51 protein-coding genes, 2 rRNA genes, 1 pseudogene and 1 riboswitch (1 of these 55 running past the window's edge) are annotated in these 57,671 nt (G+C 35.8%); of the genes and pseudogenes, 26 read left to right on the top strand and 28 right to left on the bottom strand.

Annotated features, from left to right (window positions below; genetic code table 11):
* The 10 genes from C237_RS14880 to C237_RS0101615 form a co-directional block, all read right to left on the bottom strand.
* Positions 1–60: the 5' portion of a hypothetical protein gene (locus C237_RS14880; RefSeq protein WP_245539688.1), read on the bottom strand. It extends 105 nt beyond the left edge of the window; only the first 60 of its 165 coding nucleotides appear in the window; it begins with the start codon at positions 58–60; its stop codon lies beyond the left edge, outside the window.
* Positions 33–482 carry an acyltransferase gene (locus C237_RS13565; protein WP_018674746.1) on the bottom strand — a complete coding sequence of 150 codons (450 nt, stop codon included), beginning with the start codon at positions 480–482 and terminating at the stop codon, positions 33–35. The genes C237_RS14880 and C237_RS13565 overlap by 28 nt, the downstream gene beginning before the upstream one ends.
* Before the next feature lie 142 nt (positions 483–624).
* On the bottom strand, positions 625–1,647 hold the full coding sequence (locus C237_RS0101650) for a glycosyltransferase family 2 protein (protein WP_156809692.1): 1,023 nt from the start codon (positions 1,645–1,647) through the stop codon (positions 625–627).
* 1 nt (position 1,648) lies between these two features.
* Positions 1,649–2,812: a glycosyltransferase family 4 protein gene (locus C237_RS0101645; RefSeq protein WP_018674744.1), complete on the bottom strand. Its 1,164-nt coding sequence runs from the start codon at positions 2,810–2,812 to the stop codon at positions 1,649–1,651.
* Position 2,813: 1 nt separating this feature from the next.
* On the bottom strand, positions 2,814–3,686 hold the full coding sequence (locus tag C237_RS0101640) for a capsular polysaccharide synthesis protein (RefSeq protein WP_018674743.1): 873 nt from the start codon (positions 3,684–3,686) through the stop codon (positions 2,814–2,816).
* 28 nt (positions 3,687–3,714) lie between these two features.
* Positions 3,715–4,701: a glycosyltransferase family 2 protein gene (locus C237_RS0101635; RefSeq protein WP_018674742.1), complete on the bottom strand. Its 987-nt coding sequence runs from the start codon at positions 4,699–4,701 to the stop codon at positions 3,715–3,717.
* A 21-nt stretch (positions 4,702–4,722) separates the two neighbouring features.
* Complete coding sequence (locus C237_RS0101630) at positions 4,723–5,730, bottom strand: WaaS/CpsH family glycosyltransferase (protein ID WP_018674741.1); 1,008 nt, start codon at positions 5,728–5,730, stop codon at positions 4,723–4,725.
* A gap of 25 nt (positions 5,731–5,755) precedes the next feature.
* Positions 5,756–6,862: a UDP-galactopyranose mutase gene (glf, locus tag C237_RS0101625; RefSeq protein WP_018674740.1), complete on the bottom strand. Its 1,107-nt coding sequence runs from the start codon at positions 6,860–6,862 to the stop codon at positions 5,756–5,758.
* 12 nt (positions 6,863–6,874) lie between these two features.
* Entirely contained in the window at positions 6,875–8,662 is a 1,788-nt protein-coding gene (locus tag C237_RS0101620) for an ABC transporter ATP-binding protein (RefSeq protein ID WP_018674739.1), read from the bottom strand.
* A gap of 3 nt (positions 8,663–8,665) precedes the next feature.
* Entirely contained in the window at positions 8,666–9,412 is a 747-nt protein-coding gene (locus C237_RS0101615; RefSeq protein WP_018674738.1) for a hypothetical protein, read from the bottom strand.
* Positions 9,413–9,489: 77 nt separating this feature from the next.
* Here C237_RS0101615 and C237_RS0101610 point away from each other — a divergent pair, with 77 nt between their 5' ends.
* Together C237_RS0101610 and C237_RS0101605 are read left to right on the top strand one after the other, a co-directional pair.
* Positions 9,490–10,440: an aminodeoxychorismate synthase component I gene (locus C237_RS0101610; RefSeq protein WP_156809691.1), complete on the top strand. Its 951-nt coding sequence runs from the start codon at positions 9,490–9,492 to the stop codon at positions 10,438–10,440.
* Positions 10,424–11,035, top strand: a complete 612-nt coding sequence (locus tag C237_RS0101605) for an aminotransferase class IV (RefSeq protein ID WP_018674736.1) — start codon at positions 10,424–10,426, stop codon at positions 11,033–11,035. Before C237_RS0101610 ends, C237_RS0101605 begins: the two co-directional genes overlap by 17 nt.
* On the opposite strand, the gene menD is transcribed toward C237_RS0101605, so the two are convergent.
* Positions 11,021–12,697, bottom strand: coding sequence for a 2-succinyl-5-enolpyruvyl-6-hydroxy-3-cyclohexene-1-carboxylic-acid synthase (gene menD / locus C237_RS0101600; protein WP_018674735.1), 1,677 nt, complete (start codon positions 12,695–12,697; stop codon positions 11,021–11,023). The two genes, C237_RS0101605 and menD, sit on opposite strands and share 15 nt — an antisense overlap.
* A 120-nt stretch (positions 12,698–12,817) precedes the next feature.
* On the opposite strand from menD, the gene C237_RS0101595 reads away from it, so the two are divergent.
* The 6 genes from C237_RS0101595 (at position 12,818) to C237_RS0101570 (ending at position 19,744) form a co-directional block, all read left to right on the top strand.
* Complete coding sequence (locus C237_RS0101595) at positions 12,818–13,597, top strand: GLPGLI family protein (protein WP_018674734.1); 780 nt, start codon at positions 12,818–12,820, stop codon at positions 13,595–13,597.
* A gap of 27 nt (positions 13,598–13,624) precedes the next feature.
* Entirely contained in the window at positions 13,625–13,987 is a 363-nt protein-coding gene (locus C237_RS0101590; RefSeq protein ID WP_018674733.1) for a hypothetical protein, read from the top strand.
* Positions 13,988–14,057: 70 nt separating this feature from the next.
* Positions 14,058–16,427, top strand: a complete 2,370-nt coding sequence (locus C237_RS0101585) for a TonB-dependent receptor domain-containing protein (protein WP_018674732.1) — start codon at positions 14,058–14,060, stop codon at positions 16,425–16,427.
* Between the two features lie 95 nt (positions 16,428–16,522).
* Positions 16,523–17,668, top strand: coding sequence for a hypothetical protein (locus C237_RS0101580; protein WP_018674731.1), 1,146 nt, complete (start codon positions 16,523–16,525; stop codon positions 17,666–17,668).
* Positions 17,669–17,680: 12 nt separating this feature from the next.
* Entirely contained in the window at positions 17,681–18,193 is a 513-nt protein-coding gene (locus C237_RS0101575) for a hypothetical protein (RefSeq protein ID WP_156809690.1), read from the top strand.
* 83 nt (positions 18,194–18,276) lie between these two features.
* Positions 18,277–18,371: riboswitch (SAM-I-IV-variant riboswitch) on the top strand.
* Positions 18,372–18,439: 68 nt separating this feature from the next.
* Positions 18,440–19,744, top strand: coding sequence for a Na+/H+ antiporter NhaC family protein (locus tag C237_RS0101570; RefSeq protein ID WP_018674729.1), 1,305 nt, complete (start codon positions 18,440–18,442; stop codon positions 19,742–19,744).
* Here C237_RS0101570 and C237_RS0101565 read toward each other — a convergent pair.
* From C237_RS0101565 to C237_RS0101540, 6 genes are all read right to left on the bottom strand, one after another.
* Positions 19,722–20,462 carry a LytR/AlgR family response regulator transcription factor gene (locus C237_RS0101565; RefSeq protein ID WP_018674728.1) on the bottom strand — a complete coding sequence of 247 codons (741 nt, stop codon included), beginning with the start codon at positions 20,460–20,462 and terminating at the stop codon, positions 19,722–19,724. The genes C237_RS0101570 and C237_RS0101565 overlap by 23 nt on opposite strands.
* A gap of 5 nt (positions 20,463–20,467) precedes the next feature.
* Positions 20,468–21,499 (bottom strand): sensor histidine kinase, encoded by a 1,032-nt coding sequence (locus C237_RS0101560; protein WP_018674727.1) that lies wholly within the window; start codon positions 21,497–21,499, stop codon positions 20,468–20,470.
* Between the two features lie 23 nt (positions 21,500–21,522).
* On the bottom strand, positions 21,523–22,182 hold the full coding sequence (locus tag C237_RS0101555) for a hypothetical protein (RefSeq protein ID WP_018674726.1): 660 nt from the start codon (positions 22,180–22,182) through the stop codon (positions 21,523–21,525).
* A 104-nt stretch (positions 22,183–22,286) separates the two neighbouring features.
* Complete coding sequence (locus tag C237_RS0101550; protein ID WP_026315426.1) at positions 22,287–22,520, bottom strand: hypothetical protein; 234 nt, start codon at positions 22,518–22,520, stop codon at positions 22,287–22,289.
* Between the two features lie 53 nt (positions 22,521–22,573).
* A complete protein-coding gene (locus C237_RS0101545; protein WP_026315425.1) occupies positions 22,574–24,025 on the bottom strand; it encodes a carboxypeptidase-like regulatory domain-containing protein in 1,452 nt (483 codons plus the stop codon).
* A 142-nt stretch (positions 24,026–24,167) separates the two neighbouring features.
* Positions 24,168–25,790 carry an ABC-F family ATP-binding cassette domain-containing protein gene (locus C237_RS0101540; RefSeq protein ID WP_018674725.1) on the bottom strand — a complete coding sequence of 541 codons (1,623 nt, stop codon included), beginning with the start codon at positions 25,788–25,790 and terminating at the stop codon, positions 24,168–24,170.
* Positions 25,791–25,903: 113 nt separating this feature from the next.
* Here C237_RS0101540 and smpB point away from each other — a divergent pair, with 113 nt between their 5' ends.
* The 5 genes from smpB (at position 25,904) to thiL (ending at position 30,387) form a co-directional block, all read left to right on the top strand.
* Complete coding sequence (gene smpB, locus C237_RS0101535) at positions 25,904–26,362, top strand: SsrA-binding protein SmpB (protein ID WP_018674724.1); 459 nt, start codon at positions 25,904–25,906, stop codon at positions 26,360–26,362.
* Between the two features lie 77 nt (positions 26,363–26,439).
* Positions 26,440–27,876, top strand: a complete 1,437-nt coding sequence (locus C237_RS0101530; protein WP_018674723.1) for an OmpA family protein — start codon at positions 26,440–26,442, stop codon at positions 27,874–27,876.
* A gap of 94 nt (positions 27,877–27,970) precedes the next feature.
* On the top strand, positions 27,971–28,711 hold the full coding sequence (locus C237_RS0101525) for a YebC/PmpR family DNA-binding transcriptional regulator (protein WP_018674722.1): 741 nt from the start codon (positions 27,971–27,973) through the stop codon (positions 28,709–28,711).
* Positions 28,712–28,822: 111 nt separating this feature from the next.
* The gene (locus tag C237_RS0101520) at positions 28,823–29,317 is read left to right on the top strand and encodes an acyl-CoA thioesterase (RefSeq protein WP_018674721.1); all 495 of its coding nucleotides are present in this window, start codon (positions 28,823–28,825) and stop codon (positions 29,315–29,317) included.
* 5 nt (positions 29,318–29,322) lie between these two features.
* Positions 29,323–30,387 (top strand): thiamine-phosphate kinase, encoded by a 1,065-nt coding sequence (thiL, locus tag C237_RS0101515; protein ID WP_018674720.1) that lies wholly within the window; start codon positions 29,323–29,325, stop codon positions 30,385–30,387.
* A 21-nt stretch (positions 30,388–30,408) separates the two neighbouring features.
* On the opposite strand, the pseudogene C237_RS13560 reads toward thiL, so the two are convergent.
* The 6 genes and pseudogenes from C237_RS13560 to C237_RS0101485 form a co-directional block, all read right to left on the bottom strand.
* Positions 30,409–31,339 (bottom strand): annotated as a pseudogene (locus C237_RS13560) (Dyp-type peroxidase).
* A gap of 23 nt (positions 31,340–31,362) precedes the next feature.
* Positions 31,363–31,548 carry a MarC family protein gene (locus C237_RS0101505; RefSeq protein WP_018674717.1) on the bottom strand — a complete coding sequence of 62 codons (186 nt, stop codon included), beginning with the start codon at positions 31,546–31,548 and terminating at the stop codon, positions 31,363–31,365.
* Positions 31,549–31,564: 16 nt separating this feature from the next.
* Positions 31,565–31,747, bottom strand: a complete 183-nt coding sequence (locus C237_RS14130; protein ID WP_083917615.1) for a MarC family protein — start codon at positions 31,745–31,747, stop codon at positions 31,565–31,567.
* 13 nt (positions 31,748–31,760) lie between these two features.
* On the bottom strand, positions 31,761–33,410 hold the full coding sequence (recN, locus tag C237_RS0101495) for a DNA repair protein RecN (RefSeq protein WP_018674715.1): 1,650 nt from the start codon (positions 33,408–33,410) through the stop codon (positions 31,761–31,763).
* Positions 33,411–33,454: 44 nt separating this feature from the next.
* Positions 33,455–34,558: a glycosyltransferase gene (locus C237_RS0101490; RefSeq protein ID WP_018674714.1), complete on the bottom strand. Its 1,104-nt coding sequence runs from the start codon at positions 34,556–34,558 to the stop codon at positions 33,455–33,457.
* Complete coding sequence (locus C237_RS0101485) at positions 34,555–34,767, bottom strand: YgjV family protein (protein WP_018674713.1); 213 nt, start codon at positions 34,765–34,767, stop codon at positions 34,555–34,557. The genes C237_RS0101490 and C237_RS0101485 overlap by 4 nt, the downstream gene beginning before the upstream one ends.
* 137 nt (positions 34,768–34,904) lie before the next feature.
* Here C237_RS0101485 and C237_RS0101480 point away from each other — a divergent pair, with 137 nt between their 5' ends.
* The 4 genes from C237_RS0101480 to tsaB are packed head-to-tail and all read left to right on the top strand — an operon-like array spanning position 34,905 to position 40,418.
* Entirely contained in the window at positions 34,905–37,409 is a 2,505-nt protein-coding gene (locus tag C237_RS0101480; protein ID WP_018674712.1) for an ATP-dependent Clp protease ATP-binding subunit, read from the top strand.
* A 58-nt stretch (positions 37,410–37,467) separates the two neighbouring features.
* Positions 37,468–38,427 (top strand): Gfo/Idh/MocA family protein, encoded by a 960-nt coding sequence (locus C237_RS0101475; protein ID WP_018674711.1) that lies wholly within the window; start codon positions 37,468–37,470, stop codon positions 38,425–38,427.
* Positions 38,428–38,478: 51 nt separating this feature from the next.
* Positions 38,479–39,735 (top strand): DUF6080 domain-containing protein, encoded by a 1,257-nt coding sequence (locus C237_RS0101470; RefSeq protein ID WP_018674710.1) that lies wholly within the window; start codon positions 38,479–38,481, stop codon positions 39,733–39,735.
* Positions 39,736–39,746: 11 nt separating this feature from the next.
* On the top strand, positions 39,747–40,418 hold the full coding sequence (tsaB, locus tag C237_RS0101465) for a tRNA (adenosine(37)-N6)-threonylcarbamoyltransferase complex dimerization subunit type 1 TsaB (protein ID WP_018674709.1): 672 nt from the start codon (positions 39,747–39,749) through the stop codon (positions 40,416–40,418).
* Between the two features lie 4 nt (positions 40,419–40,422).
* Here tsaB and C237_RS0101460 read toward each other — a convergent pair whose 3' ends face one another.
* Positions 40,423–42,888 carry an AsmA family protein gene (locus tag C237_RS0101460; RefSeq protein WP_018674708.1) on the bottom strand — a complete coding sequence of 822 codons (2,466 nt, stop codon included), beginning with the start codon at positions 42,886–42,888 and terminating at the stop codon, positions 40,423–40,425.
* A gap of 39 nt (positions 42,889–42,927) precedes the next feature.
* Positions 42,928–43,719, bottom strand: a complete 792-nt coding sequence (locus C237_RS0101455; protein ID WP_018674707.1) for a DUF2797 domain-containing protein — start codon at positions 43,717–43,719, stop codon at positions 42,928–42,930.
* Positions 43,720–43,797: 78 nt separating this feature from the next.
* Between C237_RS0101455 and C237_RS0101450 the strand changes: the two genes are divergently transcribed.
* From C237_RS0101450 to C237_RS0101410, 9 genes are all read left to right on the top strand, one after another.
* On the top strand, positions 43,798–44,847 hold the full coding sequence (locus C237_RS0101450) for a GDP-mannose 4,6-dehydratase (protein WP_018674706.1): 1,050 nt from the start codon (positions 43,798–43,800) through the stop codon (positions 44,845–44,847).
* 44 nt (positions 44,848–44,891) lie between these two features.
* Positions 44,892–45,113: a DUF2795 domain-containing protein gene (locus C237_RS0101445; RefSeq protein ID WP_002662059.1), complete on the top strand. Its 222-nt coding sequence runs from the start codon at positions 44,892–44,894 to the stop codon at positions 45,111–45,113.
* An 86-nt stretch (positions 45,114–45,199) separates the two neighbouring features.
* The gene (gene secA, locus C237_RS0101440) at positions 45,200–48,271 is read left to right on the top strand and encodes a preprotein translocase subunit SecA (RefSeq protein ID WP_018674705.1); all 3,072 of its coding nucleotides are present in this window, start codon (positions 45,200–45,202) and stop codon (positions 48,269–48,271) included.
* Between the two features lie 110 nt (positions 48,272–48,381).
* Entirely contained in the window at positions 48,382–49,359 is a 978-nt protein-coding gene (locus C237_RS0101435) for an ROK family protein (RefSeq protein ID WP_018674704.1), read from the top strand.
* An 83-nt stretch (positions 49,360–49,442) separates the two neighbouring features.
* Positions 49,443–50,012 carry a peptide-methionine (S)-S-oxide reductase MsrA gene (gene msrA, locus C237_RS0101430; protein WP_156809697.1) on the top strand — a complete coding sequence of 190 codons (570 nt, stop codon included), beginning with the start codon at positions 49,443–49,445 and terminating at the stop codon, positions 50,010–50,012.
* 53 nt (positions 50,013–50,065) lie between these two features.
* Complete coding sequence (locus tag C237_RS0101425) at positions 50,066–51,307, top strand: DUF445 domain-containing protein (protein WP_018674702.1); 1,242 nt, start codon at positions 50,066–50,068, stop codon at positions 51,305–51,307.
* Positions 51,308–51,365: 58 nt separating this feature from the next.
* The gene (locus tag C237_RS0101420) at positions 51,366–52,010 is read left to right on the top strand and encodes a DUF4271 domain-containing protein (RefSeq protein ID WP_018674701.1); all 645 of its coding nucleotides are present in this window, start codon (positions 51,366–51,368) and stop codon (positions 52,008–52,010) included.
* Positions 52,011–52,083: 73 nt separating this feature from the next.
* Entirely contained in the window at positions 52,084–52,821 is a 738-nt protein-coding gene (locus C237_RS0101415) for a uroporphyrinogen-III synthase (RefSeq protein WP_018674700.1), read from the top strand.
* A 75-nt stretch (positions 52,822–52,896) separates the two neighbouring features.
* A complete protein-coding gene (locus C237_RS0101410; protein WP_018674699.1) occupies positions 52,897–54,942 on the top strand; it encodes a S9 family peptidase in 2,046 nt (681 codons plus the stop codon).
* Positions 54,943–55,204: 262 nt separating this feature from the next.
* On the opposite strand, the gene C237_RS14875 is transcribed toward C237_RS0101410, so the two are convergent.
* From C237_RS14875 to C237_RS0101395, 3 genes are all read right to left on the bottom strand, one after another.
* Positions 55,205–55,366 (bottom strand): ubiquitin-activating E1 family protein, encoded by a 162-nt coding sequence (locus tag C237_RS14875; RefSeq protein ID WP_245539685.1) that lies wholly within the window; start codon positions 55,364–55,366, stop codon positions 55,205–55,207.
* Between the two features lie 402 nt (positions 55,367–55,768).
* Positions 55,769–55,876, bottom strand: a 5S ribosomal RNA gene (gene rrf, locus C237_RS0101400).
* 201 nt (positions 55,877–56,077) lie between these two features.
* A 23S ribosomal RNA gene (locus C237_RS0101395) occupies positions 56,078–57,671 on the bottom strand; the annotation flags it as partial.

The raw sequence follows: 57,671 nt of genomic DNA, 5'->3' as shown, positions 1-57,671 counted from the left end.
AATGATAGAATTATCCCCTATAGTTACACCCTTCAAAATAATACAATTAGTCCAGTCCACACATTATTTCCTATTTTTACAGGGGCTGTATTAAATTCGGTTTTAGAGATATTAAAAGGCTGTTTTATATACTTATGATTATGGTCAAAAATCTTTAGTCCCTCTCCTAAAATGCAATTTTTTCCAATAGATATTTTTTCCAAACAAGAAATAGTAGCCCGAGTTATGTATGTGTCTTCACCTACAATAAATTCAGCATTTTTTTTTATTGTTATAAAATTATTTTGATTTATACAGACTCCTTTTGCTATACTGATTCTTGAGTGGGGATAAATATCTAAAATATTTCCATTTCCTAACCTAAATGAGGAATGGATTTGAGTATCTTTGTGCTGAAAAATTTTTTTTTTATTTTCCTCTTTTTCAGCATATTTTAAAATTTTATAAAAATAATTTAAAAGTTTAAGCATAATATTTTTCATTAGAATTGACTATAATCTGGAGCAAAGATATTAAATTATAATGGACTAGCAGTACTGCCTTAAATAAAAGAGGTTTTAGAACCTATAAAATTATTATTTATAAAAAAATATTGAATTAATACACATCTAATATTAAAAATACCTAGGAATCTTTATGCATTTCAATAAAGCTTTGTGTCCATTTCTTCCACTGATCTGCAAATTTCTGGTTTTCATTCTCAATTAAAACTTTATAGATGTAGTCAATAGAGAAATCGTTTGGATAGTTTTCAAAGCTATCAAATAGATCTTTATACCATAATTCATTAAGAATATGATTAAATTTTACCATATCAAAATTTTCATCAATATTAAAGGCATTAAACGATGCTGAACTTCTATATGAAGTTACCATTGCACGAGTATTAAGTAAAGTATACTTATATTTTGCCTCATTTCTTTTTTTAGAATAATTTAAATCCCAATCTACAGCATTGGACAACTGTAAGTCTTCAACTACTCTTTTATATTGATCTTTCCATAAAAACTTTAAATAATCTTTTTTATACATTCCCATTGGGATATCATACATCGTCCACAATTGCTTTCTCCAACCTTCTGGTAATAAGTGTAACTTTTCCAAGATATCTTTTAACCCAAAACTATTTCTTAGCAAAAGTTTGTAAAATTTAGATGATTTAATAATATATTTAGGGCTATGATATGATATTTTATCCGTCAGTTTTTGATTTTTGATATACTTTGTATCTTTATTAAGAATCCGTCCAAGCTTTAACAAATGAATATTGTATTTATTCATTTCTTGAGTATAAAATCCCATATCAAAATCATCAATAAGCCAAACATCATCCTCTGTAAGAATCAAAATGTCGGATGCCTTTGCAACCGCATTATACCATAAATCGGTTGGTATCCTTATATCATAGTAATTTTCTTCTCCTTTTAAATGCCTAGTAATTTTATCAATCTTTTCCGTTCTATATCGTGAGTATTCAAAAGAAACTTTAGGGTATTTTGCTTTAATCTTATCTAAATATTTATCGGGCGTACCATCATCTAATATTATAATTTCTATATTATCTATATCAGTCACTCTAGTATAAATACTTTTTAAGCATCTATCCAGCAAGTAAGGGCGATAAAAACTCTTTATTAGAATAGTCATATTATTTTCTTTTACCAATTAAATCATCAAATAATCCTTCCCATTTTTTCATAATATTAGACATTTCGTATCGTTTTGAAACTCTAAGCGCTTCTTCTGACATTTCTTTTCTCAATGTTTCATTTTCCATTAATATCATTAACTTTTCTGCAAACATTTCTATATTATATGGTTCTACTAAACCATCCTTCAGCAGATTGTTTCCCAACAACTGCTTAGGTCCATTTTTGCAAGCAAAGGCTACAGGAACTAAGCCAGAGGCTATAGATTCTATAAGAACCAAAGGAAATCCTTCAAACCTTGAACTCAATGCAAAGATAGAATATTGTGCATAAACTTCATTAATAGCCTTACTTGGTGGATGGATCGTAATACTTTTTTCTAAGTCCAACTTTCTAGTTTGGTTGCGTAATTCATCTTCTAACTCGCCATGACCATAAATATCCAATTGCCAATCTGGAAATTTTTCACTTACAATCGCCCATGCATCAATCAAATAATTTAATCCTTTTTGATATGTGAATCGCCCTACTGATAGTACTTTTTTAACTCTATAATCAGCTGCTATAGGCTTAATAGTTATAGGATTAGGAATATTGGTCACATTTTTAAAATACTTACTCCACTCTTTTTCATCTTCCTCGGTAAGTACTACTATTTTATCAAATTTATTCAATGTTCTTTGGAATAATTTTGTTAAAATTTTTGCTTTAAGATTTTTTAGAGACCATGGAGCTTTTAATATTTTACTAAACGGTGTTATATCAAAGTGAAAGTGATATTCCATTATTTTTTTACTTCCATCTTTTATAAGAGGTAAAAATTTATGCTCTGCTCCAAAATACATTGAAATTGCAATATCCGTAGGGTTATGATGGAGATAGTCTTCTACTTTTTGACGATATGTGGTCATAAAGCTTTTATACAGCCTTTTTTTCTCTGCGGGAGGTAAGCCTTTTAGTTCTCGTGTAGGGTCTGGAATATTGAGATGTATAATATTTATCTTATCACTGAATTTAAAAAATACAGGATCATCGTATTGCCTATATGTAATAATGGTTACCTGGTAGCCTAAAACCTCTGCTAAATAGTTTGCTTTGACATTTAGCATACGCTCCGTACCTGCAGCATCTTTTAGACTTGGAAAAAAGTAAACAATATTCATTTTATCTATAATTTTTTAAAATAGGTAATAATCTCTTATCTCTCAAAACATGTTTATGATATTTTAGGATAATCGGATGAAAAATTTGTCCCAATAGATAAAAATATGGGATCGGATAGTGTTTATCTTCATATCCTAAAGATTCATTTTCACTATTGGAAGATAGCAGAATATCGTAACATTCGTCCATTCTTGAGTGTAACTCTCTATACCACTCTGTAGTAATAGGTGAATATGGTTTACAAATATAAGAACAATTGCCTATCAATAATGGTGTGTATTTTACCAAATCCTTATATAATTGCTGTTGTCCTTTCTTAGTTTCTAAATCTGCGGGCTGTAAAAAATTTGCCTCAAGTGGAGCAATACCTCCATAAAGAAGTTCTGGATAACCTAATATATATTTATTTTTATTAGAGTTAATTTTTTTAAACGCTGACTTCCAAGACTTTTCAAAAGGCTTAATATCGGCATAGCCTCCTCCATAATGATGCATAAAATAACAACGCAAATAATCCGCACGATGAACTAAACTTAATAATTCATACCCTTTATGCAGAGGGGTATCGCTTTTAATATAATCAGGTAAGTTTTTAGGTGTAATGAGTTTTACGGGAATACCTGCATTTTTTTCTAATGCTTCTAATCCTTTTTTCCTGTTTTCTGTTAAGGGATTATTCCCTGTCCAAAAACAATAAATAACCTCTGGTGCTGGCTTTTCCTTATACTCAGAAACTGGTGTATTTACCAAAAAACTATGGGGATATTTTTCTTTTTTAAAAGTATAGTTATATCTCCCTTGTTTTATATTTAGTAGGTTTTGGTATGTATTGGGAAATAGTTTTTTTAATTTTAAAGCTATGGTGTTAAGCATTTTTAAATTTTTTAATTAAAATATAAAATTATTTATCTCTCCAAACAAAAGAAGTATACCTAAAAATAAAATATGGTAGAGCGTCATAGTACCTTACCAGCTTGGTTTTAGAAAACACTTTATAATCGGGAGTATTCTTTATAAAAGAATGCCACTCTTTTAATTCTCTTTTAGCATCCGAAAAGTTTAAATGTACAAGAATTCTATAATACATTTGAAAAAATACATCTATAGAAGAAAGAATATATTTCTTTTTACTTTCAGACATTTGCTCTTTATGTAAAAGATATTTTTCATATAAATATTTAATTACAGTTTCAACCCCTTTTCGGTTTTTTCTTATAGTAGCGGGAGCTACTGTCTGACCATCTCTACCTATTAAATACCTATACAAAGGAACATTGATATAGTACAAATCTTTAGCAAAAAGAAGTGGTAATAACGCAAATAATGTGTCTGTATAGAAAATCTTTTCAGGAAAATCTATTTTTGCTTTTCTTATAACTTCCGTTTTGTAAGCCAGCCTATGCATCACAAAAGTACTGCTATCTAAATTAGCAATTTCTTGGTCTAAATCATATTTTTTATTAGGCTGCACCTCCGATAAACTTAATAACTCGGAGCGATTCTCAAAAATATATTCTTTCACATAATCCGTTACCACTACATCCGTATCTAATTGGGTTAATTGACTAACAAAAGCTTCAAAGGCTGCATTATCATACCAATCATCTGAGTCTAATACCTTACAATATTTTCCTGTAGCTTCTTTAATACCTCTACTTAACACCGAACCATAACCGCCATTTTCTTTGCTAATGACCCTATATGTTTGTGGGTATTTTTGCTCATATTCTTTTGCGATAGAGATAGCATTATCAGGACTTCCATCTATAATCAATAGAACATCTAAACGAGTCATCAGTTCTTCTTTAATGATAAGTGAGTCCAAACATTTTGGCAAATATTCTTCTGTATTATATATCGGAACTATAAGGGTTAATATTTTTTTCATCAATAAATTGTATTTATTTTTTTAGTTTATTAATTTAGGATTTGTTATTTCTATAAAAGGAGCTATACCAAATATATATTTATACCAATTAACGAAACTATATTTTTCTACTATATCTTGATCAATATCAATATATGGTTTTTCCATAAACTCTTCAATACCCTCTAAATTTTCAAAATCTGTAATAAATATATTATTGGGGTGGTAAAAATCATAACCTTTGACTGATTGATTATTTGTAATTAGTTTCTTTTTATAATATAATGCCTCAAAGAATCGAAAAGAAAGCCCATTATGATATTCAAATTTAATATCTAATATACACATTGACTTTTTTAATAAATTAATATTTTCATGATATGACAAGCTACGATGAGTAAACTTAATATACCCTAAGTCTTTTTCTGCTCTATACTTTGGTATTTTAAATATTATTTTTATATTATAATACTTTAATTTTTCGGATAAATTCTCTGCGTATTTGATCCGTGTACTTGTTCCCGTTCCAATATAAAACAAATCATATTCATTTATAAGATTATCTATATTTTTATCATTAAAATAGCAATTGGTTAAAAAAAGTGAATCTTCTCCAAACTCTTTCAAATCAGTGATGTCAAAAAAGAAAATTTTATCAAAAATATTTTTATAGCGTAGAATACCACTAGAAACTTTCCATCCATCATATTGATATGCAACTAATTTTGTAGAAAGTTTTCTTAATAATTTGATGTTTTTTTTCGAATAGTAGTCTGCTCTAAATATTAGAGCATAATCAATCTTTGTATTAATATTTTTTAATCTACGATAGATTACTTGGTTTAACTTTTTAAAATAATCTTTTGTATAAAAGTCTTTATCATTCAAAAAAATACGATGAAAAATATTTAAGAATTTAGTTTTTAAATTTTTTTTGTATACAAATGGATCTTTAAGAAGTGAGTAAACTTCAAATCCTTCTTTTTCAAAAGACTCGGTATAAATATTATTAAGTCCAGATTCATTCAATATAATTAGCTTTTTTTTCATTAAATAAAAAATATTAAATTAATCTTCATTTAATTGCTTCTACCACTTCCAATGCTTTTGCTACCACTTGGTGCATATCATAATATTTATACTCTGCTAACCTACCTCCAAAAATAATATTTTCATACTGGTCTGCTAACGATTTATACTGATGATATAATGCTTGGTTTTTTTCATCATTAATAGGATAATAGGCTTCTTGTCCCTCTGTCATATCCTGTGGATATTCCCTAGTAATAATTGTTTTAGGCTGCGTACCAAATTCAAAATGTTTATGCTCTATAATCCTTGTAAAAGGAATATCACGCTCTGTATAATTTACTACAGCATTACCTTGATAATTGGGTTCGTCTAAAACTTCGGTTTCAAACCTTAAACTTCGATAATCCAATGCTCCAAACTGGAAACCAAAAAACTCATCTATCTTACCAGTATATACAATAGTTTTTGCGATAGCATCCCAGTTTTCTTTATCATCAAAATAATCTGTATTAAGCCTTACTTCAATGCCTTCTAGCACTTTTTCTATTAGTAAAGTATATCCACCTTTGGGAATTCCTTGATAGGTATCATTAAAATAATTATTATCAAAAGTAAATCTAAATGGTAGTCTTCTAATAATAAATGCTGGAATTTCAGTTGCCGGTCTCCCCCATTGTTTTTCTGTATATCCTTTTATCAATTTTTCATAAATATCTTTACCACCTAAAACTAAAGCTTGTTCTTCCAAATTTTTAGGCTCTACAATATGTTTATATTCAGCCCTTTGTTCTTCAATTTTAGTTTTAGCTTCTTCTGGTGTTTTTACTCCCCAAAGTTGATAGAAAGTATTCATATTGAAGGGTAGATTATATAAATCCCCTTTATAATTTGCAATAGGAGAATTGGTATAACGGTTAAACTCCACAAAAGAATTAACATAATCCCACACTTCTTTGTTACTCGTATGGAAAATGTGTGCTCCATATTTATGAACATTTATGCCCTCTACATTCTCTGTGTAAACATTCCCAGCAATATGGTCACGACGCTCTATAACAAGACATTTTTTGCCTTTTTTTGTCATCTCATAGGCAAATACTGCCCCGAATAAACCGCTTCCAACTATTAAGTAGTCGTATTTTTTTTCCATTATTTTAGTGTATTATACTTCCTGTAATTCAACCATTTTTCTAAATCTGTCCGATTTATTTACTAAATCTTCAAAATTACCTGAGGATATAATTTCTCCTTCCTCTAACAAGTATACCGTATCCACATTTTTAATCGTTGATAATCTATGTGCTATAATAATCATTGAAAACTTGCCATGTAACATATCTATATTATCTTTTATATAGCGTTCAGTTTCGGAATCAAGAGCTGAAGTTGCCTCATCCATAACTAATAATTCCACATCTTTATACAACTCTCTCGCAATAGAAATCCTTTGCTTTTGCCCTCCTGAAATCAATATTCCATTGTTCCCTAAACGCGTATCTTCTAAATTTTCTAAATCTAAAACAAATTTTTTCATTGATACTTGCTCTATCGTTTTCCAAAATTTAGCTATATTTTCTTCTGTTTTCTCCGCCCAAAGGGTAACATTATTAAAAATGGTATCATCAAAAATAACAGGTTCTTGCGTTATATAGCCTACATTAGCTCTAAAAGATGATAGATCACTATGGTAAATCGACTTATCTCCTACTAAAACCTGACCGTTATTTGGAGTTAATAACCCACACAGTACATTTGCCAATGTAGTTTTACCCGCTCCACTTTCTCCAACGAAAGCAACAGAAGTTTTTGCCGGTATGCTAATATTAATACCTTTCAATACTTTTTGGTTTCCAAAACTTACCGTAATATTTTTTCCTTCTATTTTTTCTATACTATTTATAAAATCATTATACTTTGGCTCTTCAAATTTTTTAAAATCAGATAACATATGCTCTATACTTTCTAAGCTAGCAGAGAATCCAACGAAACTATTCCAAGAGTTTTGCATAGAAACCAAATGAGCCAAAGCTCTATAAAATAAAAGTAAACTCACTAAAATAGATCCAAAATTACCTCCTAAGACATTAACTTGAAGTAAAATCACAGCTGCAATTACTATAATAATCATAGGCTCTCTCAAACTTTCACCAATGGCTCCAATTTTACCCATATTAAAATCAATATCTTCTGAAACCCAAATATTATTTCTTAATTTTCGTTCATAAGTTTTAAATGCATTGGTCGCCTTTAAATATTTAAAATGATTAATCGCCTGAATTAAATTTCCATTAAAATCATGTCCTACTAAACTTCGGCTTCTAGAATATTCTTTTGTTTTCTTGTTGATATATTTATAGAAAACATTTGTTAAAAAACCTCCTATACCCACCATTATAGCAAACTGCCAGTTCGATATAAAAGCCAAGATTATATAAGTAAGCAACATTACAATATGCTGAATAGACATAAAATATGACACCATAGCACCTACTAGCCTAGATGTTTCGTTAATCATATTATTCTGAATTCTACCCGCATCTAAATGTGTGAAGCCTTCATAAGAAATATCAGAGAGTCCATGTAATAAATTAACCCTTATCTTACGCATTGCCACTAATCTTATTTTTGTAAAATAGATAGTTCTTATGTAAAAAAAGATCCCTTTTAGTACAAACAAAGAAATCATAATGATCAATGCGGTAGATAAATTGAGCACAATTCCATTCTTTTCAAAAAAATCTACAAGTATTTTTAGTTTTCCTAGAGAATCATTATTGGTTTCACTGCCTGTGGCAATACTCAATAAAGGAACGAACATTGCAAGGCCCAATCCATCCATTAGCCCTACCAAAAAATTGAGGATGATATATCCGTAGATATGCCACCCTACAATGTTTTTAAAATAGTTAAAGAACCCTAAGGTCGATATTTGTTTACTCTTTTCAGACATTGTTTATTGTATTACTTCAATTGTTTTATGTTCTACTAAAGCCTTATACATGGCGTAAATCATCGCATTCCAAAATGGAAAAGTCAGTAAATAACCTATTCCAAACAATAGAACCCCAGCATAGCTGAATAAACCCGCCACAATAACGCATACAAAAAAGGTTAAAAAATGAGATTTTAATACTGAAAAATTAAGTTTTAAACTTTCTATAATATTGGTGTTTTGAAAATACATTATCGGAGTAATCAGCAAGGTAACCAATATCCAAATCAAAGGCAATACCATCGGTATATTATTAGTAAATGAATAAATCATTCCCCAAAATAATGCATAGCCAAAGAACTTAAAAAAATAACTACCCTGAAACCCTGCAAATAAATCCGAAACATTGTAACCTAACCCTTGATCAATTTTTTGATAAATTTTATAAAATCCTATATTCAGCGGAAATAATAGTGCCTTAACGATCACTATACACAATGCGAAATATTGCATTTCTTTTTTCTGTGCCAGTTCTTCGGATAGTTTAGCTATTGCTTTCAAATCCCCCAAATCCATATTTCGGAACTTTTCCATATCATCCATCAGACCAAAATATTGAAATAGTGCCATGGCAAACACCATAAATAGCCCAAAGTATATCACCGAAAACAGCACTTGAACGCCTAAAGTCTTTTTCCAATAGCCAAATGCCGACTCCATTATTGCACTGATACTTTGAGAATTATCAATCTCTGGTATATCATTCATAAAATTTATTTTGCACAAAAATACACATTATTTATTTTTGTTCTATGTTTTTATACAAAAAATCTCAATTTTATTTAATGGATTGCTTATCTCAACAGGGTAAGCCTTTCTTTTTTATCATTGATTTTTTAATGACAACCATCGAAGTTTATACTAAAGAAGACCTTTCTAAAAGTCCGCTAAAAATTGAGTTTAGAAACTTTAGTCATCATCATAGCAGAAACACTACTCTTCCTCAAAACATCATATGGAAACCTGATTTTGAGTCGATTGAATCTTATGCCAAAGGGTTTCATCAAGTGCAAGAACATCTAAAACAAGGTAATTCTTATCTCACCAATTACACCCGAAAAACAAAAGTCAAAACCAACCTAACTTTAGAACAAATTTTCGACTATACCCAAGCCAAATACAAAATTCTACATCCAGAGCAGTCTTGGGTATGTTTTTCGCCAGAAACCTTTGTGGAAATCAATCAGCAAACCATTACCACACACCCAATGAAAGGGACGATAGATGCTGAAATCCCCAACGCCATAGAAGTTTTAAAGGAAAATCAAAAGGAAAAAGCAGAGCATTATACTGTGGTTGATTTGCTAAGAAATGACCTAAGCCAAATTGCCGATGAGGTTCAAGTAAAAGCATTCCAAAGGATAGACTATCTACAAACCAAACAGCGTAATCTCTACGCAATGAGCTCCGAAATCGAAGGAAAAATTAAACCAGAATATCAAAATAAAATAGGAAGTTTAATGCAAAAGCTATTGCCTGCGGGCTCGATTTTAGGTGCGCCGAAATCCAAAACTTTAGAAATTGTATTAGAGTCGGAAGGCTATGAACGCGGATTTTATACGGGCGTTGCGGGTTGGTTTGATGGAAAAAATTTAGATTCTTGCGTACTGATTCGGTTTATAGAGCAAAACCAAAATGGATTGTATTTTAAAAGTGGCGGTGGCATTACACACCAGAGTAAATTAGAAGACGAATATCAAGAAATGAAACACAAAATCTATGTCCCAATTTATTGAAAGCATCCAGTGTTTAAATGGTAAAATCCAACTTTTAGACTACCATCAGCAGCGTGTAGAAAGAACTTTTAGCCATTTTAATCTCACGCGTAAAATAAATTTAGAATCACTCATTAAGTATTCAGAATTACCTCCTAATGGTTGTTTTAAAATCAGAATAGTTTATAACTTTGAAGGACAATACAATATAGAAATCCAACCTTATAAAAGGACTTATCACCAAAGCTTTGAATTAATAGAAGCCGATATAGATTATCCCTTTAAGTATGAAAATCGAGAAGTTTTTCATCAGTTGAAATGCCAATCTTCAGCAGAAGAAATCATCATTACCCAAAAGGGTTACATTACCGATACTTCTTATAGCAACCTTATTTTTTTTAAAGAAAAAGAAAATGAATGGTTTACCCCCAAGTCTTTTCTTTTAAATGGCGTTCAAAGACAACACCAAATCCATCAACACCAAATAAAAATTGTAGATATTCATCAACAGGATTTAAAAAATTACACCCATTTTAAACTTATCAATGCGATGAACGATTTAGAAACTTCGTACACCTATCCCATTGAAAGTATCATTAATTTACTTAAGTTTTAAAAACTTAAAATAATCTTTTAGTACATCGGCATTAGGGGCGGTTTTAGTTGATATTTCTAAGATTTTTGGACGGTCTTCTGGCGAAAAGAAATGAGGCAAACTACGCTCTAGCGTCACCAAATCATCAACCTTGAAATAAGAAAATCCAAAATGCTTTGCTAAAAGTTCGGCATCTTTTCGATGCGTTGTGGCGATAAATTCTTCTAAAGCATTCGTGGTATCAGGACCTGGAATAATTCTGAAAATATTACCTTCGCCATTATTAATCAATACAATTCTGGTATAAGGCGGAATATACGGATTCCAAAGTCCATTAATATCATAGAAAAAACTAATATCCCCCGTAACCAGTAAGGTGGGGTTTTGGTCTGCCATAGCAAAACCCATCGCCGTTGAGGTACTTCCATCAATACCACTCGTCCCGCGGTTACAATAGATAGGATTATCTTGTTTAAAATCAAATAATTGCGCATACCTAATGGTAGAGCTATTCGATAGCTGAATATTATAATGTTCTGGCACACTTTGGCTTAGTAATTCAAATACTTTAAAATCCGAATAGGGCGCTTGTAGAGAAAATTCTTGATGCCTAGCATCCAACTTAGTTCTAAGGCTATCCCAAAGGTTATAATATGGACTAGGCTCTAGGTTAATTTTATCCATTAATGCCGATAAAACTACTTCTGGCTTGGCTTTTATCTTTCTATTTAATGAAAAGTAAGTGTCGGGATGCCAATGTTCATCAATATGCCAATGGTTTTTTATCGGGGTGGCTCTTAGAAATTGCTTAACCTTTTTAGACACTACATTTTGACCTATCGTAATGAGTAAATCTGGAGCATAATGGCTCAGTTCTTCACCTCCAAAATTAAAAATATAGCGGTCGATATGGTTAAAAAATTTATCGTTGTGCAGATTAGAATTGACTTCTGTAAGAACCACTACCGAGTGATTTTTTGCCAATTGATCGAGGTAGGTTTCTAATTCCTTATTAGGGGCAAGCGTTCCCATAAGTACCATAATTTTTTTAGAAGTATTCCACTCGGCAACCATTGTGGCATCTAGTTCATACTGAGAAGAACTAGGCTTATATTTGTCTACTTTTGTAAATACAGGCAACTCAGAAATCAATTGATATAAAGGTTCTTCCAACGGGATATTAATATGGACTGGACCTTGCTTTTCAAAACAAGTTTCAATGGCGACTTTTACGGTATTAAAATTATACTCATCGGCATCAGGTTGGCTGTCCTCTAGCAATTGAAAACTACCATAGGCATGTTGCTCATAGAGTTTATGTTGTCTTATGGTTTGCCCATCAAAAATATCGGTATAGTCCGAAGGTCGGTCAGCAGTCAATAACAACAATGGAGTATTCTGATAAAACGCTTCTACCACAGCTGGATAATAATTAGTCGCCGCAGAACCACTGGTACAAGACACCGCCACAGGTTGTTTTAGGCTTTGAGCCATACCCATCGCCACGAATCCTGCACTGCGTTCATCTACAATACTGTAAGCATTAAATTCATCAAACTCTGTAAAGTGAATTGCCATTGGAGCATTGCGAGAACCTGGGGAAATCACAATATTGTGAATCCCATACTGCTGGAGCAAGTTGGCTAAAATCTGAATACTTCGTTTGGTAGTGTACTGCTTCATAATCAATCGGTAAAAACTGATGCAAAGTTAAGGTTATTTTTTAAGGTTTTTATGCCTTGTAATATAAATATTAGGATTAGAAATTTTTTATTATCTTTAACCTTTAAAACTTAAACCATCATGATAAGAGTAATTATTGCTACATTATTTCTGCTGTTCCAAATGCTTTCAGCCCAAGCCACGCGTTTTGTTTATGAAATGACTATAAAACCAGATTCTACAGACCTCAACTATGTTTTAAAAGAAGATGTATTTTTGGATACCAATGGACAGCATTCTATCTTTTTTTCTGAAAATAAATTGAAAAAAGATTCTGTATTTGCTGCATTGAGGAAAATCAAAAGTTTTGATTTAAGTGCTACAAAAGACTTCGAAACTAAAGTAAATTATCAAATTAAAAAAGATTATGCTAACCAAGCGGTAACTTATGTCAATAGAGTTTCTCAAGACACCTACGAATATATAGAGCATAAGCCTATGCAATGGGAAATTCTTGCAGATACTCAAATGATTGGTAGTTATGCGGTACAAAAAGCCAAAGTAAACTATGGTGGCAGAGTGTGGTACGCCTGGTTCACCATGGATATTCCTTTTCCTGATGGACCTTATAAATTTTTCGGTTTACCAGGACTTATCGTAAAAGCGGAAGATGACAAAGGGCACTATTCATTTGACCTTAGAGAAAATAAATCCATTGGGACTTTAGCAAAATTTGACTCTAGAAGACCACCACTTAAAGTTAAAAAAGAAGATTATTTAAAGGTAAAGCAACGATATGATGAAGACCCTATCGCGTTTTTTAATAATTCTGGCAAAGCGAAAATCATAATTAAAGACTCCGATAAGAGGAAAATACTCAAAAAAGAAAAAAGTAAAAACAACAATCCTATCGAATTATAATATTTTTTGTAATTTTGGACTTTCATAATGAAACAGAAGCTTTATATTATAATGATGATGCTCTGTTGGGGAAGTTTACTCTTTTCTCAGCAGAATACTCTTATGGCTTCTACATTTAGCGAATGCTGTACCACACAGCAAGACGCTAAAGACGATTGTTGCAAAGAGCATCAACAAGATAAAAGTCCAAAAAAACATCAGCAACATTGCAGTAATGATTGTGCTACTTGCCACGCTCAGCCTTTACCCTTCAGTATGGTAATGTCGAGTAAAGCATTTCAGCTCAACAATCATGTCACTTATTTAATTCAACCTAACTTAGGGTACTACTGGCAATTCTTACCGCCCAGTCCATTACAAGACATTTGGCAACCGCCTAAAATTAGTTAATTTTTACCGTTTTTATTAAGTCGCTTTTATTTTTAAAGAGCGAAATTATTCATTAAAAATTAACTAAACAATGTTACATATCATAAAAAAAACGCTAGGGATAGCGTTATTATCTGCGGCTACCATAGTATCTGCACAAATTAAAAACCCAACCACAGAAACCGCAATGGTAGAAGGCAACTGCGAAATGTGCCAAGCCAGAATAGAAGGTGCAGCAAATCTTGAAAATATAGTAGAAGCCCATTGGGATGTGGATAGTAAAATACTTACCCTAAACTACGACAGCCAGCAAACTTCAAAACAAGAAATTTTAAAAAGAATTGCAGAAGCAGGCTACGAAAATGAATTATTTCCAGCTTCGGAAGCTGCCTATAATCAACTCCCACAGTGTTGTCTTTACACCAAAAACAAATCCGAGTTTGAGAAAAACCTTAAAGACCATCACCAAGGCGATGACCATAAGGGACACAACCACGCCCCAAAAGACCATCAAAAAAATATTGAAGAAGTCCAGATTACCAAGCTAAAAAGTGCTACCGCCATTAGCAAAAAAAATGTAGGACTTACTTTTGATATTAGTTCTAAAGAACTTCTAAAAGCCGCATGTTGCAACCTTTCGGAAAGTTTTGAAACCAATGCTACGGTAGATGTGTCTTTTAACAATGCCGTTACGGGAACCAAACAATTGAGAATGCTTGGACTTGACCAAAAATATACGGCTCTTACCAAAGAATTACTTCCAGAAATCCGTGGCTTAGCAACGCCATATGGTCTTAACTTTATCCCTGGGAGGTGGATAAGTGGTATCCAATTGACCAAAGGGGGAAGCACGGTAGTCAGCGGTTACGAAAGTATCACAGGACAAATCAATACCGAATTGGTTAAACTACACGACAAGCCTGCCTCTACACTCAACATCTTTGCAGATGGCAATGGTAGAGCAGAACTGAATGTAACCAACACCACAATGTTATCAGAACATTGGAACCAAAGTATATTATTACACACCAATGGTACTTTTCCAGAAATGGATACCAATAACGATGGTTTTCTAGACCAGCCAAAAGGCAACCAAATCAATGCGACTTATTTGCTAAATTTTAGTGATTTAGACCAAACGGGCTGGGAAAACCTACTAGGAATCAATATCTTAAAGGATGAAAGAAAAGCAGGACAAATCGGCTACAATTGGAACGCCCCACAAAGCACCCAAAACCTATATGGTGTAGACATAGATATTTCTAGAATCCAAGCGTGGAATAAAACGGGTTTTGTATTTCCAGGGAAGCCATACCAGAGCTTAGGATGGATGAACCAATTTACCTATCATCAGCAGAATAGTTTTTTCGGTTATCGTAATTACTTAGGTAAGGAAGCCACCTATTATTCCAATTTAATTTTTGAGAGTATTTTAGGGGATACCAATCATAAATATAAAGTGGGAGCGAGTTTCCTTTATGACAAATTTGATGAAACTTACCTAACACAAAACTATAAACGAACCGAAATTGTACCTGGAGTTTTTGCAGAATATACATTAACGGGCGACAAGTTTACGATGGTGGCAGGGCTCCGAACCGACTTTCATAATTTGGCAGGTACACAAGTTACACCAAGATTGAATTTAAAATACGACCTTGCACCCAAAACCATCGTTCGGCTAAGTGCGGGGCGAGGATTTAGAACAGCAAATATCTTTGCCGAAAGTCAGCAATTTTTTGCGTCTAATAGAACCATTGAAATTCTGGGCAATGGCGGTAATATCTATGGACTACAACCAGAATCAGCTTGGAACTATGGGGCGAGTATCCAGCAAGAGTTTAAATTGTTTGGTAGAAAAGCCACTTGGCTTACCGATGCCTTCCGTACCGATTTCCAAAACCAAGTCTTAACAGATTTGGATGCTTCTACACATAAAATGATATTTTATAATTTGGATGGGCATTCAGCAGCTAATGCCATCCAGTCGCAATTGGATTTTAGCCCCATAAGAAATTTAGAAGTAAGGCTTGCCTATAAATATTATGATGTATGGGCAGATTTCCAAGGTGGAAAAAGAAAAATTCCTTTTGTCGCAAAACACAGAGCCTTTTTAAACGCCAACTATTCTACACCTAAATCTGACAAAGGCGGCTACTGGAATTTTGATGCAACGCTACAATATATTGGAAAGCAACGCTTGCCATTTACAAATCAGAATCCTCAGGCGTACCAATTACCTGCCTATTCTAACCCGTATACTTTGCTCAATGCCCAAGTGTCTAAATACTTTAACAAAAAAATTAGAGTTTATTTAGGGGCAGAGAATTTAACGGCTTATACCCAAGACCAGCCTATTATGGATGCTAAAAATCCATTTGGAAATTATTTTGATGGAGGTATGGTCTATGCGCCTATTATGCCAACTAATGTCTATGCAGGAATAGATATTGATTTTTAAAAAATATGCATTGCATAATATAAGCAATTTATTTTTTACTCTAAATAAAAATAAATTGGTAAATTCGTATTATAATTTTTTAAACCAGTTTTATTATGAAAAAAATCAATTTATTTGCAGTGACTGCATTATTAGGACTAAGCTGTGTTTATTCTTGTAGTAGAAATACAGAAGATAACTTAACATTAAAAGAAAAGAAAAGAACTAGTTTAGAGTTTAGTTTGAAGGATAAAGAAAATATTGAAAGTGCTTCTTTAATAAGAAAAATTCAATATAAAACTTATTTTTTAAAAGAGGCGGCAAAGAAAATGTTTTTATCTAAAATTTCTAATGAAGATATACTTAATCAGGTTATATCTAGTAAAATACAAAAGAACACTTTCAAAATTCAAGACTTATCATCTAAATTTGAATATAAAACCGATTTTAATAATGCCTTCAAAAACATAGAAGGAAGAAATTATTCTATCAGTTTCTATATACCTTTCGCAGAAGAATTAAAAAATAGAACAACTAATATTAAAGAAAATATTTATATATTTGAAGAAATTGATGACCCTAATAGGTCAGAGTATGATGGGTATTTGCTTAACGAAAATGGTGAGTTTATTAAATATCAACATCCACTAACTGAAAATTTAGCTAAAAACCTAGCTAATAAAGGTGTTCCTGTTATTATTGTCGGGCTACAAGATGATTCATTAACCCCTATTAATGGAAATAAAAACTTAAGTATGGTCAAATCAATTTCTTCAACTAATAAAAGTTGGTATATTGATAATATGACTGTTAAAACACATAAAGAATCCTGGGTAGCCGGTGCTTCAGAAATAGCAGTTCAAGCATATTCTTACAACCACTTAAATAACCAACTAAAAAAGATAAATTATATAAATAGTTCAACCGCTGGCTCAAATTCAGAATATATTTTTGCAAAATTTAAAAGAAAGGATGTTCGTAGAAAGCATAATAGGGATTTAAATGCTATCATTGCTGGAGGAATAGATGCCTCCAATAATATGTATCAGAACACTAATTTTTTCTATGTAATTTATGAAGCCGATAATTGGCCTGTAGAAACTCGTACGGTTAATTTTTCAAATATTGGAGGTATTCCTTCTAGTATAAGCATACAATTTGGCTCTTCTGACCCTGAATACTATAACAGTAATGCCGATGGAAATAAAATTAGTAGTGTTGTTAATAATGGTGAGATATATTTTAAAAACTCAATCAGATAAAATAATGTAACTATGAGAAAAATTCTTTTATTATCAACCAGTTTAATGATGACTTCAATAATGTATTCTCAGAAGTTTTCTGCCAATGTAGATTTTGGGATTCCTACTGGAAAAATAGCTGAGTACACCTCATCTAATGTAGGGGTAGGATTATCTTATACCAAAAGTATCTCTGATAATTTTTCCTTAGGTCTAACGACGGGATACTCACACTATTTTACAAAATCTAATGGCAAAGATATTGGAACTGTACCTTTAGCACTTAAAGTACAAAGTTTTTTTGGTGGGAATAAAGTTTACGCAGATTTAGATTTGGGTTATTCATTCTCAATTAATAACTCTTTTAAAGGAGGCTTGTACACCTATCCCAAGGTGGGTTATATGCTAAATGAAAATGGTAAACTTTATGTAGGTTATAAAAACACAATGAGTTCTTATAAACATAATATAATAGGTAACTCAGTCATTAAGTCAGGTGCAATCGGATTAGGTTCGTTTAATTTTGGAATAGATTGGAGTTTTTAATATTAAATTGAATACTATCCTGCTAAAGCCGTCTCAGTTTTGAGATGGCTTTTTTTATTCCATTAAAAATCTATATATTTGCAGAACATTATCAAGAACCTTTATAAAAAGGTAGCAACCTGCAACAACAAGCAAGGTGCTAAAAGGATAAGCCAATTCTGGAAAAAATGTTGATTCAATGGTATTTTTTTAAGACGCTTATCTGGATAATTTATGTTAAGATTATAAATTTAAAAAGATAAAATTATGAAATCGTCACCTCTATTGGCTATCGTCCCATTGCTTATATTTATATTGGTATTTCTCGGGGCAGGAATTTACTTTAATGACTTTTATTTGCTACCTTCCCCTATTGCGGCATTAGTGGGCATCATTGCAGCATTTATTTTACTAAAAGGTAGTGTAGAGGCTAAGATGTCGACTTTTTTCGCTGGCTGTGGGGACAGAAAAATCCTGAGTATGTGCATCATTTACCTTTTGGCTGGGGCGTTTGCTACGGTTTCAAAAGCAATTGGGAGTGTAGATGTAATTGTGGCGTATGGGCTGAAAATGATTCCGGCTGCTTATATTCCGGCTGGATTTTTTCTGATAGCCGCATTCATTTCTATTGCTTCGGGAACTTCTGTGGGAACTATCGTTGCCTTAGGGGCAGTGGCAGTAGGCTTTGCCGACCAAGGGATTAATATTAATTTTATTGGGGCAGCACTTATTGGCGGGGCAATGCTGGGGGATAATTTATCTTTAATTTCGGATACGACCATCGCCGCCACACAATCGCTACAATGCCAAATGAAAGATAAGTTTAAAGTTAATTTATTTATCGCCCTACCTGCGGCATTGGTAACCTTTATCATCTATATTGTATTTGCAGAGCATCCTTCTGGCAGTCCTATTACCCACCCTGAAACCACTAGTCAACATTTGGTATTAGCGTTGCCTTATATTGCAGTAATCATTCTGTCTTTAGTAGGCTTAGATGTTTTTGTGGTCTTGGTTTTAGGAGTTTTAATGAGTGGTGTTTTAGGGTTTTATTTTTCTGATTTAGAAGTCATTACCTTTAGCAAAACCATTTACGATGGCTTTACGGGAATGCAGGAAATATTCCTACTGTCTTTATTAACGGGTGGACTGGCAGCAATGGTAGAGCAGGCGGGTGGTATACGCTATATTTTGAAACTAGTAGAAAAAAGAATTACCAGTTATAAAACCGCTCTTTTAGGCGTGGGTTGTCTTACTGCAATTGTAGATTTAGCAACGGCGAATAATACCATTTCCATCATCATTACGGGAAAAATTGCAAAAACGGTAAGTGATAAATTTAATATTCAGCCACGCGATATGGCATCGGTACTGGATATTTTTTCTTGTGTGGTACAGGGTTTACTACCTTATGGCGCTCAGGTACTTATTTTAATTGGGCTGAGCCATAATAAAATTCATTATTTGGATTTATTGAGTTATTCATTTTATCCGTTTTTATTATTCCTTTCTACCACGCTTACCATTCTATTAAAAAACCACCGCAACGCTAGCCATTCAGCCACACCTTAAAATCTTTTACTCGGTCTCGGCTGATGGATATAGGGACATCATTAGGAACTTCCATCTCTACGGTATAGGTAGGCGAAGTATGGATATTTTTAATATAGGCTAAATTTATGATATACTGTCGGCTCACTCTGAAAAACTGCTGCGGCTCTAGCACCTGCTCTAATTCTTCTAAAGAAAAATCAGTAGGGTAAGCACGCTCGGCGGTTTTAGCGTATACAATTTTATGCTCGGTATAGAAATAAGCAATGGTTTCTATCGGTAAGATTTTTAGATTATAGCCAATCTTCACTAAAACTCTGGACAGTTTTGGGTCTTCCTTTTGAATCAATCCTTTAAAATCAACCTGTTGGTAGGCTTGTGTTTTGGGCTGAAAGGATTGGAATTTTTCTATGGCTTGTTCTAATTCTTCTTGGCTAAATGGTTTTAGTAAATAATCAATAGAATTTAATTTAAAGGCTCTTAGTGTATATTGGTCAAATGCCGTGGTATAGATAATAAAACTCTGGGTTGGCACTTGCTCAAAAATATCAAAAGAAAGCCCATCGCCCAACACAATATCCGAAAATATTAAATCTGGATGCGGCTGATGTTTAAAGTATTCTACGCCTTCCTCTACCGAACTAATAGTGGCGACCATTTCAATATAAGGAAATTGACTGAGCATGCGTAGTAGTTTTCTTGCCGCTAAGGCTTCGTCTTCTATAATAATGGTTTTCATAAGTTTTAATTTGAAAATGATAAAATAGGGAGACTCACTTTAAAATGATTTGCATGTTCTTCAATCAATACTGGTTTATTGGTTTGTAGTGCATACCTTTGTTTAATATTTTGTAGCCCAATGCCTTTTCTATGTTGGGACAATGCTCTTTTTTGTAAATTATTTTCTACCACAAGATAATGATGTTCTTTGTAAAGTCTTATTTTTAAGGGACTTTGTTCAGTTGCCGTATTGTGTTTTATAATATTTTCCAGCAATAATTGCAACGACAAAGGTACGATGAATTCTTGGTCTGATAGCTCAACTTCAAAATGAAACTGCACACGCTTATCAAACCGAGTACTTAGTAAATGTGTATAGACTTTAGCAAAACTTAATTCTTCGGTTAGTGTAACCAATGGCTTGTCTTTATGCTCTAAAACATAGCGGTAAACTTTGGAAAGTTCATCGGTAAAGATTTGAGCATTCTTAGGATTTTCTTCAATTAAAGCACTTAAAACATTTAATGAGTTAAAAAGAAAATGTGGGTCCAGTTGGCTTTTAAGGCTTTCAAACTGGGCTTCTTTAATTTGGGATAGGCGTTGCTCTGCTTCTAGTTTTTCTTGATGGCTTTTCTTTAAAGCGGTCATAAATCCATACGCGTGGAATAGGGCTGAAATTAAAAGTGCGATATTCAAAATAATCCAAACATTAATGATGGTTTCATTACTAAAAAAGTCAAAACTTCTCTTTTGAAATACCACGACATCAATATAGCTTAGGAGTACCGTCATTACCAGATTAAGCACCAAAGTTCCAACGATACCGAATATCAAGCGTTTACGCGTATGGGTTACCCATGGATACCGTTTTGTAAGCAAGTCATTCATTAATATATTGGTTAGCCCAAACCCAATGGCATAGAAGGTAGAATATTTTAATTTAATTAAAAAGTTGTGTAGTGTTCTATCCTGAGGAGAAACGATAAATATAATCAAAGTTACTCCAAGGATTGCGATGGATAAAGAACGAATATTTTTAAGCCAATATAGTTTCATAGGAATTATAGTTTATTCAGTTGCTATTTTTTATTTACAAAATATTCCGCTTCTGCTTTCCCCCAATTTGGGTGCAACGAAGATTTTAGTTTAAAGGTTTTAAATTGCTCTAAAGCTTTTTTAAATAACTCCATCCCCTTTTCCTTGCTACCACCAAATTGTTCTGGTGTAAAGTAAGTATCTTCCGCTTTTAGCAAGGTGATTCTTGGATTATCAGGACTGAGCGATTGTGCTATAGCTAAAGTTTTTTCAGCTTTGGGCATTTCTGTTTTGTAGCGTTCCATAGGGTTTACCATCATTCTAAGGCTATGAGACATTTTCTTTAAGGTATAAATTTCCGCATTATTAGGGGAAAGTGCATCAGCTTTTTCGATATAGTCATCAGCAGTATCAGCCAGCGCATCTAACTCTGATAGTTTAGCGGGGTCCCCCATCATTGTTCTACCTTTGCTAAGGTAAGCCAAAGCAGTATAATATTGTGGTAGCCACGCATCGGTTTCTTTGTTGGCAATACGAGCGAAATCGTTAGCCAATACCGTATAATCATCGCTGGTTTTGGCTTGCTGAAGTTTTGCAATAGTTTCTGTCATCACTTGTTCGTATTTAGATTGTGCCATTGCCAATGCAGAACCTACGAAGATAAACATAAAAGTAAAAAATGGTTTAAAAAATTTAGTTGTCATTGTTTTAAAGTTTTAAAATTAATACAGCAAAGGTAGACGGTATCCTTATCGTTAAAAAAAATAACACTCCGAACGGTTGTTTTTATTGACCGAACGGTATAGTATTACAAATTCCTATCAATAATTTCTTGAGTTTTATCCACACCAAAACTTAGAAATACGCCTATCATAAAAAATTGTTTAAAGGCTGGGCGTTGCTCTATCTGTCGCTGACCATTACTTGGAAATTGATAATCATAGACATTATTTCGTCCCAAAATATTATTTACAGAGAGCACCCAAACAGTATTGACTTTAACATTCTTCTTTCCTAAACTCGGTACATAATTAACACTCATATCCAAAGAAACATTATCCTTTAAAATCCCTTGTTGGCGAATTATTGTCGCGTTTATCCTTTCATTAATATCATAATACGGTCTACCCGATAACCAACCGCCGCTCGTGGGGCATAAGTCCAAGATGCTGTAAGGCTGGTATATTCCGAACGCAATCCCAATTTAAGTGCTAGTGTTTTGGAAATTCCCCAATCGCTATCCACAAATGTTGCCAAACGATATTGCACCGAAGGATACTGAAGATTAAGTTGAGGAAGTTGTATGCGTTCATTTGCGTAGTTCCACTCGATTCCCGCACGAATAGCAGAAATATAACCTATTTTTCTTTCTAAAGTCGTTTTTGTATTGAGATAGTAGTCCTTAGTTTCCAAAGCTTTATTAAAAAATTCTTGACCGTTTTTTAAAGTTTTGAAATTTAAGTAAGTCGAATTATAAGTAAAAGAGCTTCCCATATTTAAAGTATAGCGTCCCCATTGCTCTTTCCAAAACAGAGAGTGAAAGGTATTTTTACTTTTAAGAGCCGTTTCATTTTTTAAAGTTTCAAACTCTACATTAGGCTGAATAATGCTCATATTATTTTGGTCGTAACTGCCATAGTATTTTACGATGCCATTCTTAGTTTTTAATCTAAAATTAAAATTAGACGCCCAACTTTTAGGCACTTCCTTAAATTCAATAGTTTGGGACATTAACTTTTTCATCAAACTAAAATCTGTATAAGTCGTCATCAAGCCATAAGACTTAGTTTTAGGCTCATTTACCTGCTGAAAGCCACCGCTAATAAAGAATGGTGCAATACCTAAATCTACCGAAGATTGATTTGGGAAATCTACACTTTCCAAAGCCAACACCGAGGACAATGCTTGACCATATTGTGCAGAATAACCACCCGTAGAAAAGACATTGTCTTTAAATAATGAGGGATTCATTCTATCCCTTCCAGAAAAACCTGGGACGGTATTGGAAAAATAATGGTTAACGAGATTGCCATCAATATAGAATTGTGTTTCATTTCCCGTACCACCCCTTACAAATAGACCAGAGGCGTTTTCCACCGACTGAGTTCCAGCTAAGGTGGTCAACGCTTGGGACACCTGCCCACCCGAACCTGCAGTAGTATACATATCCAAAGCAGAAAGCAATACGGTGGCTCTCTTTTTATCGCTCGCTTCCATTTTCCCCGCCGAAATAACTACCGCATCTATGGCTTTAAAATTTTCCTTAAGCAATATCGTTAATTCTATTGGTTGATGACTAATCTCTATCGTATCATATTGGTCGTTATAATCTGGGTGCTGTACTAAAATAACTTGTGGTCCTTTTTCTTCCGTTTCAAAAGTAAACCGACCACTAACATCCGTGGTGGAGCCATCGTAAGAGTTGATAAGGGACACACTCGCATATTGAACCCCTTTATTTTTAAATAATACACTACCTGAAATATTGGTTTGTGCTAAAATAAACTGAGTCAGCATCAACATTAGCAATAGAAAAATTTGTTTCATAAAATTAATTTTAAGACAAAACTAATCCGCCACTCTCTTCAAAGAAAAAAAATAATGCTGAACGGTAGAATTGGATAGCTCAGTGGTAGAAAATAAAAAACGCCTCACAAATTGCAAGGCGTTCAGTAGTTTTATCGATGATTTAAGAATACATCTGTGTTCTTAATTCTTTTACCTTTTTATCTTGAAGGAATTCATCGTAAGTCATCTGTCTGTCAATAGCACCTTTAGGTGTTAATTCTATGATGCGGTTACAAACAGTTTCTAGCATTTCGTGGTCATGAGAGGCTAAAAGTATGGTTCCTTTAAACGCAACTAATGAATTGTTAAGGGCGGTAATACTTTCCAAATCCAAGTGGTTGGTAGGTTCGTCTAATAATAAAATATTAGCCCGCTGAAGCATCATTCTACTGAACATACAACGCATTTTTTCACCTCCAGAAAGAACAGTACAAGATTTTAAAGCCTCGTCCCCAGAAAATAGCATTTTCCCAAGAAACCCTCTCATATATTCTTCGTGGCGTTCCTCATCATTTTTAGTAAACTGTCTTAGCCAATCCACTAGATTGATATCCTCTTGGAAGAAATTAGTGTTATCCAAAGGCATATACGATTGTGTTGTAGTAATACCCCACTGGTAACTTCCCTTATCTGGCTCTACATTTCCAGAAATGATTTGGAAAAACTCAGTAATGGCTAATGAGTTTTTGGAAATAATAGCTACTTTATCCCCTTTCTTTAGATTAATATCAACATTAGAGAATAGCAATTCCCCGTCTTTAGTTTTTTCTAAATTTTTAACATCTAGAATCTGATCACCAGCCTCTCTTTCTTGTTCAAAGATAATAGCAGGATACCTTCTAGAAGTAGGTTTAATTTCATCGATATTTAATTTATCGAGCATTTTCTTTCTTGCCGTCGCTTGTTTTGCCTTCGCCACATTAGATGAAAATCTTGCGATAAACTCTTGAAGTTCTTTTTTCTTTTCCTCAGCTTTTTTATTTGCTTGAGCTCTTTGCTTAGTGGCTAACTGAGAGGCTTGATACCAATAAGAGTAATTACCCGTATAAAGATTCAGTTTCGCGTAATCTAAGTCGCCAATGTGTGTACACACCGTGTCTAAAAAGTGTCGGTCGTGAGATACTACAATTACGGTATTTTCATAATCGGCTAAAAAGTCCTCAAGCCAAGCAATGGTATCAATATCCAAGTCGTTGGTCGGCTCATCCAAAATCAACACATCAGGATTACCAAACAAAGCTTGGGCGAGAAGCACTCTTACTTTGTCCTTGTTTTCCAATTCCCCCATCAGTTGATAGTGCATATCTTCTTTTATCCCAACATTAGATAGCATGGTTTGGGCATCGGCTTCGGCATTCCACCCCCCCATTTCATCATAGATTACACCAAGTTCCCCCGCCTTAATACCGTCTTCATCAGAGAAATCGGGTTTCGCATAGAGGGCGTCCATTTCTTCTTTTATTTCAAAAAGTTTCTTATTCCCTCTTAGCACGGTTTCTAAAACGGTGTAAGCATCATAAGCAAAGTGATCTTGCTCTAAAACCGACATTCTTTTACCCGGTTCTAACGACACATGCCCAGTAGTAGGGTCTTGTTTTCCACTAAGGATTTTTAGAAAAGTAGACTTTCCAGCACCATTGGCACCAATGATACCATAGCAGTTGCCTTTAGTAAATTTTATATTGACCTCATCAAAGAGGACTCTCTTTCCAAATTGTAATGATAGATTTGATACTGTTAACATATAGTTTCGTAAATTTGCGCAAAAATAAGAAGAAATTTTAAATTATAAATATAAAGTCTTCCATATCTTATCAATACAAAAGATTTGGTACAGATTTTGGTAATTCACAACTGATGAAAATTCAAAAAACAGTCAACATTCTTAATAAAAGAGCAAGGTTTGAATATGAGATTTTAGACAAAATTGAAGCGGGCATTGTGCTAACGGGAACGGAAATAAAATCTTTAAGAAGTTCCAAAGCATCTATTGCTGAGAGTTTCTGCCAATTTATTGATGGCGAACTCTATATTATTAATATGTCGATTGATGAGTACAAGCTAGGGACATTTTATAACCATAAGACCAAAAGAGAACGCAAACTCTTACTTCATAAAAGAGAATTGGAAAAATGGGAAAAGAAAATGAAAGATGTAGGGAATACAATTGTCCCGTTAAAATTATATATTAATGAGCGTGGCAAAGCTAAAATCATCATTGCTTTAGCTAAAGGTAAAAAGCTTTATGATAAACGGCAAAGTATAAAAGACAGAGATAATAAAAGAAATCTAGACCGAATCATAAAAAAAAGTTAAAAAAAATCGTAAAAACCTTGCTAGAACGAAAAATTTATATTTATTTTGCATAATCAATTATTTAATCATTTAATTCTATGAAAAATCTAAAATTAGGAATTTCAGCATTAGCATTAGCACTTGCTACTTCTGTTTCCGCACAAACTACCAGTAATCCGTGGTTAATCGGAGTTGGTGCACATGGGGTAAACCATGTAGCTGCAGGTGGTAATGCAGGAGATGTTATGAAAACAGCATTTTCAGGTGAAAGTTTGTATAATATCAACAACTTCACTATTACACCTCCATTATCAAAGTTAACCGTAGCAAGAAACTTAGGTAAAGCTTTAGTTATCGACTGGCAGACTTCTGTTGGTAATGTAGATAACAAAAAGTATGGAATGGACAAAGAATTTATGTTGATGACTGGTCTTGGTCTTCAATTGAAATTTGCTGGTCTATTCTTTGGTAACGAAGAGGCTTGGTTCGACCCTTATGCAAGAGTTGGTGCCAACTATCTAAGACATGACTATACAGGTGTTTCTAGCGCTGTAAACGACAAGCAAGAAAATATCGGGGCTAACCACTTTGCTTTAGCAACTGGTTTAGGAACTAACATTTGGTTGACTAAGAACTTCGGTCTTGGTATCCAAGGTGATTATGTATCTACTCCGACTGATAAGTCTACAGTAGCTAATTTCTGGCAAGCTTCTGCAACCTTGAACTTCAGATTCGGTAACCAAGATAGAGATAAGGATGGCGTTCTTGACAAAGATGACCTATGTCCTGACACTCCAGGTTTAGCAGAATTCCAAGGATGCCCAGATACTGATGGCGATGGAGTTCCAGATAAAGATGATAACTGCCCAGATGTAGCTGGACCAGTAGATAACAATGGTTGCCCTTGGCCAGATACTGATGGTGATGGTGTTCTTGATAAAGATGACGCTTGTGTTGATGTAGCAGGTCCTGCTGAAAATAATGGATGTCCTTGGCCAGATAGAGACAATGATGGTGTTCTTGACAAAGACGATGCTTGTCCAGATGTTCCTGGCTTAGCTGAATACAATGGATGCCCTAAGCCTCAAGAAGCTTATGCAACCGAAGCTACAGGAGCATTACAAGGTATTTTCTTTAATTTCGACAAAGCAACTATCAGACCTGAGTCTAATGGCAAATTAGATGAAGCAGCTAACATCATCAAGTCTTCTAATGGTGGAACTTTCTTAGTAACTGGTCATACAGATGCTAAAGGTAATGCTAACTACAACTTGAGACTTTCTAGAGAGAGAGCAGCGTCTGTAGTAGCTGCATTAGAAGCAAGAGGGGTAAGTAGTTCTCAGTTAAAATCTAAAGGTGTAGGTTCTGCTGAAGCAACTGTTCCAGCAACTGCTTCTAACACTGAGAGAATGAAAGACAGAAAAGTAGTTGTATCTGCGGTAAGTGGTTCTGCATGGGAAGCACTTAATAAATCTGACCTTCCAGTAGTTAAGAAGAAAGTAGTTAAAAGAAAAACTACTAAAAGAAGAAGATAATTAAGTTATCATTCTATTATATCAAACGCTCCCAATATTGGGAGCGTTTTTTATTATTTTTTTGCTTATTTTTGCACTGATAAATTTAAAAATTATGGGACGCGCATTTGAATATAGAAAAGCTTCAAAATTAGCCAGATGGGATAAAATGGCTAAAACATTTTCAAAAATTGGTAAAGACATTGCTCTTGCTGTAAAAGAAGGAGGACCAGACCCCGATTCCAACCCAGCACTGCGTAGATGCATCCAAAATGCCAAAGGAGCTAATATGCCAAAAGATAATGTAGAAAGAGCCATAAAAAAAGCCAGCGGTGCAGATGCTGAAAACTATGAAGAGGTAACTTACGAAGGTTACGGACAAGGAGGTATCGCCTTCTTTATTGAATGTACTACTAATAACCCGACGAGAACCGTTGCCAATGTAAGAGCTATCTTTAACAAACATGATGGTAATTTAGGTAAGAATGGTGAACTCTCTTTTCTTTTTGATAGAAAGGGGATATTTACTTTAGATAAGTCATCCATTAATATAGATTGGGAAGATTTTGAAATGGAAATGATAGATGGTGGGGCAGAAGATATTGATTCAGAAGAAGAAGAAGTCATCATCACTACTGCATTTGAAGACTTTGGTTCACTTTCTCATAAGTTAGACGAACTTAATATAGAAGCTAAAAATGCAGAATTACAAAGAATTCCTAACATTAATAAATCGGTTTCAGAAGAGCAATTCCAAGCGAATATGAAAATGCTTCAAAAGTTTGAGGAAGATGACGATGTACAAAATGTATTTCACAATATGGAAATTACTGATGAAATGATGCAAACATTATAAACGAATCTTTTTATTTTGAAATTTGAATGAACTACCTCTTGCGCTTTAGAGGTAGTTTTTATTTTAAAGAGATATAAAAAATCCGTAACTTTGGAAAAATAAAGAAACACTATGTCTGTATTTTATCATAAATTTGAAGTAAGATGGAGCGATATCGACGCAAATAGACATCTTGCAAACGCCTCTTATGTTCAGTATTGCGCCCAAACCAGAATGGCATTTATGAACCAACATAAAATAGGACTAGCCCAACTTAACCGTTGGGGTGTAGGTCCAGTATTACTCCACGAAAAATATTCTTTTTTTAAAGAAATCTATGCCGACCAAACGGTATATGTATCTCTAGAGGTTTCTGGAGTTTCAGAAGATGCGGGGATTTATGCCTTTACTCATAAATTTTACCTTCCAGACGGCACTCACTGTGCTACAGCCGAAGTAATCGGGGTTTGGATTGATATTATGCTAAGAAAAACTACAACCCCACCGAATGATATTTTAGTGAGTTTAGAACCTTATAAAAATGAAAATACTAGGGTACTAACTAAGGAAGATATTAAAAATCTACCATTCCGTCCTACAAATATTGACCCTTCTGTTTTAAAATAAAATCTATGTTAGAAGATAAAAATATGAACCTCACCCCGGTCAGTCAGTTAGGTGAGTTTGGCTTAATTAAACATATTACCGAGCACTTTCAATTAAAAAATCCATCGTCAGAACTAGGCATAGGCGACGATGCAGCCATCATTAATCCAGAACACAAAACAGTAGTTGTATCCACAGATGCACTAGCAGAAGGAGTTCATTTTAATTTAGGCTATGTTCCTTTAAAACATTTGGGCTACAAAGCAATTGTTGTCAACCTAAGCGATATTGCCGCAATGAATGCCATGCCTACGCAAGTTTTAGTTTCAATATCTGCATCTAACCGATTTCCTGTGGAAGCCTTTGAAGAAATTTATGCAGGAATGCAAATGGCATGCGAACGCTATGGTGTAGATTTAGTGGGAGGCGATACTACGGCATCTCAGTCGGGGTTGGTGATTAATATTACCGCCATAGGTCTAGCCGAAGCAGAGGATGTGGTGACAAGAAAGGGTGCTAAACCAAATGATTTATTAGTCACTACGGGCGATTTAGGTGGAGCCTATATGGGGCTTCAAATTTTAGAGCGAGAACACGCCATCTATCTTGCCAATCCTAATATGCAGCCTGAAATGCAAGGCTATGATTATATCTTGGAAAGACAGCTAAAACCTGAAGCGAGAACAGACATCAAAACTATTTTAGCCGAATTGGGTATAAAACCTACTTCGATGATTGATATTTCTGATGGTTTGGCGTCTGAAGTATTGCACTTGTCCGACCAAAGTCAGGTTGGTTTTAGGCTATATGAAGAAAAAATCCCTATGGATACCCTCACAATCACCACGGCGGATGAACTTAACCTCAATCCAGCCATGGCAGCACTCAACGGAGGTGAGGATTACGAGTTATTATTTACCATCAAGCCTGAAGATTACGAAAACATTCGTAACCATCCAGATTTTACCATTATAGGTCATGCCACAGCATTAGACCAAGGCAACCATTTAGTCTTAAGAGGAAGCGAACAGTTGGCTCCTTTAACAGCACAAGGTTGGGATGCCTTTCTTAACAAAAAAGTGTCTGAATAATCAGACACTTTTTCTATTTCATTATCCCGCAAAATCTTCTAACATTTCGAGACTTGGAGCAAAGAATAGTGTACCTGTTTGGGTAGTACTAAAATCTAAAATCCTATCATAATTACCCTCTGGATTACCTATAAACATATGCTTAAGCATTTTCTCAATAGTTGAAAAAGTACTTGCATAAGCAATAAAATAAGTACCAGCCTCCCCATTAGCAGGGTTACCATAAGGCATATTTTGACGGATAACTTTTAGTTCTTCACCATTTTCATCTTCGATATTGGTTAGCGCAATATGTGAGTTAGACAGCTTTTTATCGTCTGGCATTTCGATATCGTCTTGCTTACTTCTCACGATGACTTTCTCTTGCGCTTCAATACTCAATTCGCTCCACGCCATCATATTATGGATATATTTTTGAACGAAAAGATAACTTCCTCCTTGATATTGTGGTTCTTTGTTTCCTACAACCCCGAAATGGTTACGCTCTTCCCCTTGCGGGTTTTCAGTCCCATCAACAAATCACAAAATGGTACGCCCATCCCAATAGCGAAATCCTTGTACATCTACCACACAATCTGCCACAGATTTTAGAACTTTAGTAATCTCTAATGCCATGTCAAAACAAAGACTCGGATTATGCGCTCTTAAATGTAAATCGCCACGGGTGGACACTGCCGTATGTTTTTCTCCCTCAATCGCTTCAAAGGTTTTTAGTTCTTTAGGTTTTGGAGTCGGTAGGCTCAAACGATCCCAAGCCTCATTGCCTATACCTAAGACACAAGTGGCTTTATCATCTGGAAATCGTACGGCATTAGAATGATTAAGATTGATAACCAAAGTTACATAAGGCTTTAAAAGCATCCTGAAATTCAATATTTTCTTTAAAATTCCACACCATAAAAATGGTGTTATTATTGGGATTATCGACTACACTTTGTGCGTAATTTTTCATTTATTTTAGTTTTAATTATTTTTCTAGAAAACCATTTTTAATCCTGCGATAACCATTCCTGTTCCCATGATCGCCAAGATAAGTCCCATAATTTTATCTAATACACTGATGACATTATGCCCTAGTTTAGCCACAGTATAGTTACCTGAGCGCAAAGACAAAAAATTAATCATAACGACCGCTAAACTTACGACCAAAACTATAGCCATATGGGTAAAAGTGGTGTTAGAAACAAAATCCTATCAAAATAAGAAACGCAACAATGCATGCTCTCTTGGCAATAGCCTTTTGTTTATCATAGGGGTAGTCCCCTACTAAACCCAAAAATGCAGGAATATTAGCAATGGGATTCATCATCGCTATCAATCCAGTAAATACACTAAGTGAAAAGGTAATTAGATCACTCATATTTGATTAATTATTATTGCATCAATTCTTTGGCTTGCTCTAGTGCAGCATTGGTAATTTTACTCCCCGAAAGCAATTGGGCAATTTCATTAAGTTTATCCTCTTGGGACAATAGAATAATGGTAGACTCCGTTTTACCATCAACATCTTGCTTTACCACTTTGTAGTTGTAGTCTCCTTTTGCGGCCACTTGGGCAAGATGGGTAATGACAATCAGTTGCATATCTTTCGCCATGGTTTTCATCACACGCCCTATTTCTTCTGCAATTCGTCCAGAAACGCCCGTATCTATTTCGTCTAGGATTAGAGTAGGTAAATCGGTGTTTTCTGCCATGATTTTCTTTATTGCCAGCATCACGCGGGAACGCTCTCCTCCAGAAATCGCCTGCTGAATCGGTTGCATAGCAAATCCTGAGTTGGCTTGAAATAATATAGCGATATGCTCTTTACCAAAAGGATTAAAAGTGTCTGCTGAAGATAGTTTGAGGTCAATGGTCGCTTTTTCTAAGCCTAATTGTTTTAAAAGTTGCGTCATCTGCGCTACAAACTTTGGTATCGCTTTTTTTCTGTTTTCAGAAAGTTGTTGGGCTAATGTTTGTAAAGATTTTTCACGGTCAATTATCGTTTTTTCTAATTTTGAAATCTCAACCTCTAGCCCTTCAAAATTAGATTGTTCTTCAGAAAGTTGATGTTTTATTTCCAAAAGTTCCTCCACTTCTGTGGCTTGGTGCTTTACCAATAAGGTATTGATTTGATTAACTTTACTGGTTAACACTTCAAGAAGTTGAGGGTTTACTTCCACACTTTCCGCAGCATTACCTATTTCAAAACCAATATCATTGAGTTCCTCATATACCGAATCTAAACGCTCACTAATATTCTGAAAAGTCTCAGAAACATCGGTTAATTTATAGCATTGAGTTTTTACAAATTGTAAGCCCTCTATCACTCCAATGGTTTCGCTGTGCAGTCGGGTATTCACTTCGGCAAGCACTTCAGAAATTTGCTCTGCATTTTCTTGCATCGAAAGTTGAGTCTTAAGCTCTTCAAAATCTAAGTTTTCCAATTGGGCATCTTCTAGTTCTGATAGAAGAAAATCTTTATAATCTTTTTCTTTAATGCCTTCCGCTAAGCGTGATTTAAGTTCGCTAAGTTGTTGCTTTAAATTTTTATAATCCGAAAGTTGCTGCTGATAATCTAGTAATACCGATTGATTCCCCGCAATCCCATCAATAATCCCGAACTGATACGCTTCTGAAAATAAGTTAGAGGTTTCAAACTGAGAATGGATATCGATTAATTTTTTGGTAAGGGATTTTAATATATCCAAAGTTACAGGAACATCGTTGATGAATGCCCTAGATTTGCCACTAGGCAGGATTTCTCTACGGATAGTGGTATTGTAGTCAAAGTCTAAATCGTTTTCCTCAAAAAACGATTTATAACAATCATTGATTTTAAACTCTACCTCTACGATGCTTTTCTGGTCGGTATTGGCAATGGATTTTAAATCAGCTCGCTCACCCATAACCAACCTTAGCGCCCCAAGGATAATAGATTTCCCCGCTCCCGTTTCACCAGTAATCACTTGTAACCCCTCGTGCAAAGAAATATCCAAATGGTCTATCAGTGCAAAATTTTGTATGAATATTTTTGATAACATTAATGCAAATTTAAGGTTTTAAAAAGTAACATGGTGCAGTTGGTTCAATAAAAGTTTTCTTTTATTACTTTCTGGTATAAGTTCAATATTTTAGTTTCATCGTTTTCCCAGCAAAGGTCAGATGCGGCTTGCTCTAAAGCGTTTTGGTAATATGCTCGCCCATTATGCAATACCTTTTTTACCGCTTCAGCAATGATTTTTGGCTCATGCGAAGTAATCAACTCCCCCACTTTATGCTGTTCGTACACGCGTTTCATTTCTGGAAAATTAATCATCACCAAAGGAACCCGAGATTGAATATAATCCCCCACTTTGTTGGGTAATGAATATAAGTAACTCACCCCACCGTTTTCCTCCACACTCAACCCCACATCTGCCGTTTTGGTTAATGCTCTAAGGTTATCTGGTGCTTGATTTCCTAAGAATAGCACTTTATCATTCAAACCTTCGGTGGTTGCTAAGTTTTCATATTCTTGTCGTTTCGGTCCATCACCTGCAATTTTAAAGACTACATTTTCTAGGTAGTGCATGGCCTTAATGGCTTTATCCAAACCTCTTGATTGATTAATAGCCCCTTGATACAACACCACTTTAGGTTGATTATTAGGAATAGAAATATCGTCTTTAGGAATTTTTCTTGGGATATTCCTGATGACCAAAGGTTTTATATGATATTGTTTATCAAACCATTTTGCATAGCTCTCACTTTCCGTCATCATATACTTCACTCTAGGCATCAAGTAGCGTTCCAACCCCTGCCAAACTTTTTGTGTCCATCGCCCTTTTATCGCAGGCATTTCTGTAAAAATCTCATGGCTATCATAGATTAAGGGAATGCCTAATTTTTTACTCACCAAATAGTTCGGCAATAAGGCATCTAAATCGTTGGCATGAAGTATGGTCTGAGCATCCGCTTTGGATAATAATTCTTTATAAAGTTTATAATTAAACTCTACATACGCCTTTCGCAACTGCTTAGAAGACAGTGCTATTTTTTTTACTGGATAAGGTCTTTCAACTAAGGCATCATTTTTCCAATTATTACCTATCAACTCTAAAGTGTAGCCGTTTTCTTGCAAAGTTCTGCATACCTTTTCTATTCTTTGGTCTGTATAGAGGTTGCTAAAAGCAGAGACTATAATTTTCATTGTTTCTTAGCAAGAAAAAGGTAGTAAATCTGAAAAATAGAAATCAAAACATTGGTAATAATCACGGGAATACTATCAATCAAACTTCCATAAACCACGAATAATAAACATCCTATAAGATTAACAAATCTAATTTTATTGATTTCTTTTAAAAGAAAACTGATGGCAACAAAAGCCGATGCCGCATAGCCAATATATTCTGGATTCATCATATTAATTTTATTGCAAAGGTATAAAAAAATATGCCATAAAGTCCTTTTTTTAGTTTGGTAAAGAATTTGTAACTTTGGACAATGGGTACAATTATTTTTATTTGTAATCCATTAAAATTGAGAGAAACAAAGTAATGAATCAGAAATTTTCAGAGGGCTTAGATAGAGTCCTTAAAATAAGTGCTAAAGAAGCCAGACGACTAGAAAGTGAATTTTTAAATACAGAACATTTACTTTTAGGAATTATAAAATCAGATAATTCTGCAAGGGAGATTTTGCAAAATTTACAAGCGGATTTAACTCAAATCAGAAGAAAAATCGAAACCTTAAATGCTTTAGGGAGCAATATGATACCTAAATATACGGAAGTGATTCCTTTTACTAAAATGGCAGACTACGCCTTAAAAAGAGCCGATTTAGAAAGCCGAAGCTATAAATCGCAACACATCAATACCGTACATTTATTATTGGGTATTTTATACAAGTCCGAAGACCCTACCACCCAAATACTGGAAGGCTACGACATAGACTACGAAGCGGTAGCAAAACAATACCGCCTTATGCTAGAAGCTAATGGTATGATCCCTAAAATGAGCAGTTCTTACAGCGAGGACGACGGCGATAGTTATAGCCAATCCAGACGCGCCTCTAGCACCATCAGTAGCGGTAAAAGCAAAACCCCTACCCTAGATAGTTTTGGTAGAGATTTAACGCTATTGGCTAAAGAAGGCAAACTAGACCCCGTGATTGGTAGAGAAAAAGAAATAGAACGCGTATCCCAAATTCTATCCAGAAGAAAGAAAAATAACCCGCTACTAATTGGTGAGCCAGGTGTGGGTAAATCTGCTATTGCAGAAGGTTTAGCCCTTAGAATTTATCAGAAGAAAGTATCTCGAGTGTTGTACAACAAGCGCGTGATTACTTTGGATTTGGCAAGTTTGGTGGCTGGCACCAAATACAGGGGACAATTTGAAGAGCGTATGAAAGCCATCATGACGGAACTCGAAAAAAACAGAGATGTGATTTTATTTATTGATGAAATCCATACCATCGTTGGTGCTGGGGGCTCTACGGGCAGTTTAGATGCCTCTAATATGTTTAAGCCTGCTTTAGCTAGAGGGGAAATCCAATGCATCGGTGCTACTACATTAGATGAATATCGCCAACATATTGAAAAAGACGGTGCTTTGGAACGACGCTTCCAGAAGGTAATGGTAGAGCCTACTTCTATTGAAGAGACTTTACAAATCCTTAACCAAATAAAAGATAAGTACGAGGAACACCACAATGTCATTTATACCGATGATGCTTTGGCAGCGTGTGTCAACCTAACGGCAAGATATATTACCGATAGATTTCTACCAGATAAAGCCATTGATGCCCTTGACGAAGCAGGTTCTAGAGTTTACATTAAAAATATGAAAGTCCCTACTGAAATCATCGATTTTGAAGGTAAGATAGAACAAGTAAAAGACCAAAAGCAAAAGGCAGTAAAAGCACAAGATTTCTTAGAAGCGAGAAGATTGAAAGATGAGGAAGAACGCCTTATGATAGAACTCAACCTCGCCCAAGAGGAGTGGGATAAGAATGTAAAAGAAATGAAGGAAACCGTAACGGAGGAAAATGTAGCCGAAGTGGTTTCTATGATGAGCGGTGTCCCTGTAACCAAAGTGGGTAAAAACGAATGGGATAAACTGGCAGAAATGGATAAAAACCTCAACGGTAAAGTAATTGGTCAGGAAGAAGCCGTGAAAAAAGTGGTAAAAGCCATCCAAAGAAATAGAGCGGGACTAAAAGACCCGAATCGCCCTATCGGAACATTCATCTTTTTAGGAACAACTGGGGTGGGTAAAACCGAATTGGCAAAAGTAATGGCAAAAGAACTCTTCAACTCAGACGAAGCCTTGATTCGTATTGATATGAGTGAGTATATGGAAAAATTTGCTGTTTCTAGATTGGTTGGTGCGCCTCCAGGCTATGTGGGTTACGAAGAAGGTGGACAACTCACCGAAGCGGTGCGTAAAAAACCTTATTCCGTAGTGCTTTTAGATGAGATTGAAAAAGCCCATCCCGATGTGTTCAACCTGTTGCTCCAGATATTGGACGAAGGTTTTGTAACGGATAGTTTAGGCAGAAAAATTGATTTTAGAAATACCATTATCATCCTGACTTCCAATATTGGAACTAGACAATTGAAAGACTTTGGCGATGGCGTAGGCTTTGGAACTACGGCTAGAAAATCTAGTACCGATGCCAATGCTAGACATACCATAGAGCAAGCTTTGAAAAAAGCCTTTGCTCCAGAGTTTTTGAATAGAATTGATGACATCATTATCTTTAATGCGTTAGAGAAAGAAGATATTAAGAAAATCATCGATTTAGAATTGAACAAATTATATCGCCGATTGTCTAAGTTAGGCTATACTGTTAGCTTAACCGATGAAGCCAAAGACTTTATCGCAGAGAAAGGTTGGGATAAAGATTTCGGGGCGCGTCCATTAAAAAGAGCCGTTCAGAAATATATTGAAGACCTTTTAGCCGAGTTATTGGTAACCAAACAACTCAACGAAGGCGAAAGCATTGTTCTTCAACCAAATGAAACTAAGGACGCTCTAGAAAGACAAACCGAAACAGTATAATGTATCACCTTGAAGCCTGCCTTAGCGTAGGCTTCATTTTTTTAATTTATCAATTGAGATGACCACAATAGGGATTTTAGGCAACGGCTTTATGGGAAACAAATACCTCAAAGCCATAGAGGAAATTGGCGAGGCAAAAGTATCTACCATTATAGACGCTTCTACTGACCCCCATCAAAACCAAAACATCAGTTATTATCTATCATTAGAAGATTTTTTAAATAAAAAACCCGAAGTTGATTTAATTGTTATCGCTACACCTAATCATTTACACTACTCCCAGGCACACGCCCTTCTCACGCACGGCTATTCCGTGATGATAGAAAAACCCTATGCATTCAAAGGCTCAGAAATGAAAACCTTATTTGAGGTAGCACATCAGCATCAAGTGGGATTATATTTTTCTTCACCTAATAGGTTTTCGCCCATCTCAAAATGGCTTAAAAACATTTGTGAAAATAATATTTTAGGCACGCCTTTTCTCATCAATATTAATTGTTTTTGGAACCGAGATGAACGCTACTATCAACCCTATTCTTGGAAGGGAAAAAAAGTAGAAGATGGTGGTATTTTGTATACTCAATTTTTTCATTTTTTAGACCTTATGTGTTGGCTATTTGGTAAGGTTAAATTAAAATATGCTACGGCAAAAACTTTAAAAAATAAGGTAGAAATAGAAGATACGCTAAATATTATTTTCGACCTAAACGATGGCGGAACGGCAAACCTTAACCTTACCACAGCCGTATGGGACAAAAATATGGAAAGTACTATGAACATCATTGCTGAAAAAGGAAGCCTTAAAATTGGTGGGCAATATTTTGATGATATTCAATATTGTCATATTGAAAATTTTAGTTTTGATAAAAATCAAATCCCCACTGCAACAACCTCTAATCTGGCACAAAATATTCAGTATGTAATCCATCAAATGAAATCATCATCGGATAATTCTACATCATACTATATTGATTTAATTGGATGCATTGAAGAAGTATATCAAATGGCAACCTCTTAAAATAAATCTATTTATTAGTCAAAAATCTTATTTTTGCAGAAATTTTTCTCTGTGAAGTCAACGATTATTAAAGGTTTTAAGCATCTATTTCCTAGTCTATGGGATGAGTGGATTCTATTCCTATTATTATTTATAGGCTATGGTCTAATGGCACTCATAAATGCACAGAGCTTTACTATTATCTTTAATGACCGTATCGCTTGGGATGCCTATTTCAGTTTTGATAATCGCGCAGTGGTTATGACGGGTGGCAGTTACGAAAAACATCCATTTTCACAATATTTATTTGATGGCATTCGCGCACTGGCATTTTGGGGGTCTTCTGGACAGAAAGATGCTACTTTTAGAACTATATTGGCGCTTTTAAGTACATTGGCGATTAGCTTAAGTATCGTCCAAGTTTATAAATATTTAAAAGTTATTATTTCTCTTCCTAAAGGTATTAGTTTTGTTTTATCCTTGCTTTTTGGATGTTTTAGCACCTGTATTTTGCTATCCTTTACGCCAGAAACTTATCCTTATTCTATGCTGTTTCTATTGTGGTTTAATTATTATGCTGCATTAAAATTGAAATATAACCAACCGCTGGCGTTTAGCACCTTATCTATAGGTGGCATCTTAATCGGCGGGATAACGATTACCAACCTCATCAAAGTATATATTCCCGTAGTTTTTGAAAAAGGAATTTATAAAAATTGGAAGAAAGCATTAAACACCTTAATGAAAGTAGGGGCGTCTTTAACCCTATTTGTACTACTTTGGCTATGGCGAATTGGCTTTGATGTTTCTTCATTTTTGGAAAAATCAGGAACACAACTGGAAAAATTTTCTCAAGCGCAAGATGCCCCTTGGTGGGATATGGTGTACTCTTGGTTTTGGGGTAGCAATATGGTATTCCCAAGTTTCTTTGTCGTCCATCATCCACTGGGACACAAAGCCATTTTAATGACCACTTTTACCTCTATGTTCCATTATATGGTTATGGGTCTAGTATTCATTTTAGTGGTATGGAGTTATATCATTAATTTTAAAAATAGGCTCGTACAAGTGCTAATGATCTCTTTTTTAGTCGATGTTTTTATTCACACCGTTTTAAAATTTGGGCTGCATACGGCGTATATCTATGGTGGACATTTTATCTTTATTGTCCCTCTAATGCTAGGTTGGCTGTATCAGGCCTATCATAAAACACCTCAAATTCAGCATGGACTGTTGGTGTGTTTTTCATTACTATTTGTGTATATCGTATCAAATAATCTGTACAGAATGGGGGAATTCTTTGAATTTCTTTATCTTTACTACCAATAAAATAAACCATCGTGACGATACTTCATTTAGAAACTTCATCAAAAAACTGCTCAGTAGCGATTTCTCAAGATGAGAATTTACTCTGTCTTTGCGAGGAAGCCTCAGAAAATTATAAACAAAGTGAAAGCCTACATACTTTTATAGAATGGGCTTTGGAAGGCGCCGAACTCACACTTAAATCCATTGATGCCGTCTCTTTGGGCATGGGACCTGGCTCTTATACAGGACTAAGGATTGGTGCAGCTTCTGCAAAAGGCTTTTGCTATGGGTTAGATATTCCCTTAATCGCTATCAATTCATTAGATACTATGGTAGCGCCTTTCATTGATAAAGGGTTTGATTACATTATTCCTATGGTGGATGCCCGAAGAATGGAAGTCTATACCAGAATTTACGATGGCAAAACTGGAAAACACCAGACCGAAACCGAAGCTAAAATTTTAGACGACACTTCTTTTCAGGAATTAAAAGACCACACCATAGTTTTCGTAGGCGATGGGGCAAAGAAAGCACAAGATATTTTGAAACTCCCAAACGCTACTTTTGAGCCTCATATATTTCCATCAGCGGAACACCTTATCAAACCAGCGTTAGAGCGATTTAAAAATCAGCAGTTTGAAGATATTGCTTATTTCGAACCGTTTTACCTCAAAGCCTTTCAAGGAGTTAAACGAAAAAGATAGATGGTTATATTAAAATCTTTTTAAGCCCCGCTTGTAGCCCTTTCCAAAAGAAGTTGAAAAAGGATTTATCTGGCTCTCGCTCCACAGTACCAATCTCTACGGTTTCGGGATATGGTTTAGAATCATTGGATACAACTAAATTAATAATCCCGCTGAGTAATTTATGCTTCTCTTTGCCTTGTTCATCTACAAAGGCAATTTTTAGATCGCGGTGTTTCATCTTCATTGTACCCGTTTGAGCGTAAGTATTGCCATTAAAATTAAAATCCAAACGCTCTATACTGCCTTCTGCCTTTATCTTTAGATAAGGAATTAAAAACGGATTAATACGATCTGCTGGTAAATTAGAAAGATAGCCACGAATATTAAAGGCATCTTGACGGTTCAGTACATCAAATCGCCATTGGGCATAAAGCGGTGAAGCATTCATAAATCGAGTATTGACCTCTGCCATAACGGTAGCGGGTTTCCCTTTCATTTTTCTAGAATTAATATGCTGGATGGTGGCATTAAATTGGTCAAACGCGAGTTTCCCTGCTCCATTGCTGGTTTCAGTATCTTCTTCATACATCAATGTCGCATTTTTAATCAAAGTTTGTTTGATGTAAAGGGGAATTTTAATCTTTCTTAATTTCGTGGCATAGAAATCCCGTTTACTCGTATCATCTTTGGGGATGGTGCTGCGAAAAATATTCGTATCAATTTGGTTAATGACCACTTGATTGGCATTAATGTAAGGCTGTGCCGTAGTCAATAAATTCCAATCGCCATTTGCGGTAATTTGCTTCACCGAAACATCGTAGAGGTCTTCTTCTACGGGAATCATTCGGATAAACTGACTGCGAGAAACAGTAGGTTTAAAGGTCAATTGGTTAACCGAAAGACTACGATTGTCCATAGAAATCTGTTGGGTTCTCAAACGATAAAAACGGCTGGGTCTATAATCTATCGATTTTAAATCCATTTTAAATGCCCCTACCTTTACGGGAAGGTTATGTTTTAAAGTATTTTCGTTGAGCTCTACATCATTTACACTAAACGCCAACTGGCGAATATCCAACGGCTGGTTATTTTTTTCAAATTTAATATTGGCTTGGTTTACTGCCATTTTTCCTACTTTAAGCGGAAAGGCTATCCCTTTAAAATTCAAATCTTTATCCTGTGCTTTTTTAGGTGCTTTAATATCCGCATCTAAACGATTAGCTAGAATATGTTTGATGTCTAATTTTAGTTTATTATTCACAAAATTCCATCGGTTGACTTTGATATCCAAGCGGTCTACATCAATATCAAGGTTGGGTTGAGTTGGACTTGTGCCTGTAGGTTTTACCGAAAGTTGTTTTAAATTTACATTCTTAGAATCTGCTAAAAATGATTTTACCGAAAAGCGTTGGGTCGGCGCATAATACGCTAGCGATTGGGCATTGATATTAAAGGTTTCATAGTTGAACGGAATATTCCCTTTTGCAGAAGCTTCGTTCATATAAATTTTACTCACCTGCATATCCAGCTGCTTCGTCGTGAATAATGGCTTGTTATTAGGCTTCAAAATCTCTAGTTGACCGCGGTCTATACTCACCTTATCTAATTCTACCTCATAGGTAAAACTTTGTTCTTTTTTTTCTGGTTTAGCATTGGTGGTATGGATTTTTACAAAAGGTTCTGTAAAACGCACATGCTCTAAACTTAATTTTTCGTTTTTAAGTTTTAGGGTTCTAAAGGTCAGTTTCTTTGCCTCTACATCAAAAAGGTTTCTTTTATTAGGAAATCGTTTGATAAACTCAGCATAAGTAATGAGTGGTTTTAATTTAAAGTTTTGAATATGAAGGTCGTCCGCATCATCTTTTATAAAACTATCGGCACTAAAATGATAGACTTCATCAGGTTGAAAATCAATGGCTTTTCCGCTAAGGTGGTAGTCGTCAAAAGAAAACGGTAATTTTTTAGAATGGTCTTTTTCAGTTTTAAGGTTATTGATATCAATATTCAAGGCTTTGGTCGTAAGTAAAGGTTGTTGATTATGCTTTACAATATTGAGGTCAGCATCCTTGACCACCATATGCCCCAGATGCCATCGCCATGGCTCCGAAGGTGTATTGGGTTTAGGTTTAGGCAGTTGAATATTCAGTTGAGGACGCGCCAATTGCAGCTGGCTTAGGCTAATTTTATTAGAAGCGAGGGCGTCGTAAAGTCCTAGCCTAGAAATTTGGAGTTCACCAATACTACCCTCTAACCGAAGTTTTTCGTTGTTCTGAGTGGTGGTTTTAATGGTAAGACTATCAGCCGTAATATTCCCCGTCAATACATTAACATTGAGCCCTTGATAATGGACGACATAGTCGGTATTTTTCTTGATATAGTCAGGTAAGCCGTATTTAAGCCAAAGGTTAAAGCCGATATTGAGTAATGCGACAAGTCCTATCAGACTTGCTACCACAATTAAAATTAGTTTTAAAGATTTATGTTTCATAGTCTTTATCATAGGAATCCTCAGTGGCAAATATCATACCTAAATGATATCCAACGCTACTACATAACCTTCATGGGAACGCATATTCATAACTTGCCCCGTTTCAAAAGCGAGATATTGTCCTTTAATTCCTTTCAGAATCCCTTTAATTTCAGGCTGTTTGGATAGATTAACCGAAGTGATTTTATCGGGTGCTTGGTAAGGAAAATGAAGGTTGATTTTATCCTCATGGATGATAAATTTCTGGCTTTCAGAAGGAATATAGTGTGCCACCTCATCTCGTACCTGCAATAAATCCACAGAAGAATTGGTTTCATCATTTAGCATTTTTCGCCAATTGGTTTTATCAGAAAGGTGGTTTTTTAGTGCGACTTCTATCACGCCCGCTTCGTAGCGGTTTTCAGTTCTGGCAATTGGTAGGGCTTGCGTAGCACCTTGGTCTATCCATCGGGTAGGCACTTGTGCTTCACGGGTAACGCCCACTTTTACATCGCCAGTATATGCGAGGTAAACGATATGCGGTTGCAACTGTATCTGTTGTTCCACTTCTAAATCCCGTTCTTCTATCCCCAAATGTGCTTTAGAAAGTTCTGGTTTTAAAATGGTTTCACTGGCATAAGGACTTTCAAAAAAGCACTTTTTACAAAATCCCATCTGGAAAATAGGCTCGTCGCTACCACAATTGACACATTGATATCCCATATGTGTAAAGGTAATACTTCGCCCAAATAACGCATTCATATGTAGCAAATCGTGGGATAGATTGAGGTAATATTGAATAGGCTCACCAAACTGAGCACTCATTTTTCTGATTTGTCCCTGAAACTTCATGGTGTAAAATTTCTTCAAAAATAAGAATTAAAATTTAATCGTTTTTTCCTTACTTTTGTACCTCCAATACAAAAAACTATGACCTATTTCGTAACAGGAGGCAGTGGCTTTATCGGTTCTCATTTGGTAGAAACCTTATTAAAAAACGGACATTCTGTCATTAATATTGATAATTTTGATGACTTTTATGATTATAAAATTAAAATCAAAAATACTTTAGAATCTCTAGGAAAAGATCCCTATTTTGAATTTAAAGATAAAGCATCGGATGTCCAGCAACTGGTAGAGCAGACCAAGTCTGAACGCTATCAGCTTTATTATCAAGACATCAGAGATAAAGAAGGTTTAGAGCAAATTTTTAAAATCCATCAGCCCGATATGGTGATTCATCTAGCCGCTTTGGCTGGGGTGCGTCCATCGATTGAGCGACCACTGGACTATGAAGCGGTAAATATTCTTGGCACACTAAACCTTTGGGAAATTTGTAAAGCATTAGAGATTAAAAAGTTCGTATGTGCATCGTCTTCAAGTGTATATGGCAATAATGAAAGTATTCCTTTTTCCGAAACAGACAATGTAGACCGCCCGATTTCCCCTTATGCTGCAACTAAAAAATGTGGCGAAATTTTAGGACACACCTATCATCATCTTTACCATATCGATATGATTCAGTTGCGATTTTTTACCGTCTATGGTCCAAGACAACGCCCTGATTTAGCCATTCATAAATTCACTAAAATTATCAGTAACAACCAGCCTATCCCATTCTACGGCGATGGGACTACTGCCAGAGATTATACTTATATAGATGATATTATTGATGGTATTTTAAAATCCATTCATTATTTGGAACACCATAGTGGCGTGTACGAAATCATTAACCTTGGTGAAAGCGAAGTGGTAACTTTAAAGGAAATGGTTTCTACCATAGAACAGGCTTTAGATAATAAAGCCATACTAGACCTGCAACCAATGCAGCCAGGTGATGTGCAAAAAACCAATGCCAACATCCAAAAAGCCAAAACTTTAATTGGCTATTCCCCAAAAACGAACTTCCAAAATGGCATAAAAAAGTTTGTGGAATGGTTTTTGAGAAAGGATGAAGATAATAATCACCATAAAAAGTGAAAATTATCACTTAATTTTTTATTTTTGCAAAAAATTGAATATATATGTATTGGACATTAGAATTAGCATCTTATCTTAGTGATGCCCCTTGGCCGATGACAAAGGCAGAATTGATAGATTACGCTATCAGAACTGGAGCTCCAATGGAGGTAGTTGAAAACCTCCAAGCGATAGAAGATGAAGGCGAAATCTACGAGAGTATAGAAGAGGTATGGAGCGACTATCCTACCGATGAAGACTTCCTTTGGAACGAAGACGAATACTAAACAACAGCGATGGGCTATGGCACTTCGCTGTAGCCTTTTTTTAACATTAATACTTACTGCCCATTGGGCAAAACTAACTAATCATTATGAGTTTTTTAAACACGATACTGAAAGGATTCCTCGGAAATAAAAATGAAAAAGACCTAAAAGAGGTAAAAAAAGTAGTAGCAAAAATAAAAGCTGCCGAACCTGAAATAGGAAAACTTTCTGACGATGAACTGAGACAGAAAACCGTAGAATTTCAAGATAAAATAAAAGACGCTAGTTCTAAAGTAACTACACAAATAGAAGAGGTAAAAGAAAAAATAAAAACCACTACCAATGTAGACGAGAAAGAAGAACTCTACACCAAAGTGGAAGACCTAAAAAAAGAAGCGTACGAAATTGAAGAAAAAGTATTGGCAGATATCCTACCTCAAGCCTTTTCTGTGGTAAAAGAAACCGCTAGAAGATGGGCTCAAAATGGGGAAATTAGAGTAAAAGCCAACGATAGAGATAGAGAACTTGCACAAACGAAAGATTTCGTAGTGATTGAAGGCGATGAAGCCGTTTGGCTAAACCATTGGGATGCCGCAGGAACTAAGGTAGAATGGGATATGGTACATTACGATGTACAGTTCATCGGTGGTGTGGTACTCCATAGTGGTAAAATTGCAGAGATGGCAACAGGGGAAGGTAAAACTTTAGTGGGAACACTTCCAATTTACCTTAACGCCTTACCTGGGCGTGGTGTGCATGTGGTTACCGTAAACGACTATTTGGCACGAAGAGACTCTGCTTGGATGGGCCCTTTATATGAATTCCACGGACTTTCTATCGACTGTATCGACAATCACCAACCGAATTCCGACGCGAGAAGAAAAGCCTACCAATCGAATATCACCTACGGTACCAACAACGAGTTTGGTTTTGACTACCTAAGAGATAATATGGTAAATTCACCGTCAGAAATGGTACAAGGGGAACTTAACTATGCCATCGTGGATGAGGTGGACTCGGTATTAATTGATGATGCCAGAACTCCATTAATCATTTCTGGACCAGTACCACAAGGCGACAGACAAGAGTTTGATGTGCTGAAACCATCAGTAGATAGAATTGTAAGTATCCAAAAGAAAACCGTATCTAGTATTTTCCACGAAGCTAAAAAATTAATTGCACAAGGAAATACCAAAGAAGGAGGCTTCAAATTATTACAAGCGTATAGAGGTTTACCTAAAAACAGACAACTCATTAAGTTTTTATCCGAAACGGGGAACAAAGCTTTGCTACAAAAGGTGGAAGCCCAGTATATGCAGGATAACAACAGAGAAATGCCTAAGGTAGATAAAGACCTTTATTTCGTAATTGATGAGAAAAATAACCAAATCGACCTTACCGATAAAGGGGTAGAATATATGTCTCAAGGGAACTCCGACCCTAATTTCTTCGTATTACAAGACATCGGAACAGAGATTGCCGACTTAGAGGCTAAAAATTTACCTAAGGAAGAAGAATTTGCACTAAAAGAAGAACTTTTCCGTGAGTTTGCGGTAAAATCTGAGCGTATCCACACGCTTAATCAATTATTAAAAGCCTACACCCTATTCGAAAAAGACGACGAATATGTGGTAATGGATGGCGAAGTAAAAATTGTAGATGAGCAAACGGGGCGTATTATGGAAGGGCGCCGTTATTCAGACGGATTACACCAAGCCATAGAAGCCAAAGAAAATGTAAAAATTGAGGCAGCAACTCAAACTTTTGCGACCATTACCTTGCAGAACTATTTCCGTATGTACAACAAACTAGCGGGGATGACGGGTACTGCTGAAACAGAAGCAGGCGAGTTCTGGGAAATTTATAAACTAGATGTGGTAGTAATCCCTACCAATAGACCTATCCAAAGATTCGACAGGCATGATTTAGTATACAAAACCAACCGTGAAAAATATAACGCAGTTATTGAAGAAATTGAAAAATTAACTTCGCAAGGGCGTCCTGTATTGGTAGGCACAACCTCTGTTGAGATTTCTCAATTATTATCTAAAGCGCTTCAATTAAGAAAAATTCCACACCAAGTCCTTAATGCTAAAATGCACAAGCAAGAAGCCGAAATTGTGGCAGGAGCAGGTGCGCCAGGCGTGGTTACTATTGCGACGAATATGGCAGGCCGAGGTACGGATATTAAATTAAGTAAAGAGGTAAAAGATTCCGGCGGCCTTGCCATTATCGGGACAGAGCGTCACGATTCTCGTCGTGTAGATAGACAGTTGAGAGGTAGAGCGGGACGACAAGGTGACCCAGGTAGCTCGCAGTTTTATGTCTCTTTAGAAGATAACTTAATGCGTCTATTCGGTTCTGAAAGAATTGCTAAAATGATGGACAAACTCGGTCATAAAGATGGCGAAGTGATTCAGCACTCTATGATTACGAAATCTATCGAAAGAGCGCAACGCAAAGTGGAAGAAAACAACTTCGGTATTCGTAAGAGACTTCTTGAATACGATGATGTAATGAACAAACAAAGAGATGTTATTTATAAGAGAAGAAAAAATGCCCTCTTTGGCGACCACTTGAAGTATGATATTACCAATATGATTTTTGATGTTGCCAACTCTATCGTGAGCAAAACGAAAATGGACAATAACTACAAGGACTTTGAGTTTGAAATCATCAAATACTTTACTATGGAAGCGCCAGTATCCGAAACTGAGTTTAAAAATAAATCGGTAGAGGAATTGACGAATATCGTTTTCAAAAAAGCAGAGGAAGACTACGCTATGAAGTTGAATTTATTAAAAGAAAAATCCTTCCCTATCATTGAAAATGTATACCAAAACCAAGGTAATATGTTTAAAATGATACAAGTCCCATTCAGCGATGGTACTAAAACGATGACGATTTTAGCTAACTTAGAAGAAGCATATAACACCAAGTGCGAAAGCCTCATCAACGATTTTGAAAAGAATATTTCACTGTCGATTATTGATGAAAACTGGAAACTGCACCTTAGAGAAATGGACGACTTACGCCGTTCTTCACAAGGGGCAGTATACGAGCAGAAAGATCCATTGGTGATTTATAAACAAGAATCTTTCTATCTATTTAGTGAAATGGTAGATAAAATTAATAAGGAAATTGTATCCTTCTTATATAAAGGAGAAATTCCTGCGTAAGAAAGAATACTTATACCTAAAACGCCATTGTTATTTTGAATGATAGTGGCGTTTTTATTTTCTATCAAAAATAAAAAACCGTAATTTTATAGCCAATAAATATTTCAATTATGGCAGTAGTAGATTTATCCAAGCGCTTAGCGCTGGGTGTAGATATTGGCGGGACTAATACCAAATTTGGTTTAGTCAACCATAGAGGTGAGATTCTTGGTAAAGGGCGGATAAAAACCGACACCCCAACCATAGAAAAATTTATAGAACGCCTCTATACAGAAGTAAAACCCATCTTAAATGAACTAACAAAAGATGGATCTAAATTAGAAGGTGTAGGAATAGGTGCCCCCAATGGGAACTACTATAATGGGACTATAGAAAATGCACCAAACCTTAATTGGAAAGGCATTGTGCCTTTAGCCCAAAAAATAACGGAAAAATTTGGTGTCCCTTGCCAAGTTACCAATGATGCTAATGCCGCAGCCCTAGGGGAAATGATGTTTGGTGCCGCCCGCGGAATGAAAGATTTTATTATGATAACACTAGGAACAGGTGTGGGAAGTGGGATTGTAGCCAATGGACAACTCATCTATGGGCATGATGGCTTTGCGGGAGAGCTAGGTCATACCATCGTAAAACCTGGCGGTAGAAAACATTGGAGCACAGGCTCAGAAGGTAGTTTAGAAGCTTACGCTTCGGCAACGGGTATTGCCATTACCGCAAAAAAAATGAGAGCAGAGTTTCCAGATTCTATGCTGAACCAATACCCAGAAGAGCAAATCAACGCCAAAACAGTGTACGAATGTGCTATAAAAAATGATCCCATCGCCATAGAAGTGTTTCGCTATACAGGGCAAAAACTCGGGGAGGCTTTAGCTAATTTTGTGATGTTTTCTTCACCCGAAGCCATTTTGTTATTTGGAGGCGTCATAAAAGCAGGCGATTTTATTCTAAAACCTGCTAAACTTCATATGGAAAGAAATCTACTAAAAACTTTTAGAGGTAAAGTAAAATTAGTCTTTAGCGAACTAGACGAAGCCGATGCCGCAATACTCGGTGCCAGTGCCTTAGTTTGGGAAAAACAAAAATCATGAAATACCTCATTTATACTTTAAGTTTATTTTTATGGGCTTGTAGTGGACAAACTTTTAAGCCTTCTCAATCATTAAATAAAACGATGACAACAGAACACAATACTCAAAATCAATTATTAACCATTGGAGGCGGATGCTTCTGGTGTGTAGAAAGCTGCTTTAATATGCTAAAAGGTGTAGACTCCGTAGTTTCTGGCTACTCAGGAGGCAAAACTGAAAACCCTACTTATGAAGAAGTTTGCACGGGCAATACAGGGCACGCCGAAGTCGTGCAAATTTCTTACAATCCTAAAGTCATTTCTTACCATCAACTGATGGAAGTTTTTTTCTTCCTTCACGACCCTACCCAACTGAACCGACAAGGTGAGGATATCGGAACACAATACCGCTCGGTCATTTTTTATCGCAACGACGAAGAGAAACAACTGGCGGAAGAGGCAATAAAAATTTCCGAAGCCTCAGGGAAATGGCAGGGCAAGTATGTGACAGAAGTAGCCCCTTTTGAGAAATTTTGGGCAGCAGAAGCCTATCACCAAGGCTATTATAAACAAAATCCTAATCAGCCGTATTGTAGTATGGTGGTAGGACCGAAAATCCAAAAGTTTAAAGATTATTTTGGCAGTAAAGGCTGGCTAAAGCCCTCAGAATTATAAATTAAAACCTTTCGACATGATAATTGGCAAATGATTTGTTGATAGTGCATACTATGGAGGACAAGAAAAGACAACTTAGGAAATATAAAGCGATTGCCACAGGATTATTTATTTTGATGGCAGTGGTTTTCATTCTCAGTACCATTTATCAAAAATCACATCAGTCGGCACATTGGATTGGCTATATCAAAGCGTTTTCAGAAGCGGCTATGGTGGGTGCTTTGGCAGACTGGTTTGCGGTAACGGCATTATTTCATCATCCATTAGGGCTTAAAATTCCACATACCAACCTTATTGAAAAGAGTAAATCTAAAATTGGGGATAATCTGGGAAGTTTTGTCGTGAGTAATTTTTTGTCCCCACAGAATATACGCCCTTATATACAGCAACTCAAAGTTTCTCACATCGCAGGGGATTGGTTAGCGAAACCTCATAATCAACAAGTGGTGGTATCGCAAGTATCCAGTATTATGGCAGATATTATCCATCAACTAGAAGATGATAAGGTGATTCACTTTATGACAGATAAAGCGATGGAAATGACGGCACAATTAAAGTTTAACCAACTTATTGGTAGTGGTTTGGATTATATCTTGCAGCAGGAAGAACATCAAAAATTGATTACCCATTTGTCGCTTCAAATTAAAGACTATATCATCAATCATCAAAACCTTGTTCGGGAACACGTAAAAAAGGAAAGCTTTTCACTAATTCCTAAGTTTGTAGATGATGCCATTGCCGATAAAATTACCATGGGATTGGCAAAATATTTTGAAGAAGTAGAGCAAGACTTACAACATTCGCTAAGAAATGAACTGACGCTGAAAATGACGCAGTTTTCTGATGAATTGAAAAGTAGTTCCAAATGGGAACAGCAGTTTGATACCCTTAAAAAAGAATGGTTGAAAAAGGAAAAACTATCGCTGTATATTACCGATATTTGGGCTTCTATTAAGAAAAGTATCATTTCGGAATTGGAACACGAGTCCTCCGCACTCAAATCTTATTTGTATAAAAACCTAGACCAGCTATCTCATAACCTTAAAACCGACCCTCAACTTCAAAATAAAATTGATGGCTGGGTAAGGCGTACCGCTTACACTTATATCTTAAAAAACACCCATCGTTTTGGGGGGGTGATTAGTAGCACGGTAGGCAACTGGGAAGGTAAAGAGTTGAGTAATAAACTAGAGCTGGAAGTGGGTAAAGATTTACAATTCATTAGAGTGAATGGAACTTTAGTCGGTGGCTTGGTTGGTTTGGTGATTTATACCATCACCCACTTTTTTATCTAAACGATTTAGGTTTTAGGTATCCATTAAAAAAGGTTATTTTTGCAAAAATTTTAGAGGTTTGGTTCGTATCATCGAAAATAAAGATTGGGTTATTTATACCCTTTTAGCAGTGGGATTTCTGTATGTGTTCATCTTTAGGGTATTGATGAGAGAAATTACATTGTTAAAATACCTTGCCCTCGACTTAGAGTTCGTCAATAATAGATTTCAAACTTGGCTGATGGTCAGTGCGGGGTTTGTAGTGGTGGCTGGTTTAGCTTTAGCCCCATTTCTACCCGTAATCCCAGAATTTTATCATCAATACGATATACTGGGAGGCTATCAACTTAATAAATTGGGCTGTGTGCTAGTTACCCTTTTAGGATTGTTTGCATTTAGGATTCTATTTACTTATTTCTTACTAGCCAATTCTGGGGAATTAGAGCGATGGCAACACTTTTATTTTGTAACGACTAAAATATTTTTGGTCTATACCTTGGTACTCACCTGTTTAGTTTTAATACAGTACTATATCCCTATACCAAAGGATTGGATGATATACACCTATCTTATTAGTTTCATTATAGGCTTCATTTTCAAAAATTTAATCTATATTTTTAAGCGTCCTTCCATTTTACCCGAAGAGTGGTATTATAAAATTTTGTATATTTGCACCCTCCAAATATTACCTTTTTTGGTGGTATGCAAATTATTGTTTTTTTAACTACGAAAATAACTATTGGCAACTAAGACAAACGCAACTTTACTTAGCACTTGCCAACTAAAGAATAGAAAAAATGAAAATTAAATCTATACTCGTATCTCAGCCACAGCCAGCAGAATCATCACCGTATATGGAATTGGCAAAAAAAGAAAAAATCAATATTGATTTTCGTCCATTTATCCATGTGCAAGGTGCCGATGCTAAGGACTTGAGAACGCAAAAGATAGACTTGTCTCAATATACAGGCATTATCTTTACCAGCCGAAATGCCGTAGACCACTACTTCCGTATTGCAGAAGAAATGCGTTTCGCTGTACCAGATGCCATGCGCTATATCTGCCAATCCGAGGCTATTGCTAACTATCTACAAAAGCATATCGTTTACAGAAAAAGAAAAATTAGCTTTGGTGAGAAATTGCCGGCGGATATGCAGCCTTTGCTAAAAAAATATCCTTCTGAGAAATACTTACTGCCGTCTTCTGATGTTTTGAATGATAACATCAAAAAAGTATTAGATGCTTCTGGAGTAGACTGGACGCGTGCGGTAATGTACCGTACCGTAAGCAGCGATTTATCCGATATTCAGCTTTCCGATTATGATTTATTGGTTTTCTTCAGCCCTCAAGGTATTAAATCTATGGTAGAAAACTTTAAAGATTACAGCAAATCTAAATTTAAAGTGGCAGTTTTTGGAAACTCTACTAAACTTGCCGCAGAAGAAGCTGGACTGAAAGTAGATATTTTAGCCCCTACTAAAGAAAATCCATCCATGGCAATGGCGATAGAAAATTTTATACGCCAAAGTAAATAATTTATTTTTTTTAAAATCCAGCGCCATCAGTCCTCTAAAGATTGGTGGCGTTTCCATTCGTAACCTTTTACCCCTATGAAAGCACCTGTAGCTCCTAAACACGATAAAGCCTTAACTATACATCATGATGTTCGCCAAGACCCTTATTTTTGGATGAACCAAAGGGATACTCCAGAAGTATTCCAATATCTAGAAGAGGAAAATCGCTATGCGGAATACCTTATGAAAGATACCGAAGCGCTTCAGAAAGCCTTATTTGAGGAAATGAAAGCCCGCTACAAGGAAGACGATGAGTCGTTGCCTTATTTCTTTAATGGATATTGGTATTTGGTAAGGTTTGAAAAAGGTAAAGACTATCCACTATTTTATAGAAAATTTAAAACCTTAGAGGCAGACGCCAAATTGCTGTTAGATGTTAACATCTTAGCAGAGGGTAAAACCTTTATGGATGTGAGTAGTATGGTGGTAAGCCCCAACAATCAACTGTCCACCTATGCCGTAGATGATATGGGCAGAAGGATTTACAGCATCTACATTAAAGATTTGACCACAGGGACACTTTTGCCCGAAGTCATCGAAAATACAACGGGAAAAGCGGTTTGGGCTAATGACAACCAACATTTCTTCTATATCCGAAAAGATAAAAATTTAAGAGCTTTCCAAGTATATCAACACCGCTTGGGCACAGACCCTAAAGAAGATCTTTTAGTATACCACGAAAAGGATAGCACTTTTGATGTTAATGTTTTCAAAACTAAATCTTTAGATTACATTTTTATTTCAAGCTCCAGCACGGTAGCAGACGAACATCGTTTTATTCCAGCCGATAATGTAAACGCTGAATGGACGATAGTACAGCCTCGTGAAACGGGGTTAGAATATTCCGTAGAACATTATAAAGACCATTTTTACATCATTACTAACGAAGGGAGTGCCTCTAATTTTAAATTCGTAAAAACGCCTGTTGAAACGCCTCAAAAAAATCATTGGGAAACCATTATCCCTCATAGAAAAGAAGTTTTATTGGAAGGGGTTGAAATTTTTAGGGACTTTTTAGTGATAGAAGAGCGGACAGAAGGCTTACTTCAAATCAGTATTAGGCATTGGGAAACACAAAAGCAGTATTATCTACCCTTTGAAGAAGAAACTTACACCGCTTATATCGGAGTAAATTTAGATTTTGACTCTACCCATTTACGCTATGGCTATTCCTCATTAGTACAGCCTGCTGCCATTTTTGAGTTCGATATGGTGAATCAAACGCAAGTCTTACTAAAGGAGCAGGAAGTAGTAGGCACATTTAATAAACACGATTACCAATCCGAGCGACTATGGGCAAACTCTAGAGATGGCAAAACTAAAATTCCTATATCCTTAGTTTATCATAAAAATACCAAGTTATCATCCTCTACACCTGTATTGCTCTATGGTTATGGCAGCTATGGTCATACGGTAGATGCTACATTTTCTAGAATAAGGCTCTCGCTTTTAGATAGAGGTTTTGTATTTGCAATCGCCCATATCAGAGGAGGTGAATATTTAGGACGAGATTGGTATGAGGACGGCAAACTACTTCAAAAGAAAAATACATTTTACGATTTTATTGACTGTGCCGAGTTTTTAATTGCAAAACACTACACTTCGCCAAAACATCTCTACGCTATGGGAGGAAGTGCTGGAGGCCTACTTATGGGTGCTGTAATGAATGAACGCCCAGAATTATTCCATGGTATGATTGCCCAAGTGCCTTTTGTAGATGTAGTCACCACCATGCTGGATGAAGATATTCCATTAACCACTGGGGAATTTGACGAATGGGGCAACCCTAAAAACGAAGTGTATTACCACTATATGAAATCCTACTCGCCCTATGATAATGTTGTGCCTAAAGCCTATCCCAATCTTTTAGTTACCACAGGCTACCACGATAGCCAAGTACAATATTGGGAACCTGCCAAATGGGTGGCGAAACTTCGAGATTTAAAAACCGATGACCATCTTATCGTTTTTAAAACCGATTTTTCTTCAGGACATGGTGGTGCAAGTGGTCGTTTCGAGTCCCTAAAAGAAGATGCTTTGGAATATGCGTTTTTGCTGAAATTGGAAAATAGAAAAGATTAATAAGCCAATTCTATCGTATTATTATTTTTTTCAGTTATCAAAATAATAATCAACAACTAAATAATTAGATAGCCTTTACTAGAAAAATATTTTATTAAAATAAATCTTTCAAATATGCTTTTCAGACAATCATTTGCTTCTATACGAGTTATCTAAAAATTTAGCCTAAAACAATCATCCTAGTCTAATACGGATGGTAATACAAAAATGCCTTTTTGCTGACAACTTTTATCAAATATTAAAGGAACATTATTAACAAAATCTAAAGCGTTGATGGCAATAGAGTGACCATATCATATAAAATGTCTTTTAAATTTTCTTCTGTAATAAATTCTGTAACTACTTTTATATTAGCAGAAGGATTAATGCGCTTCAATCTATCATAAAGTTGCTTCACTTTAGGTTTATTAATATCTTTGATCACATAATTTTGCCTATTTAAATTAGACAATTCCACATCATCACCATCACAATCGTAAAATTTTCAAATCCAAACCTAAGAGAACACTCTGCAATATTACTACCGATACCACTACCCGCTATTAAGACTTTAGTAGTTTTAATTTTATTTTGTTCTTCAGGACATATAAAAGTCTATTTTCTTGTATATCCTCCATTTAAAAGCAAAAATAAAATGAGTATACATACCATTCACTACACTTGGGTGTGGTCATTAAAAAATAATTTTGGGCACAATAAGTATAGAAATTTGCGGTAAAGAATGGTAGACAATAATAATTGAAAGTATAAGAACTAACCTAATACTTAATAGGAATATAAACAAAAAAAGCCTCAAGTTTAATACTTGAGGCTTTTCAAAAATAAAAACTGGCGGCGACCTACTCTCCCACTTTCGTAGTACCATCGGCGCTGGTGGGCTTAACTTCTGTGTTCGGAATGGGAACAGGTGAGCCCCACCGCTAAAACCACCCTAAAGGTCTTTATATGGATATTAAATAGAGATTAGAACTTAGAGTTTAGAAATTAGTAGTTACTAACCTCTTTATCTCATGTCTAACATCTAAAATCTAATATCTATTTTATCGGNAAATATACATCACAAAGGCAAAACCTTGGTCGCACTTATAAGTACTTTGCTTTTGGCATTATGCTTTAAGCTTATAGCAACTCTATTAGGCTATAAATCTACGGGTAATTAGTACTACTCGGCTATGCTGTTACCAGCTTTACACCTATAGCCTATCAACGTGGTCATCTCCCACGACCCTTAAAAGATGTCTCATCTTGAGGCAGGTTTCGCACTTATATGCCTTCAGTGCTTATCCTTACCAAACATAGCTACTCTGCGGTGCGCCTGGCGGCACAACAGATACACCAGAGGTTTGTTCAATTCGGTCCTCTCGTACTAGAATCAAGCCCTCTCAAACATCTAACGCCCGCAATAGATAGAGACCGAACTGTCTCACGACGTTCTGAACCCAGCTCGCGTGCCACTTTAATGGGCGAACAGCCCAACCCTTGGGACCTTCTCCAGCCCCAGGATGTGACGAGCCGACATCGAGGTGCCGAACCTCCCCGTCGATGTGAGCTCTTGGGGGAGACTAGCCTGTTATCCCCGGAGTACCTTTTATCCTATGAGCGATGGCCCTTCCATACGGAACCACCGGATCACTATGTCCTGCTTTCGCACCTGATCGACTTGTAGGTCTCACAGTCAAGCACCCTTATGCCATTACACTCTACGCACGGTTACCAAGCGTGCTGAGGGTACCTTTGAAAGCCTCCGTTACTCTTTCGGAGGCGACCACCCCAGTCAAACTACCCACCACGCAATGTCCTCGTTTCCGAGTTAGGCTCTAAGTAAACAAAGGGTGGTATTTCAACAACGGCTCCACATACACTAGCGTGCACGCTTCATAGCCTCCCACCTATCCTACACATTGTTTACTCAAAGTCAATACGAAGTTATAGTAAAGGTTCACAGGGTCTTTTCGTCCCATTGCGGGTAATCGGCATCTTCACCGATACTACAATTTCACCGAGCTCGTGGCTGAGACAGTGCCCAGATCGTTACACCATTCGTGCAGGTCGGAACTTACCCGACAAGGAATTTCGCTACCTTAGGACCGTTATAGTTACGGCCGCCGTTTACTGGGGCTTCAGTTAATGCCTTCGCTTACGCTAAGCACCTTCCTTAACCTTCCAGCACCGGGCAGGTGTCAGACCCTATACAGCATCTTTCGATTTAGCAGAGTCCTGTGTTTTTGATAAACAGTCGCCTGGGCCTCTTCACTGCGGCCTCCCCGGAGGGAGGCGTCTCTTCTTCCGAAGTTACGAGACTATTTTGCCTAGTTCCTTAGCCACGACTCACTCGAGCACCTTAGGATTCTCTCCTCGACTACCTGTGTCGGTTTTGGTACGGGTTGCTTCACTTCGGCTTTTCTTGGAAGCACTTTCCCTACAACAACTTCGCCCGTAGGCTAGGTCTCAACTATTCCGTCAGTCTTCAGTAAGTACGGCACTCCGTCCCCTTTTTAGTGTGAGCAAGTATGGGAATATTAACCCATTGTCCATCCACTTCCCCTTTCGNGTGCGCGTTAGGTCCCGACTAACCCTCAGCTGATTAGCATGGCTGAGGAAACCTTAGTCTTTCGGTGAGGGGGTTTCTCGCCCCCTTTATCGTTACTTATGCCTACATTTTCTTTTCTATAAGCTCCACAATACCTCGCGATACTGCTTCTGCGCCGATAGAATGCTCTCCTACCGAT

Origin of the sequence: Riemerella columbina DSM 16469 (assembly GCF_000374405.1) — a bacterium.
Classification (GTDB): Bacteria; Bacteroidota; Bacteroidia; order Flavobacteriales; family Weeksellaceae; genus Riemerella; species Riemerella columbina.
This window is presented reverse-complemented; position numbering and strand designations above follow the sequence as displayed.

Excerpts from the sequence above, each read along its gene's own strand:
- C237_RS0101475 (WP_018674711.1), top strand. The coding sequence starts at position 37,468 with ATGACCACAATAGGGATTTTAGGCAACGGCTTTATGGGAAACAAATAC.
- C237_RS0101630 (WP_018674741.1), bottom strand. The coding sequence starts at position 5,730 with ATGAAAAAAAAGCTAATTATATTGAATGAATCTGGACTTAATAATATT.
- C237_RS0101460 (WP_018674708.1), bottom strand. The coding sequence starts at position 42,888 with ATGAAACATAAATCTTTAAAACTAATTTTAATTGTGGTAGCAAGTCTG.
- C237_RS14130 (WP_083917615.1), bottom strand. The coding sequence starts at position 31,747 with ATGAGTGATCTAATTACCTTTTCACTTAGTGTATTTACTGGATTGATA.
- C237_RS0101525 (WP_018674722.1), top strand. The coding sequence starts at position 27,971 with ATGGGACGCGCATTTGAATATAGAAAAGCTTCAAAATTAGCCAGATGG.
- C237_RS0101550 (WP_026315426.1), bottom strand. The coding sequence starts at position 22,520 with ATGAGTGTTAATTATGTACCGAGTTTAGGAAAGAAGAATGTTAAAGTC.
- C237_RS0101540 (WP_018674725.1), bottom strand. The coding sequence starts at position 25,790 with ATGTTAACAGTATCAAATCTATCATTACAATTTGGAAAGAGAGTCCTC.
- C237_RS13565 (WP_018674746.1), bottom strand. The coding sequence starts at position 482 with ATGAAAAATATTATGCTTAAACTTTTAAATTATTTTTATAAAATTTTA.
- C237_RS0101415 (WP_018674700.1), top strand. The coding sequence starts at position 52,084 with ATGAAAATTAAATCTATACTCGTATCTCAGCCACAGCCAGCAGAATCA.
- secA (WP_018674705.1), top strand. The coding sequence starts at position 45,200 with ATGAGTTTTTTAAACACGATACTGAAAGGATTCCTCGGAAATAAAAAT.
- C237_RS0101590 (WP_018674733.1), top strand. The coding sequence starts at position 13,625 with ATGAAACAGAAGCTTTATATTATAATGATGATGCTCTGTTGGGGAAGT.
- C237_RS0101595 (WP_018674734.1), top strand. The coding sequence starts at position 12,818 with ATGATAAGAGTAATTATTGCTACATTATTTCTGCTGTTCCAAATGCTT.
- C237_RS0101610 (WP_156809691.1), top strand. The coding sequence starts at position 9,490 with ATGGATTGCTTATCTCAACAGGGTAAGCCTTTCTTTTTTATCATTGAT.
- C237_RS0101445 (WP_002662059.1), top strand. The coding sequence starts at position 44,892 with ATGTATTGGACATTAGAATTAGCATCTTATCTTAGTGATGCCCCTTGG.
- C237_RS0101490 (WP_018674714.1), bottom strand. The coding sequence starts at position 34,558 with ATGAAAATTATAGTCTCTGCTTTTAGCAACCTCTATACAGACCAAAGA.
- C237_RS0101410 (WP_018674699.1), top strand. The coding sequence starts at position 52,897 with ATGAAAGCACCTGTAGCTCCTAAACACGATAAAGCCTTAACTATACAT.
- smpB (WP_018674724.1), top strand. The coding sequence starts at position 25,904 with ATGAAAATTCAAAAAACAGTCAACATTCTTAATAAAAGAGCAAGGTTT.
- C237_RS0101435 (WP_018674704.1), top strand. The coding sequence starts at position 48,382 with ATGGCAGTAGTAGATTTATCCAAGCGCTTAGCGCTGGGTGTAGATATT.
- C237_RS0101640 (WP_018674743.1), bottom strand. The coding sequence starts at position 3,686 with ATGCTTAACACCATAGCTTTAAAATTAAAAAAACTATTTCCCAATACA.
- C237_RS0101615 (WP_018674738.1), bottom strand. The coding sequence starts at position 9,412 with ATGAATGATATACCAGAGATTGATAATTCTCAAAGTATCAGTGCAATA.
- C237_RS0101555 (WP_018674726.1), bottom strand. The coding sequence starts at position 22,182 with ATGACAACTAAATTTTTTAAACCATTTTTTACTTTTATGTTTATCTTC.
- C237_RS0101480 (WP_018674712.1), top strand. The coding sequence starts at position 34,905 with ATGAATCAGAAATTTTCAGAGGGCTTAGATAGAGTCCTTAAAATAAGT.
- C237_RS0101580 (WP_018674731.1), top strand. The coding sequence starts at position 16,523 with ATGAAAAAAATCAATTTATTTGCAGTGACTGCATTATTAGGACTAAGC.
- C237_RS0101530 (WP_018674723.1), top strand. The coding sequence starts at position 26,440 with ATGAAAAATCTAAAATTAGGAATTTCAGCATTAGCATTAGCACTTGCT.
- C237_RS0101455 (WP_018674707.1), bottom strand. The coding sequence starts at position 43,719 with ATGAAGTTTCAGGGACAAATCAGAAAAATGAGTGCTCAGTTTGGTGAG.
- C237_RS0101645 (WP_018674744.1), bottom strand. The coding sequence starts at position 2,812 with ATGAATATTGTTTACTTTTTTCCAAGTCTAAAAGATGCTGCAGGTACG.
- C237_RS0101620 (WP_018674739.1), bottom strand. The coding sequence starts at position 8,662 with ATGTCTGAAAAGAGTAAACAAATATCGACCTTAGGGTTCTTTAACTAT.
- thiL (WP_018674720.1), top strand. The coding sequence starts at position 29,323 with ATGTTAGAAGATAAAAATATGAACCTCACCCCGGTCAGTCAGTTAGGT.
- C237_RS0101485 (WP_018674713.1), bottom strand. The coding sequence starts at position 34,767 with ATGAATCCAGAATATATTGGCTATGCGGCATCGGCTTTTGTTGCCATC.
- C237_RS0101545 (WP_026315425.1), bottom strand. The coding sequence starts at position 24,025 with ATGAAACAAATTTTTCTATTGCTAATGTTGATGCTGACTCAGTTTATT.
- menD (WP_018674735.1), bottom strand. The coding sequence starts at position 12,697 with ATGAAGCAGTACACTACCAAACGAAGTATTCAGATTTTAGCCAACTTG.
- C237_RS0101570 (WP_018674729.1), top strand. The coding sequence starts at position 18,440 with ATGAAATCGTCACCTCTATTGGCTATCGTCCCATTGCTTATATTTATA.
- C237_RS0101585 (WP_018674732.1), top strand. The coding sequence starts at position 14,058 with ATGTTACATATCATAAAAAAAACGCTAGGGATAGCGTTATTATCTGCG.
- C237_RS0101505 (WP_018674717.1), bottom strand. The coding sequence starts at position 31,548 with ATGGCTATAGTTTTGGTCGTAAGTTTAGCGGTCGTTATGATTAATTTT.
- glf (WP_018674740.1), bottom strand. The coding sequence starts at position 6,862 with ATGGAAAAAAAATACGACTACTTAATAGTTGGAAGCGGTTTATTCGGG.
- C237_RS0101560 (WP_018674727.1), bottom strand. The coding sequence starts at position 21,499 with ATGAAACTATATTGGCTTAAAAATATTCGTTCTTTATCCATCGCAATC.
- msrA (WP_156809697.1), top strand. The coding sequence starts at position 49,443 with ATGACAACAGAACACAATACTCAAAATCAATTATTAACCATTGGAGGC.
- C237_RS0101450 (WP_018674706.1), top strand. The coding sequence starts at position 43,798 with ATGACCTATTTCGTAACAGGAGGCAGTGGCTTTATCGGTTCTCATTTG.
- recN (WP_018674715.1), bottom strand. The coding sequence starts at position 33,410 with ATGTTATCAAAAATATTCATACAAAATTTTGCACTGATAGACCATTTG.
- C237_RS0101520 (WP_018674721.1), top strand. The coding sequence starts at position 28,823 with ATGTCTGTATTTTATCATAAATTTGAAGTAAGATGGAGCGATATCGAC.
- C237_RS0101575 (WP_156809690.1), top strand. The coding sequence starts at position 17,681 with ATGAGAAAAATTCTTTTATTATCAACCAGTTTAATGATGACTTCAATA.
- C237_RS0101635 (WP_018674742.1), bottom strand. The coding sequence starts at position 4,701 with ATGAAAAAAATATTAACCCTTATAGTTCCGATATATAATACAGAAGAA.
- C237_RS0101565 (WP_018674728.1), bottom strand. The coding sequence starts at position 20,462 with ATGAAAACCATTATTATAGAAGACGAAGCCTTAGCGGCAAGAAAACTA.
- C237_RS0101605 (WP_018674736.1), top strand. The coding sequence starts at position 10,424 with ATGTCCCAATTTATTGAAAGCATCCAGTGTTTAAATGGTAAAATCCAA.
- C237_RS0101650 (WP_156809692.1), bottom strand. The coding sequence starts at position 1,647 with ATGACTATTCTAATAAAGAGTTTTTATCGCCCTTACTTGCTGGATAGA.
- C237_RS0101425 (WP_018674702.1), top strand. The coding sequence starts at position 50,066 with ATGGAGGACAAGAAAAGACAACTTAGGAAATATAAAGCGATTGCCACA.